General features: G+C 64.0%; 51 protein-coding genes and 1 pseudogene (2 of these 52 running past the window's edge). 20 read left to right on the top strand and 32 right to left on the bottom strand.

The genetic code is table 11. From position 1 onward, the window contains the following. The 5 genes from EJ072_RS01530 to EJ072_RS01510 form a co-directional block, all read left to right on the top strand. Positions 1–1,491, top strand: partial view of an ABC transporter ATP-binding protein/permease gene (locus EJ072_RS01530; RefSeq protein WP_126078271.1) — the 3' portion only. The gene continues 393 nt to the left of window position 1, outside the view; only the last 1,491 of its 1,884 coding nucleotides appear in the window; its start codon lies beyond the left edge, outside the window; it ends in the stop codon at positions 1,489–1,491. A gap of 256 nt (positions 1,492–1,747) precedes the next feature. Beyond that, positions 1,748–2,089: an antibiotic biosynthesis monooxygenase gene (locus tag EJ072_RS01525; protein ID WP_126078270.1), complete on the top strand. Its 342-nt coding sequence runs from the start codon at positions 1,748–1,750 to the stop codon at positions 2,087–2,089. A gap of 147 nt (positions 2,090–2,236) precedes the next feature. Beyond that, on the top strand, positions 2,237–3,490 hold the full coding sequence (locus tag EJ072_RS01520) for a DUF4375 domain-containing protein (protein WP_126078269.1): 1,254 nt from the start codon (positions 2,237–2,239) through the stop codon (positions 3,488–3,490). A 129-nt stretch (positions 3,491–3,619) separates the two neighbouring features. After that, a complete protein-coding gene (locus EJ072_RS01515; protein ID WP_126078268.1) occupies positions 3,620–4,318 on the top strand; it encodes a phosphatidylserine decarboxylase in 699 nt (232 codons plus the stop codon). 75 nt (positions 4,319–4,393) lie between these two features. Next, positions 4,394–5,137: a phosphatidylcholine/phosphatidylserine synthase gene (locus EJ072_RS01510; protein ID WP_245456666.1), complete on the top strand. Its 744-nt coding sequence runs from the start codon at positions 4,394–4,396 to the stop codon at positions 5,135–5,137. A 9-nt stretch (positions 5,138–5,146) separates the two neighbouring features. Here EJ072_RS01510 and EJ072_RS01505 read toward each other — a convergent pair whose 3' ends face one another. Together EJ072_RS01505 and EJ072_RS01500 are read right to left on the bottom strand one after the other, a co-directional pair. Next, a complete protein-coding gene (locus EJ072_RS01505; RefSeq protein WP_126078267.1) occupies positions 5,147–7,369 on the bottom strand; it encodes an AMP-binding protein in 2,223 nt (740 codons plus the stop codon). A gap of 305 nt (positions 7,370–7,674) precedes the next feature. Then, positions 7,675–8,083, bottom strand: a pseudogene (locus tag EJ072_RS01500) (4-oxalocrotonate tautomerase family protein). A 110-nt stretch (positions 8,084–8,193) separates the two neighbouring features. On the opposite strand from EJ072_RS01500, the gene EJ072_RS01495 reads away from it, so the two are divergent. Further along, on the top strand, positions 8,194–9,048 hold the full coding sequence (locus EJ072_RS01495) for a LysR substrate-binding domain-containing protein (RefSeq protein ID WP_126078266.1): 855 nt from the start codon (positions 8,194–8,196) through the stop codon (positions 9,046–9,048). A 151-nt stretch (positions 9,049–9,199) separates the two neighbouring features. Here the strand turns inward: EJ072_RS01495 and EJ072_RS01490 are convergent, their stop codons facing one another. The 3 genes from EJ072_RS01490 to EJ072_RS01480 all read right to left on the bottom strand — a co-directional run bounded on the left by EJ072_RS01490 (position 9,200) and on the right by EJ072_RS01480 (position 12,688). Further along, positions 9,200–10,117, bottom strand: coding sequence for a DMT family transporter (locus EJ072_RS01490; RefSeq protein ID WP_245467155.1), 918 nt, complete (start codon positions 10,115–10,117; stop codon positions 9,200–9,202). Positions 10,118–10,156: 39 nt separating this feature from the next. After that, positions 10,157–11,050 carry a DMT family transporter gene (locus EJ072_RS01485; protein ID WP_126078265.1) on the bottom strand — a complete coding sequence of 298 codons (894 nt, stop codon included), beginning with the start codon at positions 11,048–11,050 and terminating at the stop codon, positions 10,157–10,159. A 138-nt stretch (positions 11,051–11,188) separates the two neighbouring features. Then, complete coding sequence (locus EJ072_RS01480; protein ID WP_126078264.1) at positions 11,189–12,688, bottom strand: peptidase S10; 1,500 nt, start codon at positions 12,686–12,688, stop codon at positions 11,189–11,191. Positions 12,689–12,997: 309 nt separating this feature from the next. Between EJ072_RS01480 and EJ072_RS01475 the strand changes: the two genes are divergently transcribed. Continuing rightward, on the top strand, positions 12,998–13,504 hold the full coding sequence (locus EJ072_RS01475) for an OsmC family protein (protein WP_126078263.1): 507 nt from the start codon (positions 12,998–13,000) through the stop codon (positions 13,502–13,504). A gap of 145 nt (positions 13,505–13,649) precedes the next feature. Here the strand turns inward: EJ072_RS01475 and EJ072_RS01470 are convergent, their stop codons facing one another. The 18 genes from EJ072_RS01470 to EJ072_RS01385 all read right to left on the bottom strand — a co-directional run bounded on the left by EJ072_RS01470 (position 13,650) and on the right by EJ072_RS01385 (position 31,672). Continuing rightward, on the bottom strand, positions 13,650–13,874 hold the full coding sequence (locus EJ072_RS01470; RefSeq protein ID WP_040984608.1) for a hypothetical protein: 225 nt from the start codon (positions 13,872–13,874) through the stop codon (positions 13,650–13,652). Positions 13,875–14,042: 168 nt separating this feature from the next. Continuing rightward, positions 14,043–14,786, bottom strand: a complete 744-nt coding sequence (locus EJ072_RS01465) for an SDR family NAD(P)-dependent oxidoreductase (RefSeq protein WP_126078262.1) — start codon at positions 14,784–14,786, stop codon at positions 14,043–14,045. An 85-nt stretch (positions 14,787–14,871) separates the two neighbouring features. Further along, positions 14,872–16,353, bottom strand: coding sequence for an amidophosphoribosyltransferase (purF, locus tag EJ072_RS01460; RefSeq protein ID WP_042637921.1), 1,482 nt, complete (start codon positions 16,351–16,353; stop codon positions 14,872–14,874). Between the two features lie 114 nt (positions 16,354–16,467). Further along, positions 16,468–17,142 carry a CvpA family protein gene (locus EJ072_RS01455; protein ID WP_042637922.1) on the bottom strand — a complete coding sequence of 225 codons (675 nt, stop codon included), beginning with the start codon at positions 17,140–17,142 and terminating at the stop codon, positions 16,468–16,470. A 42-nt stretch (positions 17,143–17,184) separates the two neighbouring features. Further along, on the bottom strand, positions 17,185–18,588 hold the full coding sequence (gene radA / locus EJ072_RS01450; protein ID WP_126078261.1) for a DNA repair protein RadA: 1,404 nt from the start codon (positions 18,586–18,588) through the stop codon (positions 17,185–17,187). Positions 18,589–18,810: 222 nt separating this feature from the next. Beyond that, complete coding sequence (locus EJ072_RS01440) at positions 18,811–20,301, bottom strand: replicative DNA helicase (RefSeq protein WP_041010739.1); 1,491 nt, start codon at positions 20,299–20,301, stop codon at positions 18,811–18,813. A 199-nt stretch (positions 20,302–20,500) separates the two neighbouring features. Further along, on the bottom strand, positions 20,501–21,466 hold the full coding sequence (locus EJ072_RS01435) for a small ribosomal subunit Rsm22 family protein (protein WP_126078259.1): 966 nt from the start codon (positions 21,464–21,466) through the stop codon (positions 20,501–20,503). Between the two features lie 3 nt (positions 21,467–21,469). After that, a complete protein-coding gene (locus EJ072_RS01430; protein ID WP_126078258.1) occupies positions 21,470–21,793 on the bottom strand; it encodes a YnfA family protein in 324 nt (107 codons plus the stop codon). 67 nt (positions 21,794–21,860) lie between these two features. Then, complete coding sequence (locus tag EJ072_RS01425) at positions 21,861–23,156, bottom strand: cyclopropane-fatty-acyl-phospholipid synthase family protein (RefSeq protein ID WP_126078257.1); 1,296 nt, start codon at positions 23,154–23,156, stop codon at positions 21,861–21,863. Positions 23,157–23,386: 230 nt separating this feature from the next. Then, complete coding sequence (rplI, locus tag EJ072_RS01420) at positions 23,387–23,971, bottom strand: 50S ribosomal protein L9 (RefSeq protein ID WP_126078256.1); 585 nt, start codon at positions 23,969–23,971, stop codon at positions 23,387–23,389. Positions 23,972–24,184: 213 nt separating this feature from the next. Then, a complete protein-coding gene (gene rpsR, locus EJ072_RS01415) occupies positions 24,185–24,433 on the bottom strand; it encodes a 30S ribosomal protein S18 (protein WP_006203718.1) in 249 nt (82 codons plus the stop codon). Next, positions 24,433–24,927 (bottom strand): 30S ribosomal protein S6, encoded by a 495-nt coding sequence (gene rpsF / locus EJ072_RS01410; RefSeq protein ID WP_126078255.1) that lies wholly within the window; start codon positions 24,925–24,927, stop codon positions 24,433–24,435. Before rpsF ends, rpsR begins: the two co-directional genes overlap by 1 nt. Before the next feature lie 283 nt (positions 24,928–25,210). Continuing rightward, complete coding sequence (locus tag EJ072_RS35795) at positions 25,211–25,354, bottom strand: hypothetical protein (protein WP_189343189.1); 144 nt, start codon at positions 25,352–25,354, stop codon at positions 25,211–25,213. 44 nt (positions 25,355–25,398) lie between these two features. After that, complete coding sequence (locus EJ072_RS01405) at positions 25,399–26,334, bottom strand: transporter (RefSeq protein ID WP_189343188.1); 936 nt, start codon at positions 26,332–26,334, stop codon at positions 25,399–25,401. 29 nt (positions 26,335–26,363) lie between these two features. Beyond that, positions 26,364–27,167, bottom strand: coding sequence for a transporter (locus EJ072_RS01400; RefSeq protein WP_245467153.1), 804 nt, complete (start codon positions 27,165–27,167; stop codon positions 26,364–26,366). After that, positions 27,164–28,138 carry a DUF1254 domain-containing protein gene (locus EJ072_RS01395; protein ID WP_126083456.1) on the bottom strand — a complete coding sequence of 325 codons (975 nt, stop codon included), beginning with the start codon at positions 28,136–28,138 and terminating at the stop codon, positions 27,164–27,166. Before EJ072_RS01395 ends, EJ072_RS01400 begins: the two co-directional genes overlap by 4 nt. Positions 28,139–28,194: 56 nt before the next feature. Continuing rightward, a complete protein-coding gene (locus EJ072_RS01390) occupies positions 28,195–29,607 on the bottom strand; it encodes a DUF1254 domain-containing protein (RefSeq protein WP_126078253.1) in 1,413 nt (470 codons plus the stop codon). Positions 29,608–29,668: 61 nt separating this feature from the next. After that, positions 29,669–31,672: an alkyl sulfatase dimerization domain-containing protein gene (locus tag EJ072_RS01385; RefSeq protein WP_126078252.1), complete on the bottom strand. Its 2,004-nt coding sequence runs from the start codon at positions 31,670–31,672 to the stop codon at positions 29,669–29,671. A gap of 416 nt (positions 31,673–32,088) precedes the next feature. Here EJ072_RS01385 and EJ072_RS01380 point away from each other — a divergent pair, with 416 nt between their 5' ends. After that, a complete protein-coding gene (locus tag EJ072_RS01380) occupies positions 32,089–32,367 on the top strand; it encodes a hypothetical protein (protein WP_126078251.1) in 279 nt (92 codons plus the stop codon). A 119-nt stretch (positions 32,368–32,486) separates the two neighbouring features. Next, positions 32,487–34,202 carry a hypothetical protein gene (locus EJ072_RS01375; protein WP_126078250.1) on the top strand — a complete coding sequence of 572 codons (1,716 nt, stop codon included), beginning with the start codon at positions 32,487–32,489 and terminating at the stop codon, positions 34,200–34,202. A 660-nt stretch (positions 34,203–34,862) separates the two neighbouring features. Here the strand turns inward: EJ072_RS01375 and EJ072_RS01370 are convergent. Next, complete coding sequence (locus EJ072_RS01370) at positions 34,863–36,788, bottom strand: LTA synthase family protein (RefSeq protein ID WP_126078249.1); 1,926 nt, start codon at positions 36,786–36,788, stop codon at positions 34,863–34,865. Between the two features lie 276 nt (positions 36,789–37,064). Between EJ072_RS01370 and fabD the strand changes: the two genes are divergently transcribed. From fabD to gmk, 7 genes are all read left to right on the top strand, one after another. After that, complete coding sequence (gene fabD / locus EJ072_RS01365) at positions 37,065–38,006, top strand: ACP S-malonyltransferase (RefSeq protein ID WP_126078248.1); 942 nt, start codon at positions 37,065–37,067, stop codon at positions 38,004–38,006. A gap of 60 nt (positions 38,007–38,066) precedes the next feature. Further along, positions 38,067–38,804: a 3-oxoacyl-[acyl-carrier-protein] reductase gene (gene fabG / locus EJ072_RS01360; RefSeq protein ID WP_126078247.1), complete on the top strand. Its 738-nt coding sequence runs from the start codon at positions 38,067–38,069 to the stop codon at positions 38,802–38,804. A 203-nt stretch (positions 38,805–39,007) separates the two neighbouring features. Beyond that, on the top strand, positions 39,008–39,244 hold the full coding sequence (locus EJ072_RS01355; RefSeq protein WP_006203723.1) for an acyl carrier protein: 237 nt from the start codon (positions 39,008–39,010) through the stop codon (positions 39,242–39,244). Between the two features lie 34 nt (positions 39,245–39,278). After that, positions 39,279–40,541, top strand: coding sequence for a beta-ketoacyl-ACP synthase II (gene fabF, locus EJ072_RS01350; protein ID WP_095816073.1), 1,263 nt, complete (start codon positions 39,279–39,281; stop codon positions 40,539–40,541). A 158-nt stretch (positions 40,542–40,699) separates the two neighbouring features. After that, a complete protein-coding gene (gene mltG / locus EJ072_RS01345; protein WP_126078246.1) occupies positions 40,700–41,944 on the top strand; it encodes an endolytic transglycosylase MltG in 1,245 nt (414 codons plus the stop codon). A gap of 234 nt (positions 41,945–42,178) precedes the next feature. Continuing rightward, positions 42,179–43,069, top strand: a complete 891-nt coding sequence (locus EJ072_RS01340; RefSeq protein WP_126078245.1) for a YicC/YloC family endoribonuclease — start codon at positions 42,179–42,181, stop codon at positions 43,067–43,069. 5 nt (positions 43,070–43,074) lie between these two features. Then, a complete protein-coding gene (gmk, locus tag EJ072_RS01335) occupies positions 43,075–43,749 on the top strand; it encodes a guanylate kinase (protein WP_126061838.1) in 675 nt (224 codons plus the stop codon). 200 nt (positions 43,750–43,949) lie between these two features. On the opposite strand, the gene rsmA is transcribed toward gmk, so the two are convergent. From rsmA to EJ072_RS01300, 7 genes are all read right to left on the bottom strand, one after another. Beyond that, a complete protein-coding gene (gene rsmA, locus EJ072_RS01330; RefSeq protein ID WP_126083455.1) occupies positions 43,950–44,783 on the bottom strand; it encodes a 16S rRNA (adenine(1518)-N(6)/adenine(1519)-N(6))-dimethyltransferase RsmA in 834 nt (277 codons plus the stop codon). Between the two features lie 8 nt (positions 44,784–44,791). Continuing rightward, the gene (gene pdxA / locus EJ072_RS01325) at positions 44,792–45,835 is read right to left on the bottom strand and encodes a 4-hydroxythreonine-4-phosphate dehydrogenase PdxA (protein WP_126078244.1); all 1,044 of its coding nucleotides are present in this window, start codon (positions 45,833–45,835) and stop codon (positions 44,792–44,794) included. A 141-nt stretch (positions 45,836–45,976) separates the two neighbouring features. Continuing rightward, positions 45,977–46,900 (bottom strand): peptidylprolyl isomerase, encoded by a 924-nt coding sequence (locus EJ072_RS01320; protein WP_126078243.1) that lies wholly within the window; start codon positions 46,898–46,900, stop codon positions 45,977–45,979. Between the two features lie 218 nt (positions 46,901–47,118). Further along, positions 47,119–49,533 carry an LPS-assembly protein LptD gene (locus EJ072_RS01315; protein WP_189343187.1) on the bottom strand — a complete coding sequence of 805 codons (2,415 nt, stop codon included), beginning with the start codon at positions 49,531–49,533 and terminating at the stop codon, positions 47,119–47,121. Continuing rightward, positions 49,533–50,615 (bottom strand): LPS export ABC transporter permease LptG, encoded by a 1,083-nt coding sequence (lptG, locus tag EJ072_RS01310; protein ID WP_126078241.1) that lies wholly within the window; start codon positions 50,613–50,615, stop codon positions 49,533–49,535. Before lptG ends, EJ072_RS01315 begins: the two co-directional genes overlap by 1 nt. Positions 50,616–50,617: 2 nt before the next feature. Continuing rightward, a complete protein-coding gene (gene lptF, locus EJ072_RS01305; RefSeq protein ID WP_126078240.1) occupies positions 50,618–51,814 on the bottom strand; it encodes an LPS export ABC transporter permease LptF in 1,197 nt (398 codons plus the stop codon). Next, positions 51,801–52,211, bottom strand: a complete 411-nt coding sequence (locus EJ072_RS01300; RefSeq protein WP_126078239.1) for a hypothetical protein — start codon at positions 52,209–52,211, stop codon at positions 51,801–51,803. Before EJ072_RS01300 ends, lptF begins: the two co-directional genes overlap by 14 nt. Here EJ072_RS01300 and EJ072_RS01295 point away from each other — a divergent pair. Together EJ072_RS01295 and EJ072_RS01290 are read left to right on the top strand one after the other, a co-directional pair. Continuing rightward, positions 52,192–53,694, top strand: a complete 1,503-nt coding sequence (locus tag EJ072_RS01295; RefSeq protein WP_126078238.1) for a leucyl aminopeptidase — start codon at positions 52,192–52,194, stop codon at positions 53,692–53,694. The genes EJ072_RS01300 and EJ072_RS01295 overlap by 20 nt on opposite strands. 3 nt (positions 53,695–53,697) lie before the next feature. Continuing rightward, positions 53,698–54,147, top strand: coding sequence for a DNA polymerase III subunit chi (locus EJ072_RS01290; protein ID WP_126078237.1), 450 nt, complete (start codon positions 53,698–53,700; stop codon positions 54,145–54,147). A gap of 5 nt (positions 54,148–54,152) precedes the next feature. Here the strand turns inward: EJ072_RS01290 and EJ072_RS01285 are convergent, their stop codons facing one another. After that, positions 54,153–54,719: a T6SS immunity protein Tdi1 domain-containing protein gene (locus tag EJ072_RS01285; protein ID WP_126078236.1), complete on the bottom strand. Its 567-nt coding sequence runs from the start codon at positions 54,717–54,719 to the stop codon at positions 54,153–54,155. A 136-nt stretch (positions 54,720–54,855) separates the two neighbouring features. Here EJ072_RS01285 and EJ072_RS01280 point away from each other — a divergent pair, with 136 nt between their 5' ends. Both EJ072_RS01280 and EJ072_RS01275 read left to right on the top strand, forming a co-directional pair. After that, entirely contained in the window at positions 54,856–55,845 is a 990-nt protein-coding gene (locus EJ072_RS01280) for a 3-oxoacyl-[acyl-carrier-protein] synthase III C-terminal domain-containing protein (protein ID WP_126078235.1), read from the top strand. 3 nt (positions 55,846–55,848) lie between these two features. Then, positions 55,849–56,794, top strand: the 5' portion of a protein-coding gene (locus tag EJ072_RS01275) for an NAD(P)-dependent oxidoreductase (protein ID WP_126078234.1). The gene runs 38 nt beyond the window's last position; the window shows 946 of its 984 coding nt (coding positions 1–946); it begins with the start codon at positions 55,849–55,851; its stop codon lies off the right edge, out of view.

Raw genomic sequence — 56,794 nt, 5'->3', positions numbered from 1 at the left:
CATCTGGAGCGCCGCACCGGCGGCCTGTCGCGCATCATCGAGCGCGGCACCAAGGGCATCGAGACGATCGTGCGCTTCATCATGCTGAACACGGCGCCGACAATCCTCGAATTCGCTCTGACGGCCGGCATCTTCGCCTTCACCTATGGCTGGAAATATGTCGCCGTGGTCGCCGTCACCGTCTGGCTCTATGTCTGGTTCACGGTCAAGGCCAGCGACTGGCGCATCTCGATCCGCCGCGACATGAACGACAGCGATACCGACGCCAACACCAAGGCGATCGACTCGCTCTTGAACTTCGAGACGGTCAAATATTTCACCAATGAGCGCATGGAGGCCGAGCGCTTCGACCGCTCCATGGCGCGCTACGAGATCGCCGCGACCAAGACCTGGACCTCGCTCGGCTGGCTGAATTTCGGCCAGGGCCTCATCTTCGGCCTGGGCACCGTCATCGTCATGTGCATGTCGGCGCTGGAAGTGCAGGCCGGCACGCAGAGCGTCGGCGACTTCGTCTTCATCAACGCCATGCTGATCCAGCTTTCGGTGCCGCTCAATTTCATCGGCTTCATCTATCGCGAAATCCGGCAAGGCCTGACCGACATCGAGCACATGTTCGACCTGCTCGACGTGCCCCAGGAGATCGTCGACAAGCCGGACGCCAAGCCGCTCAAGGTCGGCCCGGGCAAGGTCGAGTTCCGCGACGTTCATTTCTCCTATGATCCGAACCGCAAGATCCTGAAAGGCGTCTCCTTCGAGGTCCCGGCCGGTAAGACGGTGGCGATCGTCGGCCCTTCGGGCGCCGGCAAGTCGACCATTTCCAGGCTTCTGTTCCGCTTCTACGACGTGCAGGGTGGCCAGGTGCTGATAGACGGCAAGGACATCCGCGACGTCACTCAGGAGAGCCTGCGCGCCGTGCTCGGCATGGTGCCGCAGGACACGGTGCTCTTCAACGACACCATCGCCTACAACATCCGCTATGGCCGCGTCGGCGCCAGCGAGGAGGAGGTGCGCAAGGCCGCCGAGCTTGCCCAGATCGGCCCGTTCATCGACAAGCTGCCCGAAGGCTACAAGTCGATGGTCGGCGAGCGCGGCCTAAAGCTGTCGGGCGGCGAAAAGCAGCGCGTGGCGATCGCCCGCACCATCCTGAAGGCGCCGCCGATCCTGATGCTCGACGAGGCGACCTCGGCGCTGGATACCCAGACCGAGCAGGAAATCCAGGCGGCGCTCGATCTCGTCAGCAAGGGCCGCACCACCATCGTCATCGCCCACCGCCTGTCGACGGTGATCTCGGCCGACGAGATCATCGTGCTCAAGGACGGCCAGATCGCCGAGCGCGGCACGCACACGGCGCTGCTGGCCAAGCACGGCCTCTACGCCTCGATGTGGGACCGCCAGCGCGAGGCAACCGAAGCCGAAGAGCGCCTGCGCATCGCGCGGGAAAGCGACGAGCTTGGGGTGATTGTGCGCAGGAGAACGGCGGAGGTGAGCTAGGAGCCGGCTTCCCCTTCTCCCCTTGTGGGAGAAGGTGGATCGGCGCGCAGCGCCGAGACGGTTGAGGGGTGTTCCAGGGAACGCCAACGCCTCATTCCCCTGGAGCACCCCTCATCCGGCCGCTTCGCGGCCACCTTCTCCCACAAGGGAGAAGGAGAAGTTGGCGCTAAATCCCCCTTGACCTCAACCTATCTTGAGCTTGCAAACCGTCTCCGAGCCACCTGCCGGCAACCTTCCAAATCGGAGACAGATCGAAATGAGCACCAACAATCACCGCACCGGCAGCGTGTTCCGGGTCGACAAATTCGTCGTGCCGGCCGAGGCGCGCGACGAAATCCTGAGCAGGGTCTTCATGACGCATGAACTGCTGCGCCGGCAGGAGGGCTTCGTGCAGGATTTCCTGCTCGAACAATTCTCCGGCCCGGGCGAGTTCAACATCGTCACCATGGTCGAGTGGGAAAGCCAGGCGGCAATCGACAAGGTGGTGCCGATCGTCAAGGCCGCCCACGAACGTATCGCCTTCAGCGCGCAGGAAACCATCGCGCGGCTCGGCGTCAAGGCCGACATCGCCAACTATCGGCGCGTGCCGGAGGTGTAAGGGTTATCCTAGCGCAGCGGCGCCCAGCCGATGGGCGTCGCTCATCGCTATTCAATAGATCAGCCAAGGGCTTTTATCTTCGGCGGCTACTGATATTGTCTCGACAGAAATAGTCATCCCATTTACTTTAAAATACGGAAAATTTCGATGTTCGGGTTCTTCTCGCGCAAATCCAAAGGAGCCTCCGAGAAGAAATCGCAGGCCGCCGAGGATAAGCGAGGCGTCCTCGTACCTCTGATTGTCGTGCCTCGTTCAAAGATCGCACAGGGCGACGGAGAGGCATTTCATCTCGTCTTCGCTGTAATGCAATTCGTCGTGACGATGGTCTCCAAAGGGCTCTATCGCCATTCGGAGATCAACCCTAAGGCGATGCAGGTATTTCACGCGGACCAGTACTCCTTGGAGGTGAAGAACGGCGGTCATAGTCAATTAATCCACAATGCCGGCAGCGAAATCGACACCATGATTGCCAACGCCAGAGCCGGACTCAGCGCGTGTGGGGCAAAAGGGCAGCTGGCAACATTGGAAAAGATGTCAGCCTGGATTGCCAAGCATCCTGATGAAGCTGCGAAACAAACGGGCTTCGAGGGTGGGCGCGACGATTTCCTGGATACACTTGATGATGCATTCTATGAGGCCGATGACGCCATGCCGATGGAGGATTTGCTCGCGCGTTGGATCGCTTCTTGGCCCGATCTGCAAATTGTCGATGATGACAACTACGATAACGCGATCGATCGACTGGTGCTGTCCAACCCTCAGCGGGAGGCCAGGCTTCTTCACGACTCGGTTGGCAAACTGGTGCGTCAGATGTTGAGCCAGCGCGAAGTCGGCGCCGGCCTCGCCTGCGCAACGATATCGCCATCGGAGATCAAGCTGGGGTTCGGCATGGCGAGGATGCTGGACATCGAAGGCGAAAAGCAGATGGTCTTCCAACTGCGTACCGACGCCGAAGAGCTCCGGTTATGCGCCTCGACAAAGACACACGTCGCAGTTTACGAGTATGTCGCCCCTGAAGACCCTCCTGTCATGCGCCCGGGTGACAACCCGTTGAGAGCGAACGCACCGAGGGTCGGGACACTGCTTGGACGCGCGGAGCAGTCAGAGATTGAGACAGTGATCCAGCTGTCCGAACAAAATCATGCTCCCGTCGCTGTCGACCTTTTGCTGCGCAAGGCTGGCTTCGATCCGCTGGGTGCCATCGTTTCTGCTAACTCGGTGGCGCAAACGGCGGAAGGGCCAGTTGTGAATTGGGTGGTGCTGGCGTCTGACCGGACCTTCCTCTCCCTGTCTTCACCAAATGGCAGTGTGCTCTTGTGTGGCGAGGATTACGAAAAGCTCGCCGAGGCTACGATGCCTGAACTCGACGCGCACTTTGATCGCTCCGCCGCCGCTGGATAGTTCCCAACTCGCGTCTCACAGTATTCGCACCTAGCGACCTTGCTCATCCTGCCCCCATTGTTGCGTTGCGGGGAGGGGGGCTTTCGGCTATTGAGGCGCAACCTGAAACAGGGACCGCCCCCAAGCCCTATGACGCTTCTCGACTCGGTCAAGAATACGTTCGTTCCGATCCACCGCGAAGGCTATCCCTTCATCGCCGCCTTCGCCGCGGCGACGCTGTTTCTCGGCTATTTCTCCTCGGTCCTGTTCTGGATCGGGCTGATCCTCACCGCATGGTGCATCTATTTCTACCGCGATCCCGAGCGCGTCACGCCGGTCGACGACCGGCTGGTCGTGAGCCCGGCCGATGGCGTGATCTCGGCGGTGGGGCCGGCCGTGCCGCCGAGTGAGCTTGGCCTGGGCCCGGGCGAGATGACCCGGATCTCGGTGTTCATGAACGTGTTTTCCTGCCACATCAACCGCGCTCCGGTGCGTGGGCGGATCACGCGCATTGAGCACAAGCCCGGCAAATTCCTCAATGCCGAGCTCGACAAGGCAAGCGCCGAGAACGAGCGCAACGGCCTGGTCATCGACAGCCCGAACGGCACCATCGCTGCCGTCCAGATCGCCGGGCTGGTGGCGCGTCGCATCGTCTGCTGGGCCGAGGCCGGCGGCTCGATCGCCATCGGCGAGCGTTTCGGCCTGATCCGCTTCGGCTCGCGCGTTGACGTCTTCCTGCCGACAGGCGCCGTGCCGCGCGTCGCGGTCGGCCAGACGGCTGTGGGCGGCGAGACCGTGCTTGCCGAATTCGGCGGCACGGCGGTCACGCCCCTGGTCAGGGTTTCCTGAGCGTTGGGCGCGCCATTCAAGAAATTCGAGGCCCATGCCAGCGGCGGTCCGCGCATCCGCGAGATCCCGATGCGCATGGTGCTGCCCAATCTGGTCACGGTGCTTGCCATCTGCGCCGGCCTTTCGGGCATCCGCTTCGCCTTCGAGAACCGTTTCGAGATCGCGGTGGTCATGGTGCTGCTTGCCGCCTTCCTTGACGGCATCGACGGGCGGCTGGCGCGCATGCTGAAGGCCACCTCGAAATTCGGCGCGCAGATGGATTCGCTGGCCGATATCGTCAATTTCGGCGTCGCGCCGGCCCTGGTGCTCTACGCCTTCCTGCTCGACCGCGCCGGCTCGCCCGGCTGGATCGCAGCACTTCTCTTCACCATCGCCTGCGGCATGCGGCTCGCCCGCTTCAACGTGCTGGCCGACGACACCGACCAGCCTGCATGGCAGACCGAATATTTCGTCGGCGTGCCGGCCCCGGCGGGCGCGGTGCTGGTCATGCTGCCGCTCTATCTCTATTTCCTGCGGCTCGGGCTGGAGCCGTCCCGCCCTGCCGCCTTCATCGCCACGGGCTTCACCGTACTCATCGCTTTCCTTCTGGTCAGCCGCCTGCCGGTCTATTCGGGCAAGAGCGTCAAGGTGCCCGGCGACAGGGTGCTGCCGGTCATCCTCGGCGTGGTGCTCTACATCCTCTTGCTGATGACCTATCCCTGGTACACGCTGACCGCCTCGGTCGCGGGATATCTGCTCTTCCTGCCGTTCTCGGTGCGCGCCTATTCTAAGCGGGCCATGCGCGAAGGCGAGAAGGTGCCGCCTTCGGATATCGGGTAACGCGGCGCGCTAAGCCGCCACACCCAGTCCCAACCGATCAATCGCCAGCTTTCGCGCCGAGACGTAATCCGTCTTGCCCGAGCCCAGCACCGGGATCTCTTCCACCTTGAGGATGTCGTTGGGCACCATCAGTTCCGCAGCACCCGCCTTCTTGCCGAACTGGCGCAGTTCCTCGGCATTGGCGTCGTCGGCGGTGGTGACCAGCACGATACGCTCGCCGCGCCTTTTGTCGGGCACCGCCACCGCCGCGTGGCGCTCTTCCGGCCACAGTGACTGCACCAGCATCTCGACGGCGCCCAGCGACACCATCTCGCCGGCGATCTTGGCGAAGCGCTTTGCCCGGCCGCGGATGGTGATGAAGCCCTCGCGGTCGATCGAGACGATGTCGCCCGTGTCGTGCCAGCCTTCCAGCGGCTGCAATTCGCCGGGGCGGTCGGCGCTCATGTAGCCCATCATCATATTCGGCCCGTCGAGCCACAGCCGGCCGCCCTCGGTGATGCCTTCGACAGGCTCCAGCTTCATGCGGATGGCCGGCAGCGGCCTGCCGACCGTGCCGTCCCGGCTGTGGATGGCGGTATTCACCGCCACCACCGGCGCCGCCTCGGTCAGGCCGAAGCCTTCGACGATCGAGGCCTGGAAGCGGTCGCGATAGGTGCGCCGCGTCTCCGGCTTCACCGCCTCGGCGCCGGCCACGACGAAGCGCAGGCTGGAGAAGTCGCCGTCCTTGGCGGTGCGCGCATAATTGGCGAGGAACGTGTCGGTTCCGAACATCACGGTCGGCTTCACCTTGCGGGCGATCTCGGGGATGATCTTGTAGTGCAGCGGCGAGGGGTAGAGGAACAGCTTTACGCCCAGCACCAGCGGCAGGATGGTGCCGCCGGTGAGCCCGAAGGAATGGAACGCCGGCAGCACATTGAGCAAGGTGTCGGCCGGCGAGACGGAGACGCGCGCCTCGGCCTGCATGACATTGGCAAGCAGGTTGCGGTTCGACAGCACCACCGCCTTCGGCGTGCCTTCCGAGCCGGAGGTGAACAGGATGACGGCGGGCTTCGAGGCTTGCTGCCGCTGCAGCGGTAAGCGCCACAAAAGTGCTCCGGCGACCTTGTCCAGCGCGGTCACGCCGGCGCGCACGTCTTCCAGCCACAGCATCTTCGCGCCGCCCGCCTCGACCGCGGCAATGATGTCGTCGATGCCGGCCTTTTCGACGAAGGCGCGGGATGACACCACGGTGCGGATGACGGCGGTACGGATCGCCGCGGTCACGCTTGCCGGGCCGGCGGTGTAGTTGATCATCGCCGCAACCCTGGCCGCCGAGATCAGGCCGACAAAGGTGAGCACCACGCCATTGGCGTTGGGCAAGAGCACGCCGACCGCTTCGCCGGGCGCCGTCACCGCCTCGAAACGGCGTCCGAGCACGCGCGCGCCGATGAACAGCTTGCGGTAGCTGAGCGAACCGGAGATCACATCCTCGATGATCGGGCGCGAAGGGCCGACGCGATCGGCGGCGTCGCGCATGGCGAGGAACAGGCCACGGTCGAGATTGGTGCCGTAGAGCCGCGCCTCGGCGAAACGATCGAACAGCGCGTTGGTGTTGGAGGCCATGTCGGGGTTGCGCGCCACCAACTCGGCGATGGTCATCGACTCCAGCACGCTCACCGAAAGCCGCGGGAACCAGTGCCTGGGCGCTTTCTCCTTCGGCGTCAGCGACATCGGCAGATCGCGCGTTCCGGCAACGAAGATCGGCACGATGCGGGCGTCGGCCTGCATGGCGATGCGGGTGATGGCGCGAAACAGCCGGAAGGATTTGACGTCCGGCTCGACACTGTCTGGCAGGTAGACGGCAAGCCGTCCCTTGCCCTTCAGCACGCGCACCAACCGCCGGCTGACGAAGACATGCTCGGCGTTGAAGGCGATGGTGCGGCCAAGCTCGCGCCACGGCTCTAGCCATGGCGAGCGCGCCGAGGCCTCGTCCAGTATATGCAGCGTGTCGTCGGGAAGCAGCGACAGCATCAGCGCCGGTTCGATGCGCGACTGGTGCGAGATCACATAAATGACTGGCGTGTTGGCGCTTCGGGCAATGCGAATACGGTTGTCGGCGATACGATAGACGAGCTTGAACGGCACATAGAGCAGCGCCTGGGTGAAGCGCAGGTCGAGCCGGAACCGCTCGATCACGGCGATCAGCAGCCAGGCAAACACAAGGCCCGCCAGCAGCGCCAGGGTCAGGATCATGCCGCTCTCTCCCAGTCTCCTCCAGGGCGCGGCTCTTGAGCGGCCGCTTCGGTGGCAGAGGGTAGCGGAAGCGCGGGCAAGGTCAATGCGGGCTGAAGCACGGCGTCCCCTTCTCCCCTTGTGGGAGAAGGTGGCTGAGCGAAGCTCGGACGGATGAGGGGTGCTGGAAGGATCGCTGCGCGGGAGAGTAAACTCCTCAAAGCATTGAATTTTTCAAGGCCGTGTTCCTTCCAACACCCCTCATCCGTCTCGGCGCTGCGCGCCGATCCACCTTCTCCCACAAGGGGAGAAGGGGAAGACGGCGCCTATGCCGCCTTCAATCTTCCGCTGATGAAGCGGAATTCCTGGGTTTTGCCGCCATAGCCATAGGCCGCCGCCGGCACTTCGTGCACGAAGGCATAACTCTCCTCATGCACGCTGCCGAGCAGCCGGCCGAAAGCCTCGAAGATTGCCTTCAGATAGGCTTCGAGCTCGAGCTTGGTGTTGGTGCCGTCGACGACCTTGATGTCCAGCCAGAACGTGTTGGTGCCATGCTCGACCAGCGACCTGCCGCCGGCGAACCAGTGCTGCGGATCGATGTAGTTGACCGCGACCGCGGTGATCGTCGGGTCCTTGCGTAACTCCTTGGCGGGTAATCTCGGTGATGTCCTTGGCGATCGCGGCGGACAGCTTGGCGTCGGGCTTGCCCGTGACGCTGATATTGATGATCGGCATTTTCTCTCCTCGGGTTGGGCGCCTCGCGCCTTCGATGAGAGGATCATGGCATTGGCATGTATTCAATAAAATCGAATTGTTTTTGTGAAACGATTCGATATCATCGAAGTATGGAAACGCTCGATCTCGACTTACTGAAGACCTTCCTCGCTTTCGTCGAGGGCGGCTCGCTTGCCAAGGCCGCATCCGCCGTTGGCCGCACGCCGTCGGCTGTGACCGCGCAGATGCAGCGGCTGGAGGAGATCGTCGGCGAGCCGCTGCTCATCCCGCAGGGCAGGGGACGCGGCCTGACACCGGCCGGCGAGGATCTTGTCGGCCATGCGCGCCGCATCCTTGCCGTCCACACCGAGGCGTGGTTGGCGCTGAAAGGCGCGCGCGCCGGCGGCCGCATCGCCATCGGCACGACGCAGGATTTCGCCGACCACGGCCTGCCGGATCTTCTAAGGGCCTTCGCCGCCAGCCACCCGCGTGTGCGGATCGAGCTGCGTGTCGGTCGCTCCCTGGAGCTCGGTTCGGCGCTGCAGGCCGGCCAGCTCGACCTCGCAATCTCCATGCGCCATGTCCCGACGCCAGATGAAACGGCCGTGGTCAGCGAGCCGATGTTGTGGCTCTGCTCGGAAAAAGGCCTGGCGACGCTGCAGGAAGCCGTGCCGCTGGCGCTGCTCGATCCCTATTGCGGCTTCAGGGAGGCCGCGCTCAACGCGCTCGATGCCGCCGGACGCCGCTACCGCATCGCCGCCGGCAGCGCCAGCCTTGCCGGCCTGCGCGCCGCGGTCGATGCCGGCATCGCGCTGACGCCGCGCACCCGGCGCTTTGCCCATTCGGGCATTGTGGAGGCGCCATACGAGCACGACCTGCCGCCATTGCCGATGGCCGACTTCGCCATCCGGCTCGGTCGCGAAGCTCCGCGCCCGGCGCGGGATCTGGCGGAGCTGCTGGGCGATGGCCTCGCCCTGCCGTGGTGATGGGCCAGGAAGTCCCAAAGAAAAAGCCGACCTTTTTGCGGGTCGGCTTCTAGTCGGACGGGTCGAGGGGTTTGGGGGGACTTGGGGGGGTGACCCGTCGACCTAACAATGCCTGAGCCGGATGATGGTTCCGTGATTGGCAAAAATATTTTTACGAGCGCGCCGATTTGGCCTTCAGCCAGTCGCGGCCCGCATGGGCAAAGACCGCGCAAAGCACGATGGCGCCGCCGATGACGCTGGCCATGGGCGGAGCTTCGCCGAGGAAGATCAGGGCAAACAGGATGGCGAACGGCACCTCGGCAGAGCCCAGCAGGCCGGATTCGGCGGCAGGGATAAGCCGCGAGCCTTCCGTCCACAGAATCGAGGCCAGCGCGAAGGAGCATCCGAAGGTGGCAAGCAGCACCACGTCGCGCGTAGAGACGGCCAGCGGATCGGTGACGAACCAGCCGAGCACGAAGAGCAGGAAGGCCGAGACCGCGCCCGCCCACACGACAGGCGAGTCACGGAAGGCGCGCACCATGATCATGTAGAGCGCGCTGCCGGCGGTCATCAAAAGCGCCAGCCCGTCGCCGAACAGATGGCCGCTGCCGAGGCCGCCGCCCACCATGATGGCGACGCCGCAAAAGGATACGGCGGCCGCGACCATTGTCTGCAGCCGGCATTTTTCCCGTACCAGAAGGAAGGCAAGGAGCGCGGCGATGAAGGGCGAGGTCGCGTAGATGACCGCGACATTGGCGACATAGGTGTATTTGAACGCCGAGATGAAAGCGATGCTGACGGCGGCACCCTCGACCGCCAAGAGCCAGCCCCGCCAGCCCAGTCTCAGGCTCTCGCGCCCGCTTGAGCGGCGCCGGCGCCAGAACACATAGAGGCTGATCAGGATCGAGCCGAAAAAACCGCGCCAGCAGGTGATGGTCAGCGGATCGGCGTGGATCGATTTGGTCAGCACGCCGGTAAGCGCGAAGGCGATGGCCGATGCCGAGATCAGGATGATGCCAAGCGTGCGCTCGGCCGCTGCGTCGGCGGCGGCATGCGTGAGCTTTTCAGGCATCTCAAGCGTGTCCGTCATGGCGCCAGCCAACCCGGTTGCTCCTGACAGCCGCTGTCATCAGGCCTGCTCCCGCTTGCGGAAATGCTCGTTGCCGACGATGAGCAGGCCGGCGCCGATGATCAGCGCCGCGCCCATGAACACCGCCGTGCGCGGCACGTCGCCCCAGATGGCGTAGCCCAGCGCGAAGGCCCAGACCAGCGAGGTGTATTCGAACGGCGCCACGATCGACACCGCGGCGCGCTTCATGCCTTCGAACAGCGCATATTGCGCCACCCCGCCGAGCGCGCCGACGCTGAGGAGCAAAAGCAGCTGCGTTCCGTCAGGCATGCGCCACCACAGCAGCGCCGGCACGGCCGAAAAGAGCAGGAAATAGAAATTGTTGAGCACGAGCTGGATCGTCGTGCGCTCCTGCAGCGCCGTCTTGCGTAAGAGCACAACGGCGATCCCCCAAAGGACTGCCGCCGCCAGCACCAGCAGCACCGGCACGGAGAGGCCGAGCCGCGTCGGATCGCAGGCGATGAAGACGCCGACGAAACCGACGAAGACCGCGATCCAGCGCAGGAGCGGCACCGTCTCGCCCAGGATCAGCACCGACAGCACGGTGACGATGATGGGTGCTGCGTAATAGATGGTGGTGAGCTCGGCAAGCTGCAGCGAGCGCGCGGCGTTGTAGTAGCAAAGCCAGGCGGCCAGCGTGAAGGCGCTGCGCACCAGCATCGGCCTGACGATCGGTGAATCGATCGTGTCGGCAAACAGCCGCTTGCCGCCGATCGCGCCGCAGGCGAGGAGCACGGTGATGGAACGCACGAACATGATCTGCCAGACCGTCATGCCAGCGACCAACAGCTTGATCGAGGCGTCCTGCGCCGAAAACAGGAAATAGGCGGCAGCCGTGAACAGGATGCCGGCCAGCACCCTTTCGCGGCTTTCGAGGACGATGACTTCGGCCATGCGGTTTAAATGTGTTTGCGTGGGGCGGTTCCGCCCCAGTCGGGACCGTTGCTCCATCTATACGGGCGAAAGCACGCATGCCGCTGCTCCAGCGCGGTGCTAGCGTTGGCGCAGGTAATTGCCGGAGGCCGGTCGGGATTACTGCGTCGCCTGATAGAGCTCCGATGCCGCGTCCTTCAGGGCGCGCCGACCGTCCGGCCGCAGATACATCATGTGCCCGCCCTCGACGACGTCGAGTCGGATCGGCTTGGCGTCTGACAGCGAAGGAAGCTGGTTCACCAGGTAACGTGAGGCGAGATAGGGCGTGACCAGGTCGGTATAGCCGTTGACGATGACGACGCCGAGGGCCGGGTTGAGCGAACGCGCCCGCTGCAAATCGTTCATCACGCCGGCATAGCCCTGGCCCGAAGTGCCGTAGTCCCAGTTGCGGGTGACCTCGCCATTGAGCAGCCGGTAGCTGATATCGGTGCGGTAGTTCAGCTCGTCGCGGACATAGGCGACGAAGGCGGATGTCAGGACCGGAACGCTGCGGTCGAGCACCGGGTCGGGGCCGGCGTCGCGCGGGCTTTGCGGCGCGATGTCGGCCGTGCCGATGGTGGCGTCATAGGGGCTGAGCACCTTGCCCGTAGCACGCTGGAATTCCTTGGCGAAAAGCCCGGTGGGGATACGGGCGAAATTGCGCTGCACGAGCTCGAGCGGCAGGCCGGTGAGTTCCGAAACGCGCCCACTGGCGAGCTTGCCGCCCTGCTCCAGCCCGCTGTTCAGCGCCGTCAGGTAATCGCCGAGCGCATAATGCTCGACCTCGGCCAGCCTGTCGCGCAGCGCATCGCCGCTCACGCCGTCACCCTTCAGGCGGGTCGCCGCCAGCGAAGGCAGCTCCAGCGCCCAATGCAACTGGTCGAACTGGTCGGGCCGCACCAGCATGAACTCCAGCGCCGGCGAGATCAGCACGATGCCGCTGGGGCTGAGGCCCACATCCTCCTGCAGCGTGCGGGCAAGAAGTGCGGCGCGAAAGCCGCCATAGCTTTCGCCGGCGAGGAACAGCGGCGATCCGGTCCGGCCGTTCTGCGCCAGATAGAGCCGGATAAAGGCGCCGACCGAGCTGGCGTCGGCATCGACGCTCCAGAATTCCTTGCCCTCATGCCCCGGCGCCTCACGGCTGTAGCCGGTGCCGACCGGATCAACGAAGACGAGATCGCTCATGTCGAGCCAGCTGTCGGGATTGTCGATGAGCTTTTGCGGCGGCCGGCGGAACTCGCCGTCGGCGGCTGTCTCGACGATGCGTGGCCCGATCGCGCCGAGATGCAGATAGGCAGACGCCGCGCCTGGCCCGCCATTGAAGACGAAGGTGACCGGCCGATCCTTCGCCGGGGCGGACGACTGCTGCGTGTAGGCGACATAGAAGATCTCGGCCGTGACCTCGCCCTTGCCCGACAGGAGCGAGAGCGTGCCGGCCTTGGCCTGGTAATCCAGCTTGCGCCCGCCAAGCGTGATCGAATGCTCGGTCACGCTCGGCGGCGGCAGCAGCGACAGCACGCCGCCTTGGGGCGCGGGGCGCTCGGGTGCTTCCGCGGCGAAGCCCGGCTGAGCAAAGGCGGCGAGCGCCAGAAGGATAAGGGGGACGAGCTTGGATCGCATGACGACTCCGCTTGGATGGCATCCGCAAAAGTATGGCTAGGGCGAGGGAAGTCAAAGAAACTATTAGCAAATGTCGAGTTCCTTCGCGCCCCCTCTGGCCTGCCGGCCATCTCCCCCACGAGGGGGAGATCAGATGTCGCGTCGGCCTTCGCCAATCTCCGACGTTGACGAAAGGGCGCCGCCGGAGAAGCCGCCAATCTCCCCAAGTGGGCCCAAGTGGGGGAGATGGCCGGCAGGACAGAGGAGGGCGCTGTCCCGCCAGCATAACAGTGCGATCAAGCTCGGAGACTTATCGAAAAGGACAGCACCATGGACGCCACCGCACTCAAGGCCATGCAGGCGCCGCTGAAGGAAGCCTATCGCGACGACGCTGCCAAGGCACTGATCACGCTGAGAGCGCGCGGCACGCTGGACGATCAGTCGATCGCCTGCAAGGTGGAGACGGGCAGGGCGCTTGCCGTCGCCGGCCTTCATCCAGCCACCGGCGGCTCGGGCCTGGAGCTATGTTCTGGCGACATGCTGCTGGAGGCGCTGGTCGCCTGCGCGGGCGTGACGCTGAAGGCTGTGGCCACCGCGCTGGAATTCAAGCTCGGCAACGCCAGCGTCGATGCCGAGGGCGACCTCGATTTTCGCGGCACGCTCGGCGTCGCTCGCGATGCGCCAGTCGGCTTTCGCGAGATAAGGCTGAAATTCGACCTCGACACCGACGAGCCGCAAGAGCGCATCGATTCTCTGATGAAGCTCACCGAGCGCTACTGCGCGGTGTTCCAGACGATCAACAACAAGCCGGCGCTGAGCGTAAGCGCGGGGCGTTGAAGCGCGACGCCCCCTCATCCGGCCGCTACGCGGCCACCTTCTCCCCGGTGGGGAGAAGAGATTGGCACCGGCGCTGACAGCCTCCTCTCCCCAGCGGGGAGAGGTCAGCCGAGTGAAGCGGAGGCTGGGTGAGGGGGAGTGTTGCCTACTGGGCCGAAGGCTCCTCCGCGTCCCCTTCATCCGTAAACGGCGAGGCGCTCGGCACGCATTGCACGGCCCAGCCCTGCGGCGTCGGCTGCTTCTGATATTCGGTGATGGCGTTTGTGCACTGCTCGCGGGTGTCGAAGGTGCTGGGCAGCACCACCATGCCGCCTTGCGGGCCGGCGATCACCAGATACCAGACCAACGCTACGCTGGGAGTGGCAGCCATGGGAATTCCTCGCTTTGCTTGAATGTCGGAGTCGCAGGGACTCTAGCAACTCCCCCGGCACGGCGAAAGCTGGGCGGTGGCACACGCTTCCACCGCCCCGGTCACAGACCTGTGAAGAGGGCCTTCGCCAGGCGGGCTCGATCGGCCGCGACGCGCTTTGAACTCGAATTATTCCGGTTGCTGGTAGGCGACGAAGCGGTTGTGCTTGGCCTGGAAGATCAGGCCCGTCTCCTTCAGTTCCGGGCTTGCCAGCGGCACGATGCGCTTGGCGATCTCGGACGGATGCGGCAGCGTCTCCGGATCCTCGCCGGGCATCGCCTGCGCGCGCATCGCGGTGCGGGTGGCGCCGGGATCGGCGGCGTTGACCCTGAGCGGCAGGCTCTCGGTCTCATGCGCCCAAGAGCGCATCATCGTCTCCACCGCCGCCTTGGACGCCGCGTAGGGCGCCCAGAAGGCACGCGCCGAATGGGCGGAGTTGGCGGACATGATGATGGCGCGGCCGGCATCGGAAAGCCTGAGCAGAGGGTCGACCGAGCGGATCAATCGCCACGTCGCGGTGACGTTGATGGTCATCACCTTCTCGAAGGTCTTGGCCTCGACATGGCCGATCGGCGAAATGACGCCGAGCACGGCGGCATTGGCGACAAGGATGTCGAGCTTGCCCCAGCGCTCATGGATGGCGCCGCCCAGCCGGTCGATGCCTGCCATGTCGGTGAGGTCGAGCGGCACCAGCGTCGCCTGTCCGCGCCCATCAGCCTTGATCTGGTCGTCGAGCTGTTCCAGCCCGCCCACCGTGCGCGCCACCGCGATGACATGCGCGCCGGCTGCCGCCAGTTCCCTGGCGATGAAATAGCCGATGCCGCGCGAGGCGCCGGTGACGACCGCCACGCGGCCGGAAAGGTCGAGGGTCATGCGAGAATTCCGTGGGCTAAAGCAATTCCAGGAAAAGTGTCTGACGGTTTTCCGTCCGGAATTGCGTCAAAACAGATACCGCGGCCTACGACCCGCTCGACGCCAGCAGCGACAGCGTGCGCACATTGTCGTGGCCTTCGAAGTCGAGCAGGCGGGTGGGGTACTGTCCCGTGAAGCAGGCGTCGCAGAATTGCGGCTGGTCGTTGTCGCGGCGCGCCTCGCCGACGGCGCGGTAGAGTCCATCGATCGACAGGAAACCGAGCGAATCGACGCGGATGAACTCGGCCATCTCCTCGACCGACATGCGCGATGCGAGCAGCTTCGACTTCTCCGGCGTGTCGACGCCGTAGAAGCAGGATGCGCTGGTCGGCGGCGAGGCGATGCGCATATGCACTTCCTTCGCGCCGGCATCGCGCACCATCTGCACGATCTTCTGGCTGGTGGTGCCGCGCACTATCGAATCGTCGACCAGCACCACGCGCTTGCCCTCGATCATGCGGCGGTTGGCGTTGTGCTTCAGCTTAACGCCCATGTGGCGGATCGAATCGCCAGGCTGGATGAAGGTGCGCCCGACATAGTGGTTGCGGATGATGCCGAGCTCGAAGGGAATGCCGGCGGCCTGGGAGAAGCCGATTGCGGCCGGCGTGCCGGAATCCGGCACCGGCACGACGATGTCGGCCTCGACCGGGTTTTCCTGCGCCAGTTCCGCGCCGATGCGCTTGCGCACCTCATAGACGTTGCGGCCCTCGACCGAGGAATCCGGCCGCGCGAAATAGACATATTCGAAGATGCAGAAGCGCGTCTTCTGCGGCTCGAACGGGAAGATGCTCTCGATCCCCTTGGAGGTGATGACCACCATCTCGCCGGGCTTGATGTCGCGCACGAAGCGGGCGCCGATGATGTCAAGCGCGCAGGTCTCTGATGCCAGGATCCAGGCGCCGTCGAGGTCGCCCAGCACCAGCGGGCGGATGCCGAGCGGGTCGCGGCAGCCGATCATCTTCTTGGCCGTCATCGCCACCAGTGAGAAGGCGCCCTCCACCTGGCGCACCGCTTCGATGAAGCGCGAATTCAGATCGCGCTCCTTGCTGGTCGCGACCAAGTGCAGCAGCGTCTCGGTGTCGGAGGTCGACGAGAAGATCGAGCCCTGCTTCTGCAGAGCGCGCTGCACGGTGAGCGCGTTGGTGAGGTTGCCGTTGTGGGCGACGGCAAGACCGCCCTCCGCAAGCTCGGCGAAGAAGGGCTGGATGTTGCGCAGCCCGGCGCCGCCGGTGGTGGCATAGCGCGTATGGCCGATGGCGCGATTACCCTGCAAGCTGTCGATGACGCGCTGCTTGGTGAAGGTGTCGCCGATCAGGCCGACATGGCGCTCGACATGGAACTGGGTGCCGTCATAGGAGACGATGCCTGCCGCTTCCTGGCCGCGATGCTGCAGGGCGTGCAGGCCGAGTGTGACGATGGCCGCCGCGTCCTGCCGGCCGAAGATGCCGAACACGCCGCATTCGTCGTGGAAATGATCGTCGGCCTCGGCGGAAAGGACATTGCCTGCATCTGCCGTTGAGTCTGCCATCTGGTGCTCAAGCTCCGCTAAAGCCGCCATATAGGGCGATCTCTCGCGGAACGCAACGCACCTCGTCAGGCATTCACAAATTGCCTCAGGCCAGCGCTATGGCTGGCCTGGATTTCAGTTTGCCGGCGCTGGAGCGGGAGCAGGGGCGGGCGCCGGAGCTGGCTCGTTATCGGCAGGCGCCTCGCCCTCGCTGTCGTCGGGCGCCGGCGCGTTGTCGTCGCCGGCCGGCGGCTCGGCCGCGGGCTGGTCGGTCGTGGCCGGCGCGCCAGCCTGCGGCGTGCCCTTATGCGTGTATTTGTTGACCAGTTCCTCGGTGTTTTCCGGCAGCACGCTCTCGAGCTTGGCGCCGATCGTCTCGAGCAACGGCCGCGACTTGGCGTTGGCGATCCAGGCGGGCGCCTTGGCGCCGGCAAGCCAGTTGAAGAACAGGAGCGCCACCGCGACCACCAGGATGCCGCGCGCCGCGCCATAGAGGAAGCCGAGCGTACGGTCGAGCGCGCCGATACGCGAATCGATGATCCAGTCGGCAAGCTTCATCGTGATGACGGAGACGACGATCAGCGCGATCAGGAAGACGATGCCCGCGGAAGCCGCCATCGCGATCTTGTCGTTGTCGATATAGGGCTGAACGTAGGGCAGGACCGGCTTGTAGAAGAAGAACGCCGCTGCCGCCGCCGCTGCCCAGGAAACCACCGACAGCACTTCGCGGGAGAAGCCGCGCACCATGGCGAGCATTGCTGAAACCAGGGTGAAGCCGACGAGAATTCCGTCAAGCAGCGTAATCGGCATGGTCCTCGCCCCACTTCCTGTCTTACGGCCCGACGAGCCGCGTCACTCATCGTCGTCGGCACGGCTGCGCCGTGAGCCGGCTATTCGCGCCACAAGGTCGGCAAGCTCGGTGGGCTGGAACGCGCCGGCCCCGATCCCCCCGGCAACTTCCTCGCTGCCGAGCGGCAGCACCGCGCTTCCAAAGCCCAGCTTTTCGGCTTCCTTGAGGCGCTGCTGCGCATGCGCAACCGGCCTCACGGCGCCCGATAGGCTGATTTCGCCGAAATAGACGCAATCGGCGGGAAGGGCAAGACCGGTGAGCGACGAAACCAGCGCCGCGGCGACCGCCAGATCGGCCCCCGGCTCCGAGATCCGGTAGCCGCCGGCGACGTTGAGATAGACGTCGTGCTGGCCGAAGCGCACGCCGCAATGCGCCTCGAGCACGGCGAGCACCATCGACAGCCGCGCCCCATCCCAGCCGACGACGGCGCGGCGCGGCGTGCCGAGCGAGGAGGGAGCGACCAGCGCCTGGATCTCGACCAGCACCGGCCGCGTGCCCTCCATGCCTGCGAAAACCGCGGCGCCCGGGGATTTCGCGTGGCGTTCGCCGAGGAAAAGCTCGGACGGATTGGAAACCTCGCGCAGGCCCTTATCCGACATTTCGAAGACGCCGATCTCGTCGGTTGGCCCAAAGCGGTTCTTCACCGTGCGCAGGATGCGGAAGTGATGGTTGCCTTCGCCTTCGAAGTAAAGCACGCCGTCGACCATGTGCTCGACGACGCGCGGGCCGGCGATCTGGCCCTCCTTGGTGACATGGCCGACGAGCACGATCGCAGCACCCGTGGATTTCGCATAGCGGATCATGGCTTGAGCGGCGGCGCGCACCTGGGTCACGGTGCCCGGCGCCGAATCGGCAAGGTCGGTCCACAGCGTCTGGATGGAATCGAGGATGACGAGGTCCGGCCGCTTGCCGTCGGCGATGGTCGCCAGAATGTCCTCGACATTGGTTTCGGCTGCGAGCTCGACCGGCGTCGAGGCGACGCCGAGCCGCTGGGCGCGCAGCCTGATCTGCGCGACGGCTTCCTCGCCCGAAACATAGACGATGCGGTGGCCCTTCGAGGCGAGCGCCGCCGCCGCTTGCGTCAAAAGCGTCGACTTGCCGATGCCCGGGTCGCCGCCGACCAGCAGCGCCGAGCCGCGGACAAAACCGCCGCCGGTGGCGCGGTCTAGCTCGCTGATGCCCGAAACGATGCGCGGCGCATCCTCGATGTCGCCGGCGAGGCTGGTCAGCACCACGGCGCGGCCTTTTCGCGCGTTGCGCGTGTTGGCCGGCCCCGATCCGATGCCGCCGGCGGTGCCTTCCTCGACCAGCGTGTTCCACTCGCCGCAGGCGTCGCATTTGCCCGCCCAGCGCTGATGCACCGAGCCGCAATTCTGGCAGATGAACTGAACGCGCGATTTGGCCATCAGACGCGGCCCGATATTGGATGGGCTGACGGGACAGCGCCCCCCTCTGTCCTGCCGGACATCTCCCTCTCTAGGGGGTAGATCAGCAGTTCCGCCAATGATGCCCATCCTGCAACGTTGGCGATTGGCGAAAGCCGACGCGACATCCAATCTCCCCCCTTGAGGGGGAGATGTCCGGCAGGACAGAGAGGGGGGCGACGGAGTGAGACGTTTCCCAAAACGCTACTCGAACCTCTCCGGCAGATGATGCTCCTCGGCCAGATCGGAGAACCGCGTGAATTCGCCATGGAAGGCGAGGCTGACGGTGCCGGTCGGTCCGTGGCGCTGCTTGGCCACGATGCACTCGGCCTTGCCGCGCGCCTCGTTCATCTCGTTTTCCCACTTGACGTATTCCTCGGTGCCGAGCTTCGGCTCGCGGTTCTTGAGGTAGTACTCCTCGCGATAGACGAACAGCACCACGTCGGCGTCCTGCTCGATCGAGCCGGATTCGCGCAGGTCCGAGAGTTGCGGGCGCTTGTCGTCGCGGCTTTCGACCTGACGCGACAGCTGCGACAGCGCGATGATCGGTACGCCGAGCTCCTTGGCCAAGGCCTTCAAGCCCGTGGTGATCTCGGTGATTTCCTGCACGCGGTTCTGCGACGCGCGGGCGGAGGATCCCTGCATCAGCTGGATATAGTCGATGACGATGAGGTCGAGGCCGCGCTGGCGCTTCAGCCGCCGCGCCCGAGCCGACAGCTGGGCGATCGAGATACCGCCGGTCTGGTCGATGAACAGCGGGATCTTCTGCATCGTCTGCGAGCAGGCGACGAGCTTTTCGAAATCCATCTCGGTGATCTCGCCGCGGCGGATCTTCGACGAAGAAATCTCGGTCTGCTCTGAGATGATGCGGGTGGCGAGCTGCTCCGACGACATTTCCAGCGAGAAGAAGCCGACGACGCCGCCATTGGCGGCCTTGAAGGTCCCGTCGGCCTGCTGCGCCGGGACGTAAGCCTCGGCGATGTTGAAGGCGATGTTGGTGGCCAAGGAGGTCTTGCCCATGCCCGGGCGTCCGGCCAGCACGATCAGGTCGGAAGGCTGCAGGCCGCCCATGCGGCGGTCGAGGTCGCGCAGACCGGTCGAGATGCCGGACAGGTGGCCATCGCGCATATAGGCTGCGTTGGCCATGTCGACGGCGGTCTTGACCGCGTCGTTGAAGCTCTCGAAGCCGCCGTCATAGCGGCCGGTTTCGGCGAGCTCGAACAGCCGCCGCTCGGCGTCCTCGATCTGCTCGGACGGCGACATGTCGACCGGCGCGTCATAGGCGATGTTGACCATGTCCTCGCCGACGGTGATCAGCGCGCGGCGCGTGGCGAGGTCGTAGATAGCGCGGCCATAGTCGGTGGCGTTGACGACGGTGACCGCTTCGACCGCAAGCCGCACCACATATTGCGCCACCGTCATGTCGCCGACCTTCTCGTCGGCCGGCAGGAAGGTCTTGAGCGTGATCGGCGTCGCGATCTTGCCCATGCGGATCAGCTCGGACGCGACCTCGAAGATGCGGCGATGCAGCGGCTCGTAGAAATGCGCCGGCTTGAGGAAATCCGAGACCCGGTAGAAGGCGTCATTATTGACGAGAATAGCGCCGAGCAGCGCCTGCTCGGCCTCAATGTTGTTCGGTGCCTCACGATAAAGCGGCGTTTCCGCCGCGCCGAATTTCAGTGCCGCCTCTGCCATAATGTCCCCGATTTCGATCCCGCCTTCCTCGATACCAGAACCGGAAGATTCGATGCTGACCTTTCTGCAACAGTACGATTCTGACTGACCTTGATACTCGCGATTCACAGCCAAAATTTTCTGGTGGAAAGAATCGTCATTGACTCGAATCGAAGAGGGTGAAGATAACGCTTCGAACGAGAACAAAACAAGAAAATTCCTATCGCAGCGTGTCGCCCCAGTCCGCGCGCCGGGCCGTCTTGAAGACGTCGCCGTCGCGCTTGCTGAACAGTTGCTCGCCGGCGCTGCCGTCCGGCTGGCAGAGTTTCAGCACCACCTTGCCGGAGCCGCCTTTCGGCGGCGCCAGCACCCGCGCGGCGCGCGCCGGCGCCGGCTGCCGGGAGGCGGCGAGATAGATGAACTTCTCGTCCTCCCACGGCACCTCGGCCTCCTTGACCAGACGATGCATGCGCGAGCGGGCGACGCGGCGCGAAAAATGGCACCAGTCGGGCGGCGTGAGCGGGCAGGGTGCAGCGTGCGGGCAGGGCGCCAGCATATGCGCGCCGGCGGCAATCAGTTGCTGTCGCGCGGCAAGGATGCGCTGCCAGCCGGCGGGCGTGCCTGGCTCGACGACGAGCAGCGTGTCGGCGGTCAGCTGCCAAAGGCGATCGACGAGCTTCGGCAGCGAGGCCGGCGCGACTTCGTCGAGCACATAGGCGATGCTGACGAGGTCGGCGGGCTTGAGGCTGTCGAGATCGATGGTGGCATCGCCGGCGACCCATTCGGTGCGGGCGGCGATCGTGCCGGCTGCAAGCGACTGCCCGACCTTGCGCACCGCGGCGCTTGCCTCGACCAGCATCGCCTGTCCCAGCTCCGGCCAGGCGTCTGCCGTGGCCCAAAGCATCGTGCCAGGCCCGGCGCCGATGTCGAGCAGGGTCTTGGGTTGGAAATCCGGTCGCGCATCGGCAAGCGCATCGAGGCTGGCGCGCACCGCGGCATAGGTGGCGGGCAGCCGCGTCGCCAGATAGGCCTTGACCGCCATCTCCTCGCCCATATGCAGGCGGCCGTCGCGCAGCTCAGCGCGGTAGCGTTCGGACAGCGTCCTTGCCGCCTGCCTCAGCGCCGGCAGCGGCACTTTCTCGAGCAGGCTGTCAACGCCTTGCCGGAGCGGGGCAGGAAGCTCCATCGCTCAAGCCCCGCGCGGCGCAAGCAGGATGACGGAGGCGCCGACGATGCAGATCGCCGCGCCGCCCAGGTCCCAGCGGTCGGGACGCAAGCCTTCGACCAGCCACAGCCAGCCAAGCGAAGCCGCAACGTAGATGCCGCCATAGGCGGCATAGGCGCGGCCGGCCGCATCTGTCTCGACCAGCGAAAGCAGGAAGGCGAACAGCGCGAGCGAGACGAGGCCGGGGAGAAGCCAGAGCGGCGACTTCTCCAGCCGCCACCACGCCCAGAACGAGAAGCAGCCGGCGATCTCGGCAAGCGCTGCGGCGATACAGATGAGATAGGTCATGAAAAAGGTCTCGCGAACGAGACCTTTTTCATAGCGTCACCGCGCAATGGCAAGCGGCAATGCGTGCCTACTCCACCGCCTTGCGCCTGCGCGTCGGCTTGGCCGGCCGGGCGGCAGGCGCTTCCGGCTCCGGATGGCCGTGGTCGCGCAACTCCAACGCCTTCTCGCACTTGGCGATATAGTCGCGGGTCACCGGCAGGGTGTCGTTCTTCTTGGCGAGCTGGAACTGGAAGATCACCAGGTCCTGCCAGCGGAAGGCGGCCTCCGAGGCGGCGAGATAGAACTCCCACATCCGACAGAAGCGCTCGTCATAGATCGCCTTCGCCTTGTCGCGGTTGGCGGCGAAGCGGGCGCCCCAATGCTTCAGCGTGTCGGCATAGTGCAGCCGCAGGATTTCTATGTCCGTCACCACCAGGCCCGACTTCTCGATCGCCGGCATCACCTCCGACATCGCCGGGATGTAACCGCCCGGGAAAATGTATTTGCGGACGAAGGCGCTGGTCGCCCACGGCACGCCGGAACGGCCGATCGTGTGGAGCAGCATCACGCCGTCTGGCTTGAGCAGCGTCGCGGTCTTGTCGAAGAAGGTTCGGTAATGGTTGACGCCGACATGCTCGAACATGCCGACCGAGACGATGCGGTCGAAGCGCTCGTTGATGTGCCGATAGTCCTTGAGCTCGAAATGCACGCGGTCCTGCAGGCCTTGCGCATGCGCGCGGTCGGTGGCGACGCCATGCTGCTCGGTGGACAGCGTGACGCCCTGCACGTCGACGTCGAAGATCTTGGCGAGATAGAGGCCGAGCCCGCCCCAGCCGGAGCCGATGTCGAGCACCGTCTGGCCAGCCTTGAGCCGCAGCTTGGCGGCGATGTGGCGCTTCTTGGCAAGCTGCGCCTCGTCCAGCGTCATGTCTGGCTGCTCGAAATAGGCGCAGGAATACTGCATGTCCTCGTCGAGGAAGAGCTTGTAGAGCTCGCCCGACAGGTCGTAGTGGCGCTGCACATTGCGGCGCGAGCGCGCGGCGGTGTTGATCTGCTGCAGCCGGCGGAAGGCATGGCGCAGACCCTCGATCGCCTTCGACCAGGACACGTCGATGCCGCTCGATCCCATGTTCTGGAACGCGATGCGCATCAGCCCGAGAATGCCACCCTCCAGCACGTCCAATTCGCCGTCCATATAGGCCTCGGGCACCGCCAGCATCGGATCGAAGGTGATGGCGCGCTCGGCATGCGACGTCTTGATGTGGATATGCACCGGCTCGCCGCTGCCGTCGCCGAACTTGTGCGTCGTGCCTTTCGGCCCAGTCACCTTGAGGTCGCCGACCCGCACCAGGCGTTCGAGAACGTGTTTCAACAGGATGTTCATGACCAAATGTCCCCTCAGTCGGATCACCCGGTAATCAGACTGGAATGCCTAAGCGAAGATGCCACAGCGCATCGCCCGCGTCCAATCGACGCGCTACGCTGTAATGTGCACAAGATATGGGGTGTCGAAAAGTTCCTTTTGGCACAAAAAAGCCCGGGTCTGAGACCCGGGCGTTGGTCCAGAAATCCTGGACGTCTGCGAGCCGAAGCGATGCTTCGGAAATGCAGTGATCAGGCGTTCTCTTCGCCGCCTTCGAATTCGGCGTTCGGGTCGAAGAAATTCTCCGGCCGGGCGTTGTCGTTGATGTCCTCGCCATAGATGGCTTCGGCGGTGGTCAGCGTCTCGCCCTTGGCCTGGCGCTCCGCCTCGTCGGCCGAACGGGCGACGTTGAGCGTCACGGTGACCTCGACTTCCGGATGCAGCGCGATCGCCACGTTGGAGAGGCCGATGGTCTTGATCGGCTGGTTGAGCTCGATCTGGTTGCGGTTGACGGTGAAGCCTTCCGCGGTGAGCAGATCGGCGATATCGCGGGTCGACACCGAGCCGTAGAGCTGGCCGGTCTCGCCGGCCGAGCGCACGACGATGAAGCTCTTGCCGTCGAGCGTCTCGGCGATCTTGGAGGCCTCGGACTTGCGCTCCAGGTTGCGGGCTTCGAGCTGGGCGCGCTGGCCCTCGAACTTCTTCTTGTTGGCTTCGTTGGCGCGCAGCGCCTTGCCCCGCGGGAGCAGGAAATTGCGGGCGAACCCGTCCTTGACCTTCACGGTCTCGCCCATCTGGCCGAGGCGGGAAATGCGCTCGAGGAGAATGACTTCCATGGTTTCGTTCCTTCGTCTGGGCGTCGATCAACGATCGACGTTGAATGAATAGGAACAGGTCAGGAAGCTTGGTGCGACCTCGCCGCTTTTGTCGCTGTCCTGCCTGTCTGGGCAGTTAGAGGCAATCGCCCCAACTCGGGATTTGAGGGTCAACCCGACGCGCCCGCCGCGCCGGTGAAAAGACCGGGCGGCAAAGCCGCCCGGTCGAACATATCAGCGAACCACGTAGGGCAGCAGGCCGAGGAAGCGGGCGCGCTTGATCGCCTTGGCGAGTTCGCGCTGCTTCTTCTGGCTGACGGCGGTGATGCGCGACGGCACGATCTTGCCGCGCTCGGAAATGTAGCGCTGCAGGAGACGCACGTCCTTGTAGTCGATCTTGGGCGCATTGGCGCCGGAGAACGGGCAGGTCTTGCGGCGGCGATGGAACGGGCGCCGGGTCGGGATCTGGTTGATGTCGACCATTATTCTGCACCCCCTTCAGAGCTTTCGCGCGGACGGCGCGGACCACGGTCGCCGCCGTCACGGTCGCCGAACGAACGCGGACCACGGTCGCCGCGGTCGCGGTCGCCGAAGGAACGCGGGCCACGATCGCCACGGTCGCGGTCGCCGAAGCCGCCGCGCTCGGAGCGCTCTTCGCGCTTCTGCATCATCGCCGAAGCGCCTTCCTCATGCGCCTCGACCTTGACGGTGAGGAAGCGAAGGACGTCTTCCGACAGGCCCATCTGGCGCTCCATCTCGTTGAGCGCGGGCGGCGGGCAAGTGATGTCCATCAGCGTGTAGTAAGCCTTCCGGTTCTTCTTGACCCGGTAAGTGAGGGACTTCAGTCCCCAGTTCTCGATCCGGCCGACCGAGCCGCCATTCGCGGTGATGACGCCCTTGTACTGTTCGACAAGCGCGTCAACCTGCTGCTGCGACAGGTCCTGCCGGGCAAGAAACACATGTTCGTAAAGAGCCATTATGTCTTTCTGCCTTTCTTCGTTTCTCTGTCCGGCCCTCGCGGCTAAGCCTCTGCAACTTGTCTGACCCGACGAAACGGGGAAGAAAGGAGCATCGCGAGACGGTCGAGAGCGGAGACACGGGAGGCTAAAAGCACTTCTGGCTTCGTGTCGCGGCTTCGAAAAGCCACGGCCCTCCGTTCAGCCCCCAGCAAGGACCGGCAGATTGGGCGCGTCTATATAGCAATTTCGCGGGAAGGCAAGGGCGGGAACGGGCCAGCATGACCGCAGAGTGTCGCAGGCTTCAGAAAAACGCCAGCGCAGCCAATACCCGATCTTGCGGTAATCGGGCTTTAACCACCCCAAAAGGTTGTATCCGGTACATGCCTTCATCGGCCCCAAGCCTGCGCCGGTTGGGCGGCAGCACGCATTCCGGAAGCACGGTCATCCCGTGCATCGCGAAGCCGCTCGAAGGCGGTGCTTTGGCTTTGGTCAGAATTTCCCGCTGATGTCGAACACGACGGCATCGCCCTTCATTCGGTTCTTGACCTCCAACTCGTGCGCCCACCGCAAAGTAAGATTCACCTCAGTCTTTCCGAACTCCGCCTTGTAAGACACCAGAGGTCCGATGGCGATCGAGCGGCCTTTGAAGCCGTCGTGAGCGTCGGCGAAGGTGCTGTCGTCATCCTGGAACTGGTACAAGAACCCGGCGATAGCCCCAACCGAGAAATTCTTGGTGATATTTTTTGTCAGCGCGAGGTCGAGATGCGCCATCGCGCCGCTGTAATAGTCTGTGTCTTCATTTCTGGTGTTGATGTCGACGCCGAACTTCGCGGAAAAATCCAATCCCTGTTCGGGGAACAGGCGGGTGAAGCCTACAGCCGGTGTGAACGTCCAGTAGTTTAGCCCGAGGAACACCAGACGCCCTTTGTCCCACAGGCCCGTCGGTGCGGTGACGGTCAACGAGGTCGAGACGAAAGTGTTCATGGCGTCGTTGTGCCAGCCGAACACGAGCGGCGCGACCGCAATGTCGCCGAGGCCGGCCAAGTGATCGTCGGCCTCGATCGGACCTAGAGACGCCTCCGCCTGGGACCAGGCGATAGGAACGGCTCCCTGGACCGCATAGGTCCAGTTTCCGGGAAGATGCAGTTCGGGTACATAGACGCCGGCAAGAGCGGTGATCCACATATCCGCTTTGAGACCGAGAGCCACGGTGTCGTTGCCGAACGGAATCTCGCCACTCGCCTTGCCATGGTAGTAGGCGTTCGAGATCGCCCAGTAGCCGACGCCGGAAGTCGGAGGAACGATGCCCATGCCGGGGCCGGCGGTGATGCCGGGTATGTAGCGGCCGGCCGCGGCCTCCGTCGCGTTGCCGGCGCTGCTGAAGCATGTCGCGGCGGCTCCGAGGCATCCTGCCATCAGGCGCATGATTGTCGCGGATCTCATATGCGTCCCCTTCATTTTTCCGGAAACAGGAATGTCAGCGTGGTTCGTATGCCCCATTGCGGTGCCCCCTGCGGCGCTTCGGCGTAGTATTTGGCGCCGACCTGAATGCTCATCGCCTGATCCCCGAGCTTGAACACCTGCGAAATGCCGAGATTGATCGGCACCGTCCATTGGTCGCTTTTCCAGTCATAGCTGGCCTCGGTGTTCAACGAGAGGGTGCGGCCGTGGCCGAGGCCATAGGATACGAAGGGTTGCACAAATGTCTGGCTGATATCGGCACGGTCATGATCACCTGCCACCGACCAGATGTGATTGCCGAGCACGCCGATCGTCCATGGTCCCGTCTGCTTGGCCAGAACGCCGGTTGGGCCGAGGCCGAACTTGCCGGTTCCCAGGAAATCATCGGTGGCGGTCGGCAACAGAAACACCGGGCCGATGCCCCAGATGATGCCGTTTGGATTGGGCGCCTTGGGCGACAGGAAAAGACTGGCATTGATGTCACCCAAGCCGAACACGTCGCCGCCCGGAGAATAGTCGCGATAGCCGATCGGGATGACCGTGCGCGAAAGGATCAGCCAGTCGTCGTTCAGCGAAATGGGAATGACCGGCTGGATATTGGCCGTATAGGCGAAGCCATGGCCGTTCGCGCCGGCACCGAAATCAAAATTGCTCTGGATCGGCACGCTGACCATGTTCGCGACAGGATTCGCGAGTTTCTTCGCCAGGTCGTCGGTGTCCTGGGAGACGGCCGGCGACACTGACAAAACTGCCATTGCCACGACGGTTGCACGTAAGCGCACGGCCTGCTCCTTCACTTCGCAGGCTCGGCCTCAGGGAACTTCCATTTGCCGTCGAGGATTTCGGCCCGCGGGCGATAGAGCCGCACCATGTAGTTCCAGCCCTCCATGATCGGCAGGCAGTTGGGGATCTTGCCATCGCAGCCGCCGAACCGGATCGCGACTGACCCGTCCTGATAGGCCTTGGCAGTGATGTCGTTCAGCGTGTAGGCGTTGATGGCGTTCTTTTGATAGTAGCCCTTCGCGTCGTAAAGGCTGATCGACCAGAACCCGTCGACGGGAACATCCTTGACCTTCAAAGTGTAGTTGGTTTTTCCATCGTTCTTTTTCGGCACCACATTGAGATAAATCGCATCCTTCGGGGCGTTGGCGCCCCATGCTGAAGCAGCGCCGATCAGATATTGGACAGGGTCCACCTCTTCTTTCGTGCCGAAGGCGCGGCGGGTATCGGTGACGGTGCTCGCAAGAACGAGCAAGGCTTCGCGAACTTTCTTCTGGCTTTCCTTGTCCCAGTTCGGAATCTCGAACTTGCCCGGCCCGCCTGGCTGCGAGACCTCGATCGCATCCTGCAGAGCATGGACGCGAACCAGGTCCTTTGGATCATTGGGGTCGACCAAGGTGCGAACGCCCGCCAGGACGTAACGGGTACCAACTTTCGCCTTGTCCAGTGTGTGCGGTCCGGCGCCATACTCGGTGGTCGTGTACTGATCCTCGCTGATGATCTGCAGCGACATGAAACGCTTCCCGGCATCGGGAAGCGTTATGGTCACCGGCCCTGCGTCGAGATCGAAGACGCGCGTGGAATACAAAGTGTCCCGGTTGCCGCGGATTACGGTCTGATGGTCGATGGGCAGAAGGTCCCGCACGTGATGCCAGCCACCAAATCCGCCACCCTTCACGGAATTGGAGAAATAGAGGTCCGTCTCGGCGCGAACGAAGTTATCGACTGTCACCGGCACAGTGCTCTCGGCGAATGCGACTCCTCCCATTGTGGACAGCGCGAACGCTGCGGCTATGATTGCTTTCATGGCGCTCTCCTCCACGCTCACCGGGCGGCTATCTTCTCGATGTCCGGCAATTGCCACGTCTTGTCGAATAGTGGCTTCTTCGGGCCATAAAACCGGAAGATGATCTCCCATCCGGCGCCGGATCGCGTCGGGGTCCAGTTCGATTCCTTTCCGGAGGGGGGCTTCGGCCCGAAGTACAGATCTACCGAACCGTCGGCATTGGCTTGAAGCCCGGGGGTGTTCGAACCTCGGCTGGCCCATTTCTGATCGCGTATCAGGCCGTGGGTGCCCCGATCGTAAACGGTGCCCGACCAATAGAGCGAGACCGGGGCATTGGCCGGCACAGTCAGACGGTAAGTCTTTCCGCCGTCCAGGGCTTTTCCATTCTTGTCTCGGATCGTCACGAGATAGAATTGGCCGGAGCCGAGGTGTTTGATGCTGGAGAAGGCGAACGAGAAAAAGGTGCCGCGATTGTCCACGGGGTAGACGCCAGGCTTGCTGAACAGATCCGACAAGCCTTCGCTGAGGTCGTGTGGAACAGGGAGAGCCCACTGGCTTCCCTCGTAGAACGACGGGGTGAAAAGAGCCTCGTAGCGTTGCTCCATCAAAGTCCGAGCCTCCGAGGCCGCTTGCCCGAGTACCTTCTTTGTTTCAGGACCGGGCTTGAAGGGCTTACCCTGCTCGATGCCGACAGACCTCAGATGGTCGATCATGGCTTTGTCGCGGTCGAGCCATGGTTCACGCTGGACGAAACGGTCGAGGGACTCGAAGAAGCGCACGTCGTAGGGGATCGTGCTGTCGTAGATCGTTTCAACCGCATCGACGAAGGTCGTCTGCGGCGGGCTGGCCGCCTGCGAGAGCGGATGCAGCTTGATCTGCTTGGCGTAGGCGACCGCCTTGGCGACATCCACTTCGCTGCCGCTGCCCACATTGGAACGCAGGAGCGCGTAGGCCATGTTCGTATCGGACCGCAGCGGAATGTAGCCCTCGGGGATCTGCTCACTATAGCCGGGAGGCAGGACGAGGTACTTGCCGCCCTTGCCCTTGTCCACGCCGGCCGGACCGACATCGTCGAGTGCCGCCTGCCAGGCATCCATGATGGTTCCTGTGATCTCGCCGCCCGTAGCCGACGGAATCTCGAGCACCATCGGACCCGCGTCTTTGGTATTGACGAAAGGCATCAGGTAGATCGTGCTGGGGTTGGGCGTCAGCGTCTGGTTCTTCCAGTCGGGAATCCGGGACCAGAATACGATCTGGTTTTCCTTCGCACCGGCTTTAATCGCCGCCTGCAGCATCAAATCGAAGTTGACCGCCGGCATGCCCCAGACAATCGCTTCCACAGCGCGACTGTGGGCGAGCCGTTCGTTCAGGTGACCTGGCGTATAGTCATGCGATACCGCGCCCGATTGAGTGAGGAGCAAAATCAGCGCTGCAAAACTGTATCTAAGCATTGTTCCCTCCCCGCGTCCTTTGGTAAGATTCTTGCGCTCACCAAACTTGTGTGTTGGCTCTTCAAGCCGTCACGATAGGGAACCAGAAGGAGAAGGTGTCGATCATTGAGGCGAACTCGGCCAGGGCTTCGCGCCTGCCTTCGACCTTCAATTCGTCCGGGAACCCCGCCTTCTCACTGGACTGGATCTTGTCCCAGTCCGCTTTGGTCAGCGAGACCTTCGCGTCGGCCTTTGGATCGACCTTCCTCGAATGGTTCAGGACGCCATTCTCGATTGTCAGCGTGTAGGCTTCCTTGAGGTCGGTGAAGTCAATAGTGACGGCAAGCTTCTTGCCGGCCGCCTTGTCGCTGTCCAGCCGAACAGCCAGATAATCGAAGGACATTTCGGGGGGCATGGCCTTGATCGTGTCCGGCCCGGCGGTCTCGATCGAGCCGGCATTTGGCACGCCGTGGCGCAGCTCCAAGGCACCTTGCAGGTAGACGGAACGCCAGGGGCCGGACTCGGCCTGGTAGCCCATCTGCTCGTAAGCGTCCGCCAGCAACTCCTTGGCAGCAGCGTTGCCGGCATCGGCGAAGATGACGTGCTTCAGAGCTTCCGCTACCCAACGGTACTCGCCGTTGTCAAAGTCGGCCTTGGCCTTCGTCAAGATCGCGGCCGGTCCGCCCATATAGTCAACATATTTCTTGGCGGCCTCCTCAGGCGGAAGCTGGTCGAGAGTGGTGGGATTGCCGTCGTAGAAGCCCATGTAAAACTGGTAGACCGCGCGGGAATTATGCTTGAGGGATCCGTAGTACCCGCGATTGTACCAAGCCTTGTCCAGCTCAGGCGGCAACTTGATCATGTTGGAGATTTCGACGCCGGTATAGCCCTTATTCATCAGGTTGACCGAGCGGTCGTGAATGAACTTATAGAGGTCGCGCTGCTTCTTCCAATAATCGACGATTTTTTCGCTGTCCCACATAGGCCAGTGGTGCGCCTGGAACTTTACGTCGGTGCCATCGCCGTACAGTTCAATCGTCTCATTGATGTACTTCGCCCATTCTAGCGCGTTGCGCACCTGAGCGCCGCGCAAGGTGAGGATGTTGTGCATGGTGTTTGTAGTGTTCTCGGCCATCCACATGGCTCGGAACTGCGGGAAATAGGTGTTCATCTCTGCCGGCGCTTCGGTTCCGGGCGTCAGTTGGAAAACCATGTTCACGCCGTCGATGGTGACTTCCTCGCCGCTTTGCTTGATCTCACGGGTCGGGAGGATAAGCCCCGAATTGCCATGACCGACCGTCTGGCCCAACCCGGCATTGACGCCGCCCTGTGGGCTGCGCGGCAGTAGCGGGCCGTACATATAGATTCCACGCCGGCCCATGGCGTTGCCGGCGATCACGAACTCGCTGATGGCATGCTCGGTGAAGGTTTGGGGAGCCAGGATCTGCACCTTGCCGGACTCAACATCGGCTTCGTCCACCAGCCCTCTCACGCCGCCATAGTGGTCGCCGTGGCTGTGGCTGTAGACCACCGCGAGCACGGGGCGCTGGCCGAGATGCCGGCTGACCAGCTCGTAAGCGGCCTTGCCTGTTTCCAGATTGCTGCCGGTGTCGAGTACGATCCAGCCCGTGTCCCCCTGGACGAAGGTGACGTTGGCGAGATCGAAACCCCGGACCTGGACGATGCGGTCATGGACGCGGAACAAGCCGTATTGCATGCAGAGCTGCGCGTTGCGCCAAAGGCTTGGATTCACGGTGTCGGGAGCCGGCTTGTCGATGTCGATGAATTTCTTATAGGTCTCCAGATCCCAGACGATCCCGCCATTCGCGTCTTTGATCATGAGCCTATCTGGCTTGGAGATGAGACCGCGCGTGGCGTTCTCGAAATCCGCGCGATCTTCGAAGTTCAGATACTTTTTGAGCGCCTCATTGGCGGCCTTGGTCGCCTGTGTCGCCGGCTTCGCTGCCGTACCCGTCGAAGCGGCCAGTGCCTCTGAGCCGCTCTGCGCCATTGAACTGAATCCCATGAGGGCGAGCGCCGACCCTCCCACAAACATGTCGCGGCGGTTGAGTTCGAACTTGCTCATGAAAGGGTCCCTTCTTGTCAGTCAAACGGCCTCGCCGCCTATTAGCTTCCCGTCAGCCGGCAACATTCGACTTCGGCGCCAGTGACCTCGGGGTTTCGGTGCTGGGCGATAGCCGCTTCGCATCCGCACTACCTGATGTTCGCGTAGAATTTTGAAACTGCGCTCCTCGTTCGCGCCAGCGTCCCGCCGAAGCCGGTGCTCGGTTACAGATTTGGCATAGGCAAAGGATGCGCGAAGTACGTTACGGTAAATGCTCTCGGACATTTCAAGCCATGCAGAAACTCGCGGGGCACGCAAAAGTAGTTGTCTCCGGCGCAATTCCTGCTCTTCCCGGTTTTGTAACCGTAACGAACTGGCTGTCTCGAAGCCTGCCAGCAACAATGCTTGGTGGCGGTGCAGGTGTCAGGTTGCAATAGATGATGGAAAGCGCGGTCTATAACAGGCGCGGCCTGATAAAGCTGATGTTGCGGCTGCCGGCGTTGCGGGGTCAGCTTCAAATCCTCACGGCATCCGATGCCGAGCTCTTGAATCTTTGCGGCGCGTACGAAGAGGCAAGCGCCACACTGGAAAAACTGCGCGCCCGTCCAACCGAATTTTTGCAACCTCAGATAGATGAATACCAGACCCTGTGCGAGGAAATCGAGAACGAAATCCTGTCGATATGTTACCAGCGCTCGCGCGCACAGAAATCCTGACCACAAATGGGAGGCCTCCATTAACCTATGCTGTCAGTCCTCTATGAATCCGCCCGGTTACATGCCATTATGCTGTCGGGACGCAGTAGTGGGGAAAATCTGGCAATAGAGGGCTCCCCATGGCAGGAGAAGAGGGTTCCTGCATCCTGTCGGCAGGCTCTGGAGTATCGGAAGATGAGGCGCGGCAGGAGCTGAGAAAGCTTCTTGCGGACGCGGATTTTCATTGCACGGAGCGCAATCGCAACTTCTTGTCCTTTGTGGCGGAAGAGACGTTCGCCGGGCGAGGAGCGTCGATCAAGGCCTACACGATTGCCGTGGAGGTGTTTGGCCGCCCCTCCAGCTTCGACCCGACGATGGACCCGATTGTGCGCATCGAGGCGACCAGATTGCGCGCCGCGCTGGTCCGCTACTATGAACACAAGCCGGCCGATGCTATTCGAGTGGAACTGCCCAAGGGCCGTTACATTCCGGTTTTCTTCCGCGAACGAAGAAACCTTGGAACGGATGAACCGGAAGACGAGGCGCCGCCGAACGCGAACCAGCCTGTGCCGGCGCGCGAGAGCAGCAGACTGCATCCGACATGGCGCGCGCGGTGGATGTTCAGCGCGCTCGGTCTTCTTGGCGGGGTGTCGCTCGGCCTGGGAGTGTTGTATTTCGCAAAGCCTGCTTTGCCGCCGCCGGTTTCGCAGCGTCCGGCAGTCGCGGTGGAGTTTTCTGGCGACCGCGACGATAGTTTGCACGTCCGCGAGGCGGTTTTGGTCGCATTGTCGCGTTTCCAGACGCTGAGACTTCTAGCCGACGATTACACCCAGGCGACACAGACCGCCGCGGTGACCCCCGAATACCGAATTTTGCTCCGGCTGCGAGGAAAGGACGCCGGCCGGTCGATCTGGTGGCAGGTGATCGATGCGCAGAAGGGCGAAGCGGTCGATACCGGAGAAACCGAGGCGCCTGCAAATTCGCTCTCGGACGATGCCTCGGCCGAGGAACTGGCTCGACGGCTTTCGCTTCGTCTTGCCGGCGGGAACGGGGTCATTAACAGCCGCGTGCTCGCGAAGGAGATGGAGGAGCCCACGCTGGGAAACGGCTGCGTGTTGCGCGCGTTTCAGGCGATGCGAACAAGCGAAGGCACCGGGCTGGCGGATGCGAGATCCTGCCTTGAACAAACCATTTCAATCCAACCGGCCTATGCCGACGCGAAGGGCGTTCTGGCGCTCCTGCTCGTCCGATCGGAGAATTACGATCAGCCGACACCTGCATTGGACAAGGCGCTCCAGATGGTTCGAGAAGCGGCAGCAGCAGCTCCCGATTCCGCCAACGTGGCTTACGCCCGCATGACGCTGGAATTTCTTTATGGCAGGGCAGATCTCGCCATCGCGGCCGGGCGGCAGGCGTTGGAGATCAATCCTTACCAGGGAGGCATCACGGCTCGGCTGGCGGAGATTCTCTATTTCACCGGCGCTCGCGATGAGGCGCTTGCGCTGGCTCGACGCGCCAGCACAGCGGACGGCACGGTGTACAGGGACGCTGAGCTCACCTTCGCATTGGATTGCTATTTGCGTGGGGACTTTGCAGCCGCGCTGAAGCATCTTGAACGGGCGGGTCGCGAGACGACCTATGGACCGGCGATGCTGAAGGTCGCTGCGCTTGGACAGGTCGGGCCGGCGGACGAACGCAAGCTCGCCGTTGCAGCCCTGCTCGCCAAATGGCCCGAGTTCGAAAAGACGTTCTACCCGATGATGGCTCGGCTCGAGACAGATCCCGCATTGGTCCAGGCATTGGCCATCGGCCTGCGCCAAGCCGGTCTCGACATCGAACAAAGCGCGTCGCACTGAAACGGTTCAGGCTGCAGCGACTTCGCTTCGTAACCGTAACGTACTCCACGGCAAGAATTGTGGCTCCAATACTTTAGCGTGCGGAGGCGGCTTTCATAAGTCAGCTCGTGCCGATCCTTCCTGCTTTCCGAAAAGATGATCAGGAGAACGCAATGAAGATCAGAACAGCAATTGTGACGTTGCTGGCGATGGCCAGCATAGACAGCTCGTTCGCAAACCCGGTCAGTCCCGACATTCGCTCCTGGCAGGCCGCCGACCAAGAACTTGTCAGGCTTCGTAGAATCGCTCCGGTCGGTCGCACAGTCATTGTCAGGCGGCCTGTGGTCAGACGGCCTGTCGTGGTGGTGCGGCCCGTGCGCAGGTGGGTTCGGCGCCCCTATTTTGGCGCTGTAATCGCGGGCGTAACATTAGGGGCGATTGTCACAGTCGCTGTGGCGGCGGTGGCGCCGCGGGCTCCTTCTCCTGATCTGTGCTGGTACTGGTCGAACAACGCCAGGACTAGAGGTTATTGGGACTATTGCGTGCCTCGTTGACGAAGCGAGCCAATCCTTCGCCAAGCGTATGGCTCTTCCACGATTGGTCTCGACCCGCCAGGAGCGGGCTTGATTCGATCTGAGGATCAAGACTTCCCACAAATACGCCAGAGCGCGGACGCCCGCCTCAGCTCGTATGCGCGACGAGCTTGTTCACCGTCTCGGGGAAGAAGTCGGGCGCCGAGTGGCGCTTGCCGAACATCATGTCGTATTGGATGAGCCGGAAATCGTTGATCTTCGGATCGATCTGCTTCTGCCGCGCCCAGTCCGGCGTCGCTTCGCCCGCGGGCGATAGCAGCAGGTTGCGGTCGACCACCCGGTAATGTTCGCGTAGCGCGCCGAGGAAGCCGGTGTAATAAGGATGCGTGATGCCGGCCGTGGTCAGGATGTGGTAGGGCAGGAAGGCCGGGCTCACCGCGCCCACGTTCTGCACCGGACCGGAGCGGTTCGACCAGATCACCAATGGCGTGTCGTGGTGCTCGAGCGCGGCGTCGCTAGGCTCCTTGCGAGGCGCGACATTGTCCTTGAGGAAGCCGGTTTCGACATAGACGGGTCCGAGCGGCGGCAGGTGGTCGCCGAAGAAGGCGATGATGGTCGGCCGCTGGCGCTTCTTCGCCCAGTCGATCAGCCGCTGCAGGCCATGATCCGCGTCGGCCGAGCCCTCGACGTAGGAAAGCAGCGATTCCCGCGCCCAGGAACTGATCGGCGCATCGACCGAATGCGTCGGATTGTAATAGCGGTAGGGTTCGTAAGGGCCATGGTTCTGCAGGCTGACGGCGAACAGGAACACCGGATCGTCGCTGGCGTCGGCCTCGCGGATGATCTCATCGGTCATGGCCGCGTCGGACGCCAGCGGCCCGCGCTTTTCCATCGGCGGCAGCGTCTCTTCGGAGCGGAAGTCGTTGAAGCCGAAATCGGCATAGACGGCGCCCCGGTTCCAGAACCAGTTGGTGCCGGGATGGATGGCGCGCGCCCGGTAGCCCTCGCTCTTCAGGAAGGTCGCCAGCGAGGGCGTCGGCGTGCGCACATATTGCTGGTAGGGGATCGAGCCGGCCGGCAGGAAGGCGTTGGAGAAGCCGGTCAGCGCCTCGAACTCGATATTGGCGGTCATGCCGCCGAACTCGGGCGAGAACATCGAGCCGGAGCGCAAGGCGCGCACGGTCGGGATCGGATCGGGCTTGATGCTGACGCCGGGCAGTCGCGTCGGATCCCAGAAGGATTCGCTCATCACCACCACGATATCCGGCTTCTCCTCCGGCACCGAAGCGGCGACGTCGGAGCGCTGGATCGCGTCCATCGCCTTTTGCGAATAGCCGGGCGGCGCCGAGACATGCGCCATCGGCACATTCATCGCGAAGGCCAGCGCAAAACCGTTCGAGGCGTAGTTTTCCTTCTGGTCCCACATGATCGGGATGATCTGCAGCCGGTCGCGCGTCCACGAGAAGGTGGCGTAATCCATGATCGATACGAAGAAGGCGAGCAGCGGCACGGCAAGCGCCAGCCGCGCCAGACGACCCTTGCGGCTGAGGATCGGCACCCGCCGACGCCAGATCCGCCAGCCATAGACCAGCAGCGCCAGCCCGCCGACGATTGCCGCGGCCAGCATGATGGCCGTCCATGGCCGCTCGCGCACCAGAAGCGGCATCAGCGCCATGATCTGGCGGGCATAGAGGAAATCCGTCGGATAGAGCGGATCGCCGAGATAGTGCGATTTCTGGTGACCGACAAAGGCGAGCGCCAGCGTCAGCGGCGCCACGATCATCAGGCTCTGGTGGCTGCGGCCAATCACGGCGTCCAGCCCGACCAGCACCAGCGCGAAGACGATGATGGTGGTCCAGCCCGGCTTGAAGGGCTGCAGGAAGAAATCGACCGTGCCGAAGAAATCGCCGCGCACGATCCATTCGATCGCGAACACGAGAAGAGCGGAGACGAGAAGCGTCGCCAGGCCGTAGCGTACGGTCGGCCAAGGTCGCCCCGGCAGGTAGCCGGTGGACGGATCGTCTTCCAAAAATTGCGGCACGGGCTTGGCCGCGCCTTTCCTGATCCTTGCCACTCTACTTCCCCCGGCCACGCAACACGCCTTCCACGCACGTCACGGCTCTGTCATCAAAATGTCACGCAAAGCTAGCGCCTGTGGCGGAAATAAGAAGAGCCAGCAAAGTAAACGTGAGCGGTTTTCATCAGGTGTGATCGCCAAAAAGCCTTTTGGAACAGGGAGTCAGTCGGGTTTTCCGGCTGAAAGACGGGTTAAAGGGATGCCCGCGGGCTTGACTTGGCTGTGCGCCTTGCGCCAGAGGCAGGGAAAAATCAGGCTCTGGAGACACCAAAAATGGCCGTCGCATTCACCTTTCCGGGACAGGGCAGCCAGGCCGTCGGCATGGGCAAGGACCTCGCCGATCAATTCCCGGAAGCGCGCCGCGCCTTCGAGGAAGTGGACGCCGCGCTCGGCGAAAACCTGACGAAACTGATCTGGGAAGGCCCGGAAGAGACGCTGACGCTGACCGCCAACGCCCAGCCGGCGCTGATGGCGGTGTCGCTGGCGGCGATGCGGGCGCTCGAAGCGCGCGGCTTCTCGCTGAAGGACAAGGTGGCCTATGTGGCGGGCCATTCGCTGGGCGAATATTCCGCGCTTGCCGCGGCCGGCTTCGTTTCGGTCGGCGATGCTGCGAAGCTGCTGCGCACCCGTGGCAACGCCATGCAGGCGGCGGTACCCGCCGGCGAGGGCGGCATGGCGGCCATCATCGGGCTGGAGCAAGCCGATGTCGCAGCGGCCTGCGCGGAAGCGGCCAAAAGCTCCGTCTGCCAGGTTGCCAACGACAATGGCGGCGGCCAGCTAGTGATTTCAGGCGCCAAAGCGGCGGTCGAGCTGGCGGCGAAGCTGTGCACCGAAAAGGGCGCCAAGCGGGCGCTGATGCTGCAGGTTTCGGCCCCCTTCCACTCGGCGTTGATGGCGCCGGCGGCCGACATCATGCGCGAGGCGCTGGCGAGCGTGGAAAAGCAGGCGCCGGTGGTCCCGGTCGTCTCGAACGTGACGGTGACGCCGACCAGCGACCCGGACGAGATCGCCCGCCGGCTGGTCCACCAGGTGACCGGCCGCGTGCGCTGGCGCGAGACGGTGGAATGGTTCGGCGCCAATGGTGTCGCCACGCTTTACGAGGTCGGCGCCGGCAAGGTGCTGTCGGGCCTGGCGCGCCGCATCAACCGCGACATCGCCACCGGTGCCATCGGCACGGCGGCGGAGGTAGAGGCGGCGCTGGCGGCGCTCGCCTGACAGGCTGGCGATTTGACGGCACCTGTGCCAAGGGTGCCCCTCTGAGATCAGGAGAGAAAAATGTTCGAACTGACCGGCCGCAAGGCGCTCGTCACCGGCGCATCGGGAGGCATCGGCGAGGCGATCGCCAGGGTGCTGCACAGCCAGGGCGCCATCGTCGGCCTGCACGGCACGCGCGTGGAGAAGCTGGAAGCGTTGGCAGGCGAGCTTGGCGACCGCGTAAAGCTGTTTCCGGCGGATTTGACCGACCGCGACGCGGTGAAGGCGCTCGGCCAGAAGGCGGAGGCGGATCTCGAAGGCGTGGATATCCTGGTCAACAATGCCGGCATCACCAAGGACGGCCTGTTCATGCGCATGTCGGACGCCGACTGGGACAGCGTGATCGAGGTGAACCTTACCGCCGTGTTCCGGCTGACCCGCGAGTTGACCCATCCGATGATGCGCCGCCGCCATGGCCGCATCATCAACATCACCTCCGTGGTCGGCGTCACCGGCAATCCCGGCCAGACCAATTATTGCGCCTCCAAGGCCGGCATGATTGGCTTTTCCAAATCGCTGGCGCAGGAGATCGCCACCCGCAACATCACCGTCAACTGCGTCGCCCCGGGCTTCATCGAATCGGCCATGACCGACAAGCTCAACGACAAGCAGAAAGAGATGATCATGGCCGCCATCCCGACAAGGCGCATGGGCACCAGCGCCGAGGTCGCGTCCGCGGTTGCCTACCTCGCTTCCAATGAGGCGGCTTATGTCACCGGCCAGACCATTCACGTGAATGGCGGCATGGCAATGATCTGACCGGCCAAGCCCCGGACGCCTGTGAAAACAGCCATTTCGGCTTGGACGCCCGGCATTTTTCGTGTAATGCGGCCCGCAACCCGGCGGTTCGGGCAAAAACCGGTCCTGCGGCGTTGCGTTGCCCGCAAGACCATCTTTCAGCTTGATTAGCGGCATTCCGCCCGCTAACGAAGATCGACAAACATAAGACGAGGATTGCCCAAATGAGTGACACCGCAGAGCGCGTCAAGAAGATCGTCATCGAGCATCTCGGCGTCGATGCCGACAAGGTGACGGAGCAGGCGAGCTTCATCGACGACCTGGGCGCGGACAGCCTCGACACGGTCGAACTCGTCATGGCGTTCGAAGAAGAGTTCGGCGTCGAGATTCCGGACGATGCCGCCGAGACCATCCTCACCGTCGGCGACGCCGTGAAGTACATCGACAAGGCCTCGGCCTGAGTTCTTTCGCAGGCATAATCGGGGAGGACCTGCGATGAGGCGTGTCGTCGTCACGGGCCTTGGCCTGCTTTCGCCGTTTGGCATGGGCGTCGAGCATAGCTGGCGGGAATTGCTTTCCGGCCGCAGCGCCTGCCGCCGCGTCACCGAGTTCGAGGTGGACGATCTTGCCTGCAAGATCGCCCACATCATCCCGCGCGGCGACGGCTCGAATGGCACCTTCAATCCGGAGGCCGTGCTCGAGCCTAAGGAACTGCGCAAGATCGGCGACTTCATCCTTTACGGCATCGCGGCCGCCGACGAGGCGCTGGCCGATTCCGGCTGGAAGCCTGAGACGCATGTGGACCAGTGCGCCACCGGCGTGCTGATCGGCTCAGGCATAGGCGGCATCGACGGCATCGCCGAAAACGCGATGATCCTCAAGGATCGCGGCCCGCGCCGCATCAGCCCGTTCTTCATTCCCGGGCAGATCATCAATCTGGTCTCTGGCCAGGTCTCCATCCGTCACGGCCTGAAAGGCCCGAACCACGCGGTCGTCACCGCCTGCTCGACCGGCGCGCACGCCATCGGCGACGCGGCTCGGCTGATCATGTGGGGCGATGCCGACGTCATGGTGGCGGGCGGCGCCGAGGCGCCGGTCACCCGGCTGTCGATCGCGGGCTTCGCCGCCTGCCGCGCGCTCTCCACCGACCGCAACGATGCGCCTGAGACCGCTTCGCGTCCCTATGACCGCGACCGTGACGGCTTCGTCATGGGCGAGGGCGCCGGCGTCGTCGTGCTGGAAGAGCTCGAGCACGCAAAGGCGCGCGGCGCCAAGATCTATGCCGAAGTCACCGGCTACGGACTAACCGGCGACGCCTACCACATCACCGCTCCAGCCGAGGACGGCGACGGCGCCTTCCGCTGCATGACGGCGGCGCTGAACCGGGCAAAGCTTTCCCCGGCCGATGTCGACTACATCAATGCCCATGGCACTTCGACCATGGCCGACACGATCGAGCTTGGCGCGGTCGAGCGCCTGGTCGGCAATGCCGCCTCGAAGATCTCGATGTCGTCGACCAAGTCGTCGGTCGGCCATCTGCTGGGCGCCGCGGGCGCCGCGGAAGCGATCTTCTCGATCCTTGCCATCCGCGACAACATCGCTCCCGCTACCATCAATCTCGACAATCCGGAACGCGAGACGGCGATCGATCTCGTGCCGAACAAGCCGCGCCAGCGCCAGATCGACGTCGCGCTGTCGAATTCCTTCGGTTTCGGCGGCACCAACGCCTCGCTCGTGTTCCAGCGTTACAACGGCTGAGCAGCACCGGAGCGGCCCCGGGAGGAGTGCACGGTTCCACCCGGCATTGCTCCGAGACAGACAGCTAATCGGCAGTCCGCCAACTGCCGTCATTTTTGCCAAATTCGCCCCTAGCCTTGCGCCGGGGGATTCGTTGCAAGATCAGACGGCAGGGCGTCATGAACACTAATCCGAGCGACGGGGAATTCGGGCGGCAAGGCGCGAAGGGCCCGATCGTGCCGAAGACCGCGGCCGAGGCGTTGCGTCCGGAAGCCGGCACGCCGCCGCCGTCGAAGCGCTCGCGCGCCTCGCGCAGCCAGGTCGTGGTGTTCCTGAATTTCTTCCTGTCCATTGCGATCCTTATCGTGCTGGCCTCGGGGGCCGCGCTCTATTTCGGCATGCAGGCTTTCGTCGAGCCCGGCCCGTCCGCCAATGGCGACACCTTCATGATCAAGCCCAACACCGGCGTGCAGGAGATCGCCGATCAGCTGGAACGCCGCAGCCTGATCAACGATGCCCGCATCTTCCGGCTCGGCGTGCGCGCCACCGGCAATGAATCGGCGCTGAAGGCCGGTGAATACGCCATCAAGCCGCGCGCCTCGATGCGCGACATCATGGAGCTCTTCAAGAGCGGCAAGTCGGTGATGTACTCGCTCACCATTCCCGAAGGGCTGACGGTCGAGCAGGCATTGCAGCGCGTGGCCGATCAGGAGGCGCTCACCGGCGACATGCCGGCGACCTTGCCGCCCGAGGGCAGCATCGCCACCGACACGTTGCGCTTCACCCGCGGCGCCACCCGCCAGCAGATGGTCGACAAGCTCGTCGCCGATCAGAAGAAGCTGGTCGAGGACGTCTGGTCGCACCGCGCGCCCGACCTGCCGATCGCCAATATCGATGATTTCGTCACGCTGGCGTCGATCGTGGAAAAGGAAACGGGCCGGAGCGACGAACGCTCGCGCGTTGCCGCCGTCTTCCTCAACCGGCTGGCCAAGGGCATGCGGCTGCAATCCGACCCGACCATCATCTACGGCCTGTTCGGCGGCAAGGGCAAACCCGCCGACCGGCCGATCTATCAGTCCGACCTCGACAAGCAGACGCCCTACAACACCTATCTGGTCAAGGGCCTGCCGCCGACGCCGATCGCCAACCCGGGCCGCGCGGCGCTCGAAGCGGTCGCCAATCCATCGAAGACCAGCGATCTCTATTTCGTTGCCGACGGCAATGGCGGCCACGTCTTTGCCGCGACGCTGGAAGAGCACAACCAGAATGTCGCCCGCTATCGGACGCTGCAGAAGAAGCAGGCGGACGCCGCCGCCAAGGCTTCCGGCCAGACGACGGCCCCGGCCGCTCCCGATGGCGGCGACGCCGGCGACAATGGCGACAGCGGCGAAAACGGCGACGCGGGCGGCGACGCGGCTCAATAAGCATGCCGCACGCGTCCTTTGACGCGACGCCATATTCATGTTTTGAGGGGGCGCCGGCCGATCGTCCGGCGATTTTTAGAGCAATTCCAGGAAAAGTGTGAGCGGTTTTCCGTCCGGAATTGCGTAAAAACAAAGAGATAGAGTGGTTCGCCGTTTCCGTGAAACGGTGAAACGCTCTAGGGCGTGTAGCGCCGGGCCGCTTGCGTTGGCCTGCCACAGGGGATGACAGGCACAATGAACCTGCAAAGCATGACCGGTTTCGCGCGGTCCGCCGCCGAGAGCGAGGGCACCTCGATCGCCTGGGAGGTGAAATCGGTGAACGGCAAGAGCGCCGAGGTTCGGCTGAGGTTGCCGCAGGGTTTCGACCGGCTGGAGACCTCTGTCCGGCAGACTGTTCAGAAGCGTTTCGCGCGCGGCAATTTCCAGGCGACATTGACCGTCGGCCGCGCTGCTGCCAGGCAAGCCCAGCCGGTGGTTAACGAGGCGTTCCTCAAGGATCTGGCGGGACTGGCGAAGCGCTTGCAGGAGCAGTTCGGCACCGAGCCCGCCACCGCCGACGGCCTGCTCTCGCTGCGCGGCGTGCTCGACATTCCCGAGGCGATGGAGACCGAGGAGGAGCGCGCCGCTCTTGACGCCGCGATCCTGTCGGCGCTCGAGGCAGCGCTCGCCGGGCTGGAACAGGCGCGGCAAGGCGAGGGCGCGGCACTTGGCGCGCTGCTTTCCGGCCATATCGACGCGATCGAGGCGTTGACGCTGAAGGCCGAAGCCGATCCGTCGCGGGAGCCGGCGGCAATCCGCGAGCGCATCACGGAGCAGGTACGCCTGTTGATGGATGCCTCGGCCAATCTCGATGCCGTCCGGCTGCATCAGGAGGCGGCCTTCCTCGCCACCAAGGCCGACATCCGCGAGGAGATCGACCGGCTGAAGACGCATGTCGCTTCGGCGCGGACGCTGCTCAAAGGCGGCGGTGCGATCGGCCGCAAGCTCGATTTTCTGGCGCAGGAATTCAATCGCGAATCGAATACCTTGTGCTCCAAGTCGAACGCCGCCGCGGTCACCGCGATCGGGCTGGAGCTCAAGGCGGTGGTCGACCAGTTTCGCGAACAGGTCCAGAATCTGGAGTGACGGGAATGGTTGCCAAGGAACCGACGGCTGCCAGGGATCTGGGATCCCGGATCCGCCGCCGCGGATTGATGCTGGTGCTGTCGTCGCCGTCGGGCGCCGGCAAGTCGACGATCGCGCGCAACCTTCTGGAGAGCGATCCAAGCCTCGAGCTTTCGGTCTCCGTCACGACAAGGCCTCGCCGCGGTTCGGAGATCGAAGGCGTCCACTATCATTTCCGCTCCATGCGCGACTTCGAGCGGCTGCGCGATTCCGACGCGCTGCTCGAATGGGCCGAGGTGCACGGCAATTGCTATGCGACGCCGCGCGAGCCGGCGGAAATCGCGCTGGCCGAAGGCCGCGACATGCTGTTCGACATCGACTGGCAGGGCGCCCAGCAGCTCAAGGAGAAGATGCGCGCCGACATCGTCTCGATCTTCATCCTGCCGCCGTCGATGAAGGAATTGAAGGCGCGCCTGAAGCGACGCGCCGAGGACCAGGAATCCGTCATCGAGACCAGGCTGAAGAACGCTCGCCTGGAGATCGAGCATTGGAAAGAATACGACTTCGTCATCGTCAACGACGATCTCGACCGCGCCTTCGCCGAGGTCCGCGCCATCGTTGCTGCCGAGCGTCTGCGCCGCGACAGGCGGCCTGGCCTGTTCGACTTCATCTCGGGATTGCTGGACGAGAAGACGGAGTAGGCAGCCTTTCCTTCTCCCCGTTTTACGGGGAGAAGGTGGCCCAAAGGGCCGGATGAGGGGCAGCGCCGGCCTGTGGCGGCTCGCGAAGCGCAAAGGTCAGTCAGACGACCCTCACTTGCCACCCGCCGCCTGCCGTCTCGCGGCAAAATGCGCATTGGCTTGATCGTCGGGAATGTGGGTTCCAGTGGTGGCGTCGGCGGTCAAACGGCGTTCGTCAGCCGGACAAACTCTTCCACGCTCAGCGTTTCCGCCCGCCGCGTCGGGTCGATGCCGGCCCGTGTCAGCAAAGCCTCGCCGCCCAGGCTCTTCACGCTTTGCCTCAGCATCTTGCGGCGCTGGCCGAAGGCCGCCTCGGTGACACGGCCGAGCTTCTTGCCGTCGACGGGCAGGGGAGACGGGCGCGGCACCAGATGCACGACGGAGGAGGTGACCTTGGGCGGCGGCGTGAAAGCCTGCGGCGGCACGTCGAAGGCGATCCTCGCCTCGGTGCGCCAGCCGGCCAGTACGCCGAGCCGGCCATAGGCGTCGCTGGCTGGACCCGCCGTGATGCGCTCCGCCACCTCGCGCTGGAACATCAGCGTCATCGACTGGTAGAAGGGCGGCCAGTCGTTGACCGTCAGCCAGCGGATCAGAAGCTCGGTGCCGATATTGTAGGGCAGGTTGGCGGCGATCTTCACCGGCCCGCCATTCGCCGTACCGGCAAGCGCGGCAAAATCCGTTTTCAGCGCATCGCCGGGAATGACCTCCAGGCGACCGGGATAGTGGCTGGAAACCTCAGCCAGCGCTTCGAGGCAGCGCTCGTCGCGCTCGATGGCGATCACGCGCCGCGCGCCGTTGAACAGCAGCGCCCGCGTCAGCCCGCCCGGGCCGGGACCGACCTCGATCACGGTCGCCTCGCTGAGATCGCCGGCGGCGCGGGCGATCTTGCTTGTCAGGTTGAGGTCGAGCAGGAAATTCTGCCCGAGCGCCTTCTTGGCCTGGAGTCCATGCCGCTCGATCACCGCGCGCAACGGTGGCAACCCGTCGATCGTCATGCGCTCGTTCAAGGCGTCCTCACGCGGCCGCGGCTTGGATCGCTGTCGGCCAGCCGGCGCGCCAGCCTGAGCGCCGCGATCAGGCTCTCGGCGCGGGCAATGCCCCTGCCGGCGATATCGAAGGCGGTGCCGTGATCCGGCGAGGTGCGGATGAAGGGCAGGCCCAGCGTCACATTGACCGCCTCGTCGAAGGCCAAGGTCTTGGCCGGAATCAGCGCCTGGTCGTGATACATGCACAGCGCCGCATCATAGGTGGCGCGCGCGCGTGGATGAAACATCGTGTCGGCCGGCAGCGGCCCAACCGCATCGATGCCTTCCGCCTTCAGCGTCTCGACGGCCGGGGCGACGATTGCGGCATCCTCCTGGCCCATGGCGCCGCCTTCGCCGGCATGCGGGTTGAGCCCGGCGATCGCAAGCCGCGGCCGCGCGATGCCGAAGCGGCTCTTGAGATCGGCGGCGGTGATGCGCGCGACGGCGACGATCAGCTCCGTGGTGAGCACCTTCGGCACTTCGGCCAGGGGGATATGGATGGTCACCGGAACGGTGCGCAGATCGGGTCCGGCCAGCAGCATCACCGGCGTGACCTCCTTGCCGGTGTGGCGCGAAGCCAGATGCGCCAGATATTCGGTGTGGCCGGGAAAGCCGAATCCCGCATCGTAAAGCGGCTTCTTGGCGATCGGACAGGTGACCACCGCGGCGGCGCTGCCGGCGAGACAGTCGGCGACTGCCCGGTCGATCGCCTCGATGGTGCCGGCGGCATTGGCCGGATCCGGCTCTCCCGGGGTGTCGACATGGCGCGCATGGAGCGGCACGACGGGGAGCACACGGGCAAAATGAGGCGCGGCCTGTCCGGGTAAGGTCTCGACAACCGTCACATTCGCGCCGACAAGACGGGCGCGGGCTTTGATCAGGGCCGGGTCGGCCAGCAGATAGAAGGGCGGCACCCCGGCGCTGTCGCCCGCCTGCCAGGCGGCGATGGCGATCTCGGGTCCGATGCCCGAAGGGTCGCCGACACTGAGCGCCAGCGGCGCATCGGTCTTGCGCGGGCTCATTGGGTGGGCTGACTGCGGTATCGCATGCTTGTCGCTCAGAGCATGACGCCGAGAAATGTGCTGCGGTTTTCGGACGACATCATGCTCCATTTCTCGGATTTGGGAGACGGATTGAGGCTGGTCCGACCTATGTCTCCGGCTCTAGCGTTCGACGATCTTGGCCTTCTGCCGCAGCTCGGCGACATATTTCTTGCTGAGCTCGTCGGCGTCCTTGTCGTTGGTGCCCTCGGCCTGGAACACCATCTGCGCGGCCTTGTCGTCGGAGACCTCACGCGAGGAGCAGATGCCGATGAATTCGACGCCGCGCTCGGTCTCTCGCGTCGGTGTCGCGCCGCCGACCTTGGTGGCCTTGATCTGCTCGGCCCAGTCGGTCGGCAATTGCGGCGCCAGCACCCGGCCGAGATCGCGCACGGTGACGTCGATCAGACCCTTGGCGAATTCGCGCGTGGTGTTGCAGCCGCTGAAGCGGGCACGCATGGCGTCGGCCTCGCGCTTGCGCTTGGCGAGCGTGGCGGCACGCTCCGATGCCGGCACCACGAAGATCACCTGCTGCAGCATGTACTCCGTCGCCGTCGGCTTGCTGCCGCCCTTGTCGAGCATGCGCCGCACGGCGTCCTGCTCGGTCACCGAGCCGCCCTCGCCGGAGCGGTAGCGCGCGCTGAGCGCCTGGTTCCAGGCCATCTGGGCGCGGATGAATTCCTTGAAGTGTTCCTTGGTGACGCCCGACTGGCTCATGATCGCGTCGAGCTTGGCCAGCGGCATCTTGTTGCCCGAGGCGAAGCGCTGGTAGGCGGCGTCGACCTGCTCATCGGTGATGCGGATGCCGAGCCGCTTGGCCTCGGCCAGCCGCAGCGTCTGGTCGATCATCTCCTGCGCGGCATCGCCTTTCTTGTGTTGGAGCTTGAAGAAGGCGGCGCGGTGCGCGATGTCGCCGGTGGTGATCGGTATGCCGTTGACGACATATTTGATCTCCGCGGCGAAAGCCGGCTGTACAACAGCCGTGACCGAAACCGAGCTCGCCGCCACCAGAAGCGCCAACCCTGCCGAAAACAGGTATTTCCTCATCTTACCTTCCAATTTCCCCGCCCCAATTTGTCGGCACGACAGCGCCGCGCGTCCTCCGAACGCCTGCGCGCTGCAGCCGACCCCATGCCTGTCCTATGCGGCGAAACGATGTCGCCGGCGCATGGCCCCGAGAATCACCGCATTTTCGGGGGTTCACGCTCCAAATCAAGACCAAAGCATCGTCGGCGCCCGGCTAGCAAGCCACGCGCCGGCCTCGGTTATTGGATGGTATCGATCGCGCTCGTCGACGAGCCGAAATCGCCCAGCGTGCGGAACGACAGGTTGAAGCCGATATTCTGCGACACTTCCTTGGTTACGGTATCGCGTGTCTGCGAATAGGTCATGATGTAGGTGAAGCAGGAATCGTTGTAGGCGAAACCGACCCCGTCCTTGACCAGCACGTTGCTCTGGAGGTCGTAGGTGCCGGTGCCGAACAGCCGCCAGTTCTGCGCCAGATGCGTCGAGGCGCCGAGCGTGACTTCATGACGGTCGGTGGTGAAGCCATAGAGCGGCTGCGCCTCGATGAAGGCATATTTGGCGCTGAGCGATATCGGCAGGCTGGAATAGGCGGCCTTCACTTCGGCGCGCCTGACCTCGAATGTCTGCTCGTCGAAACGCCCGCTCACCGAGCCGGAAAAACCGCTCGGGCTGTTGAAGCCGACGAGGCCGACATAATCCGAGGTCCGTTTGTCCAGGCCGGACTCGGCTCCGGCATTGACGAGATCGGGCGCGGCGAAGGAGTTCTCGCCCGCGAGCTGGTAGGACTGGCCGAAGATGGCATTCGTGGCCCAGCCATTGTCATAGGCGCCTGAATAGCGGAAGCCGACATTCGCGCGTGTGCCGCCTTCGATCCGGTCATAGCCGGAGAATTTATCGCGCTCGAACAGCGTCGTGGCGTCGAAGACGAAGCTCTGCGCGTCTTCGTTCGGAACGGCCAGTCCGCCGACATATTGCTCGTTCGGACGCACAAAGACCTGCGCGGTCGGCTCCAGGACATGGCTGGAGCTGGGCATCGAGAACAGCAGCGGCCACCGCGCCTCGAGGCCGAGGGTCGCCATGTAGCGGGCAAGCGACGAGCGCATGTCGACGTCTTGGCCGAGATTCGTGCCCATCTGGTTGACGGCATCGAGCGAAGCCTGATTGGCGTTGACATAGCCGGCATCGCCGCGGAAGGCGAGCAGCGGAGTCAACTGCAGACCGCCGTCGGTGGTGAAGGTCCGCTTCCACTCGGCTTCCGCGCTCACCCGGCTGGATTCGCCTTCGATGCCGCGCACGTTGTTGATCGAAGCCGGGTCGCTGGCATCAGCCAGCACGGCGTCCAGCCGGTTGCGGCTGATCACACGCGTGTTCACGTTGAACGACAACTGGCCGCCGGCCACCGACGCGTCGGGAATATACGCATAGTCGAGCGACGGCAGCACCCAGGGCTGCTTGGCGGAGCGCGATGTGGGATCGCTGGAGAGCGTGTCTTCCTGCACCTCGAAGCGCATGGCGCGGACGTCGAAGTAGTTGCGGTCGCTCAAGCCCGTCAGATAGATCGACGACTGATGGACGAGGTCGCTGAAGCTGTCGATGTTGTAGGTGCGCGAGAAATTCTTGTCGGTCTGCAGCAGCACATCCCAGCCGAAGTCCCAACGCTCGTTGATCGCGAACTGGCCCGTGGTGCCCATCATGCCGCGGAACTTGTTCGGATCGCCGGGCTCGCCTGAATCGACAGTGGGGCGATTGCCGGTGCCGATAAAGGCGTCGGGATCCTGCTGGTTGATGCCGGCGATCTTCAGCGTGTACTGGCCGTTGTTGAAGCGCTGGCGCCACTCGGCCTCGCCGAGGAAGCCCTGCTTGGTATAGCCGCTGCCGGTGACGGTCAGGTCATAGGTCGGGGACAGTGCGAAATAATAGGGGACTTTGACGCCGACGCCGAGATTGTTGTTGTAGACGATGCCGGGGATCAGGAAGCCGCTCTTGCGCTTCACGGTCGGGTCGGCGATCTCGAAGGCCGGCAGATAGGCAAGCGGGAAGCCGAAGAATTCGAAATTCGAATTTTCGAAGCGGACCGTCTTCTTCTCGCCGTTCCAGATGATCTTGCGTGCCTTGACGCGCCAGGTCGGGGCTTTGTCCGGCTTGTCCTCGCAAGGCTCGCAGGCGGTGTAGACGCCATTGTGGAAGGTGGTCAGCACGCCGCCCATGCGCTCGCCGCTCTCGGCGGCGAAATAGGCCTTGTCGATCGTCTCGACGCGCAACGCGTTGGTGAACCCGTCGGCGAAGTCGTCGGTGATGTCGATATGGTCGGAATTGATCTTGGTGCCGTCGCTGTTGATGAGCTCGACGGCGCCGCTGGCGACGAGGCGCTTGGTGTCGCGGTTGTACACCACGCGCTGGGCGACCAGCTTGTTGCCGCCATAGTCGATCTGCACGCCGCCGACGGCCGTCACCGTATGCTGGTCGTTGTCATAGACAAGCGTATCGGCGGCCAGCAGCATCTGCGTGCCGGACGGGACGGGCTTGGCAGCGATGGTCTGCGCCTGTGCGGGTGCCGTCGGCACCGCACAAGCGAACAGACATGCCAAGGCGGTCGCCCCATAAAGGCGTGCCAAACCGGCCTGCCTATGGCTGCGCAAAACCGCCTCCCTCACTAACCGTCTTCCTTGTATAGCAGAAACGTCACCCCAAAGAACATAGCCACGACGACCGGAACCCATGCAGCCACCACCGTAGGAACGAATCCGGCCACACCGAATGCCTTGACCAGTACCGAAACGACATAAAGCAGAAAGCCGGCCACGACGCCACCCAGAATCATCGTTGCCGACTGCCCCATTCGCGCAAATCGCATTGAAACCGTTGCAGCAATCAGCGTCATGGCGACGAGGAGGAACGGCAACGCCAGCAGCGAATCAAACTGCATGGCGAAGGCATTTGCCTTGAGCCCGAAGGAACGGGCAACTTCGATCTTGCGCGGCAGCTCGTAGAAAGGGATGGTTTCCGGGCGCGCCAGGCGCTCCTGAACGAATTCCGGCTTGAGGTTGGTCGGCAGCTTGTCGGTCGCCAGCGTCCGGATGTTGCCCGCCTTGAAGACCTTGACGTCCTGCAATTCCCAGTAGCCGTCGCGCAGGAAGGCCTTGGCTGCGTCCTTGCGCTCGGCGATGTTGCCCTGCGGGTCGAGGATGAAGAACACCGCGTCCGCCATCTCCAGCCCCTGATTGAGGATGGCGCGGGCGCCGATGATGGTGTCGCCTGATTCGGTCTTCTGCCTGAGCCAAGGCGTGACATTGGTGGTGACGGCATTCGATTTGCCGGCCCTGAGGTCGTTCTCCATCTGCTCGGACCAGGAAAAGCCGTGCGCGGCGATGGGGTTCATCACGGCCACCGACAGCACGCCGAACATCAGCGCGCCGACGCAGCAGGGAAACAGGAACTGCCAGGCCGAAACGCCGGCCGAGCGCGCGATCACCAGCTCGTAGCGGCGGTTGAGCGACACAAGCGTCGCCATTGCCGAGAACAGCCCGACGAACGGCACCGTCTGCAGCATGATCATCGGCATCCTGAGCGCCGAAATGGCGAAGGCCGTGCCATAGGTGAACCCCGGCAGCCCGGTCGTGCGGCCGGAGAGCTCGGTGAAATCGATCAGGAACACCAGCGCCAGCAGGCCCAGGAAGAACCAGAAGGTGATCGAGACGTAGCGGAAGAAGAAATAGCGGCCCAGCGTCCAGCCCATGGTCAGGCTCCCTGGCCGGAGGTGCGCCGCGCAAGCCACAGCTTGAATGCCGTCCAGTTGTCGCTGGCGCGCTTGGCGAGATTGGTCAGCCAGTCCGCCCAACTGACCGGCAATTCCATGGTGCGGGACGAGACGATGAACCAGATCGAAACCGCGGACGCAATCAGCGGTATGCCGTAGAGCAGGTAGATGTAGTACGAGACCCTGTCGGCCTTGCCGGCGGCGAAGAAGCCCAGCCATCGCACGAAAAGCGCAATCGCGATCGCCGTGATCAACGGGTTGATGCGTGCTTCGCGATGCGAGCGCGCATCGCCCGCGACGGCCAGCGCGATCAGCGCGAACACCAGCGAATAGGACCACTCGGCAAAGCGCTGGTTGAGCTCCGCGCGGTAGCTGCCCGGTTCGCGCTGGAACATCTTGTCGTTGGGATCCGGGTTGAGCAGATATGCCGTCGTGCGGTCCTTGGGCAAAAGCGTGATGTCGTTCGCCGCGGATAGGAAGGCGGACATGTCGAAGGCGTAAGAGGTGAAGCGGATGACCGAGAGGTCGCCGGTGACCGATTTGCGGTTGATGACGCCGTCATTCATCATCAGCACCTTCTCGTCGCCTTTTTCGACGATGCTGCCGGTCTTGGCATAATAGGTGAGGCTGGCGCCTTCCTCGCGTGAATCGGCGACGAAGATACCGCCGAGCCGGTTGCCGGGAAGCCGCTCGCCGACCTGCAGGTAAAGGCCCTCGTCGATCTTGCGGAACGTGCCTTCCTGGATGATCAGCGACACGAGGTCGGCGCGCGAAGCCGCCACCAGCTGGCGGTTCTTCTGCCTGGCATAGGGGTCGATGGCGTTGTCGACGATGAAGGAAAAGGCGCAAGCCGCGATTGCGAGCAGCAGGACGGGCCGCGCGATGGTCCAGCGCGAGGCGCCCGCGGCGCTGAGCACGGCGAGCTCCGAATCGGTGTTCATGGCGCTCAGCGTCTGCGCCACCGCCACCACCAGGGCGAACGGCACCACGATCGGGATGATCGAGGGAATGATCAGTGCCGCGACCTCGAAAAAGGTCAGCGCCGACTGGCCGTTGTCGGTGACGAGGTCAATCTTGGCCAGCACCTGCGTCGTCCACACGATCGCCAGCGTCCAGACCAGCGCGGCGAGGAACATCGTCAGCGCGCGGCGCATGATGTAGCGTTCAACGACCTTCATGAAGGCTTTTCTCGATTTTGCCGAACGGCATCATGCCCGCCGACAAGGTAGTGATCCGGCGTCGCCCGCACAACTGCGTCATAGGCGGCTCGCTCCGGTTTGTCGCCCCACGCCACATGCCCCGGCGCGGCGGAGTCTCCGCGCCAATGGATAAGAAATGCAAAACATCGATGGTTAACAGCAGGTTGCGGCAGCAATCTAAGGTCGTGCCGAGGCGAATCCTTTGTCTATGGTGGCGCTGATATAGGCAGCGATTTCGGCCAAAGTCTTGCCAAATGGCTGAAAACGACCAAATGTCGCGCACGCTTGCCAAACCGTTTGCTCGCTGAAAATTACCTTTGCCGGCACCTTGCGGCCATCCCCGAAAGCAGGACCTGATGACGTTGAGACCATCCATTTCTTTCGCCAAATTCGCCGTGCCGAAAAAGGGCAGCGTCTTCGTGTTCGCGGGCGACGGCGGCGGGCTCGGCGAGGCGGCGAAGGCCTGCGATCCCGCCGGTGCGCTGGCTCGCGCGTTTCCGGTCGCCGATTTCTCCGGCAAGTTCGCGAGCTCCGCCGAGGTGCTGGCGCCGGAAGGAACGTCCGTCGACCGGCTGGTGGCGATCGGCGCCGGCAAGCTGTCGGCTCTCGACGACAATGCCTGGCTGAAGCTCGGCGGCGCTGTCGCCGCTTCGCTGCGCAAGGCGACCGAGGTGGCTGTCATTCTCGATCTGCCGGAACTGCAGGCCGATGGCCACCAGGCGGGGAGCCTCGCCGCCGGCATCCTGCTGCGCAGCTACGCCTTCGACAAGTACAAGACCAGGAAGGACAAGGACGAAGGCCAATCCGACGCGAAGGCGGCGAAGCCCGCCAAGGTCACGATCCACTGCGCCGATCCGGCTGCCGCGAAGAAGGCCTTTGCCGGCGAGGAAGCGGTGGTCGACGGCGTGCTGCTGGCGCGCGACCTCGTCAACGAGCCGGCCAATGCGCTGGGGCCTGTCGACTTCGCCGAGCGCGTCAAGGCGCTGGAGGCCCTCGGCGTCGATGTCGAGATCCTCACCGAAAAGGAGATGAAGAAGCTCGGCATGGGCTCGCTGCTCGGCGTGGCGCAAGGCTCGCCGCGCGGCGCCCGCCTGGTGGTGATGCGCTGGAGCGGCGGCAAGGCCAAGGACGCGCCGCTGGCATTCATCGGCAAGGGCGTCACCTTCGACACCGGCGGCAATTCGATGAAGCCGGCCTCCGGCATGGAGGACATGAAGGGCGACATGGGCGGTGCGGCCGCCGTCACCGGGCTGATCCATGCGCTCGCCGCGCGCAAGGCCAAGACCAATGTGGTCGGCGTCATCGGCCTTGTCGAGAACGCCGTCGACGGCCATGCCCAGCGCCCCGGCGACATCGTCACCTCGATGTCGGGCCAGACGATCGAGGTGCTCAACACCGACGCCGAAGGCCGCCTCGTGCTGGCCGACGCGCTTTGGTACACCAACGACCGCTTCAAGCCGAAATTCATGATCAATCTGGCGACGCTGACCGGCGCCATCATGGTGGCGCTCGGGCAGCATTATGCCGGCCTGTTCTCCAACAACGACGAGTTGGCGGGCAGGCTCTTCGGCGCCGGCCAGTCGTCCCAAGAGCGGCTATGGCGCATGCCGCTCGGCCCCGAATACGACAAGCTGATCGATTCCAAGAATGCCGACATGAAGAACATCGGCGGCCGCTATGGCGGCGCCATCATCGCGGCGCAGTTCCTGCAGCGCTTCGTCAAGGACACGCCCTGGGCGCATCTCGACATCGCCGGCACCGCGATGGGCGCGCCGTCGAGCGAGATCAACCAGTCCTGGGGCTCGGGCTTCGGCGTCAGGCTGCTCGATAGGCTGGTGCGCGATCACTACGAAGGGTAGGGGATGGCCGACATCCTGTTCTACCATTTGACCGAATCGACGCTCGAGGAGGCGCTGCCCGGCCTGCTCGAGCGCAGCGTCGAGCGCGGCTGGCGCGCGGTGGTGCAGACCGGCACGGAAGAGCGGCGCGACGCGCTCGACCAGCATCTGTGGACTTTTCGCGACGATTCCTTCCTGGCGCACGCCACCGACCGCGAGGCCTATCCGGCCGAGCAGCCGATCCTGCTCACCACAAGCGAGGGCAACCAGAACGCCGCGCAGATCCGCTTCCTGGTCGACGGCGCCAGCCCGCCCGAGCTATCGGGCTACGAACGCGCCGTCTTCCTGTTCGATGGCCATGACGCGGCACAGCTCGAAGCCGCGCGCGGCCATTGGAAGACGATGAAGGAAGCCGGCCACGCCGTGACCTACTGGCAGCAGACGCCGGATCGGCGGTGGGAGCGGAAGGCTTAGTGCCGTCAGCGATCGCCGATCGTCACCTTGTTGATTTTCGTGCCGTGCGGAAGGTCTTTTACTTGTCGGTGGATTTGGCCGGTTATGTGCACCTTCACCACGAAGAAGGTCTTGTTGATTTGCGCGGCGGACATTTCGCCACCGAGTACGGGTGGCGTGTCGAAGTCGTAACATTCGCCGTCCGCCAAGACCAATCCCTTCTTTCGTGCCGCCGCGGCTAAGTCAGCCAGCAACAGCTCGTCGCGACGATCATGATCGTTGAACTGGGTTGTAAGCTCCGGCCACGTTTCCGACACTTGGGTCAATCGGCCTCCGATCATGTCCAGCAATTTGACGGAACCATCGGGAGCTCGGAAGAAAATGTCGCCGAATGCGGAGACTGCGGCGGGTTCCAGGCCATCAAGCCCAATCCACTTCCAGCCGTCCAGCGCTTCCCAGACATCCTTCTTTGACGGCTCGATAAACAGATACTGGAGACCGTCCGGCCATGGGCTTCTGACCACGTCCGCATTTGGCTTCGAAACAGAATTCCCAAAGACAGAAGAAATAAAGCGAGAAAAAGAATTAGCCATACCTCACCCCCCTGCAACATCACACACTTATCGCAGAATGATCGGCGAGCAAACGTGGCCGCTCAGGCGCCGTCATGGTCGTCGCCTCGAACCGCTTTTTGCGCTAGATAGAGCCAAGCTCAAGCGGCGAGGGGGAATGCGGATCAAGGTCGTCGGAACCGGCAGGGCGGTACCGGCTGAGCGGGTGACAACGCGCGCGCTGGAAGCGAAATTGAGCCTCAGCGAGGGCGCACTGGAAACCGCCACCGGCGTCGTCGAGCGCTATGTCTGCAATGCCGAATCGCAGATCGATCTTGCCTGCGTCGCCGCGACAGTTGCGCTAGCCGATGCCGGCGTAAAGCCCGGCGCTGTCGATCTCATCATCGGCGGCTGCGGCGTGCCTTACCAGCCGCTGCCGGCGACCGCGCCTTTGGTCATGCAGCGCCTCGGGCTGGCGGACGGCTCGGCCGCCGCCTTCGACGTTAACAGCACCTGTCTTGGCTTCCTCACCGCCTTTGAGACTGCCGGTCGCATGATCGAAGCGGGGCAATGCGAGACGGCCTTGGTGTTCTCGTCCGAAGTCGCCTCGCGCGCGCTGCCGTGGCAGGATGCGCCGGAGATCGCCGCGCTCTTCGGCGACGGCGCTGCGGCGGCGGTCCTGCGCAAGGCCGGGCCGGGCGAGGGCAAGGTGGCGGCGAGCCTGATGCGCACTTATCCTTCCGGCTGGGAAGCCTGCGGCATCGGTTCGGGCGGCACACGCTTCGATTTCCGCAAGGAGCAGGAAGCGTTTGCGGCGCACAGCCTGTTCCACATGGACGGCAAGGAACTGTTCAGGCTCACCGCGCGCCATTTCAACGGGTTCGTCGACGCTCTGCTGGAGCGCGCCGGCTGGCGTCGCGACGATGTAGATCTCGTCGTGCCGCATCAGGCAAGCCCCTTCGCGCTTGCGCATATAGCGCGCCAGACCGGCTTTGCGCCGCAAAAGCTTGTCGACATCTCTGCCCGCTTCGGCAACCAGATCGCCGCCTCCATGCCCTTCGCGCTCGACGTCGCGCGCCGCGAGGGGCGGGTGGCAGCGGGCATGAAGCTGCTCTTCCTCGGTACTTCCGCCGGCGTCTCCTTCGGCGGCATGGCGCTGGAGGTCTGAGCGATGGCCGTCCTCGTCACCGGCGCCAGCGGCTTCCTGGGCTCCCATGTGCTCGAGCGGCTGGCCGCTTCCGGCACGCTGGCGCTCGGGCTCGGCCGCGATGAAACGCGCTGCGCCGCGCTCGAAGCGGCCGGCCATCGCATCATCCGTCACGATTTGGCGCAGCCGCTCGATGCCGCCCTCGACCCCAGGCTGGGCAGGGTCGAGCGGATCATCCACTGCGCGGCGCTTTCCTCGCCCTTCGGACGCCTCGCGGATTTCGAGGCGGCCAATGTCACGGCAACGCGCAATCTTGTCGGATTCGCCAGACGGCAAGGCGTCAGCCGTTTCGTCCACATCTCCAGCCCGTCCGTCTGCTTCGCCTTCCGCGACCAGCTCGGTCTCACCGAGGATGCGGCCGTGCCGGAGCCGGTCAATCACTATGCCCGCACCAAGCGCGAGGCCGAAAAGATCGTGCTCGGCGAGCCCGATATCCATCCTATGGTGCTGCGGCCGCGCGGCGTCTACGGCAAGGGCGATCGGGCGTTGCTGCCGCGCCTGATCAAGGCGGCAAGGAGCCGGCCGCTGCCGCTGTTTCGCGACGGCCGGGCGGCCATCGACCTCACTTATGTCGACGATGTCGTCGATGCGGTGATGGCGGCGCTCGCCGCACCTGGCGAAGCCGAGGGTCGGATCTTCAACATCTCCGGCGGCGAGATGCTGCCGGTCCGCCGCATCGCCGACGCGGCCTGCATCCGCGCCGGCTTGCACGCGCGCTGGCGGCCGATGCCCCTCGCGCCGGCGATGCTGGCGGCGGGCTTGATGGAAGCGGTGGCGCTGCGGTTGCCCGGCCGGCCCGAGCCGCCGGTCACCCGCTATGGGCTCGGCCTCTTCGCCTATGCGCAAAGCCTGGATATTTCCAAGGCGAAACGGGTGCTCGGCTGGGCGCCGAAAATCTCGTTCGAACAAG

It is taken from the genome of Mesorhizobium sp. M2A.F.Ca.ET.046.03.2.1 (assembly GCF_003952425.1).
Classification (GTDB): domain Bacteria; phylum Pseudomonadota; class Alphaproteobacteria; order Rhizobiales; family Rhizobiaceae; genus Mesorhizobium.
The sequence above is the reverse complement of the archived record's forward strand: the minus strand, read 5'-3'. Positions and strand labels throughout refer to the sequence as shown.

Bases quoted from the DNA above. Each gene is read 5' to 3' on its own strand.
- EJ072_RS01340 (WP_126078245.1), top strand. From the start codon at position 42,179: ATGAACCTGCAAAGCATGACCGGTTTCGCGCGGTCCGCCGCCGAGAGC.
- purF (WP_042637921.1), bottom strand. From the start codon at position 16,353: ATGGCAGACTCAACGGCAGATGCAGGCAATGTCCTTTCCGCCGAGGCC.
- EJ072_RS01280 (WP_126078235.1), top strand. From the start codon at position 54,856: ATGCGGATCAAGGTCGTCGGAACCGGCAGGGCGGTACCGGCTGAGCGG.
- EJ072_RS01490 (WP_245467155.1), bottom strand. From the start codon at position 10,117: ATGACGGACACGCTTGAGATGCCTGAAAAGCTCACGCATGCCGCCGCC.
- mltG (WP_126078246.1), top strand. From the start codon at position 40,700: ATGAACACTAATCCGAGCGACGGGGAATTCGGGCGGCAAGGCGCGAAG.
- EJ072_RS01440 (WP_041010739.1), bottom strand. From the start codon at position 20,301: ATGGCAGAGGCGGCACTGAAATTCGGCGCGGCGGAAACGCCGCTTTAT.
- EJ072_RS01480 (WP_126078264.1), bottom strand. From the start codon at position 12,688: ATGCGATCCAAGCTCGTCCCCCTTATCCTTCTGGCGCTCGCCGCCTTT.
- lptF (WP_126078240.1), bottom strand. From the start codon at position 51,814: ATGAAGGTCGTTGAACGCTACATCATGCGCCGCGCGCTGACGATGTTC.
- EJ072_RS01505 (WP_126078267.1), bottom strand. From the start codon at position 7,369: ATGATCCTGACCCTGGCGCTGCTGGCGGGCCTTGTGTTTGCCTGGCTG.
- rpsR (WP_006203718.1), bottom strand. From the start codon at position 24,433: ATGGTCGACATCAACCAGATCCCGACCCGGCGCCCGTTCCATCGCCGC.
- EJ072_RS01355 (WP_006203723.1), top strand. From the start codon at position 39,008: ATGAGTGACACCGCAGAGCGCGTCAAGAAGATCGTCATCGAGCATCTC.
- rsmA (WP_126083455.1), bottom strand. From the start codon at position 44,783: ATGACGATCGACGGGTTGCCACCGTTGCGCGCGGTGATCGAGCGGCAT.
- EJ072_RS01390 (WP_126078253.1), bottom strand. From the start codon at position 29,607: ATGCTTAGATACAGTTTTGCAGCGCTGATTTTGCTCCTCACTCAATCG.
- EJ072_RS01375 (WP_126078250.1), top strand. From the start codon at position 32,487: ATGGCAGGAGAAGAGGGTTCCTGCATCCTGTCGGCAGGCTCTGGAGTA.
- EJ072_RS01525 (WP_126078270.1), top strand. From the start codon at position 1,748: ATGAGCACCAACAATCACCGCACCGGCAGCGTGTTCCGGGTCGACAAA.
- EJ072_RS01425 (WP_126078257.1), bottom strand. From the start codon at position 23,156: ATGAACATCCTGTTGAAACACGTTCTCGAACGCCTGGTGCGGGTCGGC.
- EJ072_RS01385 (WP_126078252.1), bottom strand. From the start codon at position 31,672: ATGAGCAAGTTCGAACTCAACCGCCGCGACATGTTTGTGGGAGGGTCG.
- EJ072_RS01300 (WP_126078239.1), bottom strand. From the start codon at position 52,211: ATGGATGGTCTCAACGTCATCAGGTCCTGCTTTCGGGGATGGCCGCAA.
- EJ072_RS01405 (WP_189343188.1), bottom strand. From the start codon at position 26,334: ATGCGCCTGATGGCAGGATGCCTCGGAGCCGCCGCGACATGCTTCAGC.
- EJ072_RS01520 (WP_126078269.1), top strand. From the start codon at position 2,237: ATGTTCGGGTTCTTCTCGCGCAAATCCAAAGGAGCCTCCGAGAAGAAA.
- EJ072_RS01485 (WP_126078265.1), bottom strand. From the start codon at position 11,050: ATGGCCGAAGTCATCGTCCTCGAAAGCCGCGAAAGGGTGCTGGCCGGC.
- lptG (WP_126078241.1), bottom strand. From the start codon at position 50,615: ATGGGCTGGACGCTGGGCCGCTATTTCTTCTTCCGCTACGTCTCGATC.
- EJ072_RS01380 (WP_126078251.1), top strand. From the start codon at position 32,089: ATGATGGAAAGCGCGGTCTATAACAGGCGCGGCCTGATAAAGCTGATG.
- EJ072_RS01470 (WP_040984608.1), bottom strand. From the start codon at position 13,874: ATGGCTGCCACTCCCAGCGTAGCGTTGGTCTGGTATCTGGTGATCGCC.
- rplI (WP_126078256.1), bottom strand. From the start codon at position 23,971: ATGGAAGTCATTCTCCTCGAGCGCATTTCCCGCCTCGGCCAGATGGGC.
- EJ072_RS01465 (WP_126078262.1), bottom strand. From the start codon at position 14,786: ATGACCCTCGACCTTTCCGGCCGCGTGGCGGTCGTCACCGGCGCCTCG.
- EJ072_RS01435 (WP_126078259.1), bottom strand. From the start codon at position 21,466: ATGGAGCTTCCTGCCCCGCTCCGGCAAGGCGTTGACAGCCTGCTCGAG.
- EJ072_RS01430 (WP_126078258.1), bottom strand. From the start codon at position 21,793: ATGACCTATCTCATCTGTATCGCCGCAGCGCTTGCCGAGATCGCCGGC.
- fabD (WP_126078248.1), top strand. From the start codon at position 37,065: ATGGCCGTCGCATTCACCTTTCCGGGACAGGGCAGCCAGGCCGTCGGC.
- rpsF (WP_126078255.1), bottom strand. From the start codon at position 24,927: ATGGCTCTTTACGAACATGTGTTTCTTGCCCGGCAGGACCTGTCGCAG.
- EJ072_RS01295 (WP_126078238.1), top strand. From the start codon at position 52,192: ATGACGTTGAGACCATCCATTTCTTTCGCCAAATTCGCCGTGCCGAAA.
- EJ072_RS35795 (WP_189343189.1), bottom strand. From the start codon at position 25,354: ATGACCGTGCTTCCGGAATGCGTGCTGCCGCCCAACCGGCGCAGGCTT.
- radA (WP_126078261.1), bottom strand. From the start codon at position 18,588: ATGGCCAAATCGCGCGTTCAGTTCATCTGCCAGAATTGCGGCTCGGTG.
- EJ072_RS01515 (WP_126078268.1), top strand. From the start codon at position 3,620: ATGACGCTTCTCGACTCGGTCAAGAATACGTTCGTTCCGATCCACCGC.
- EJ072_RS01455 (WP_042637922.1), bottom strand. From the start codon at position 17,142: ATGCCGATTACGCTGCTTGACGGAATTCTCGTCGGCTTCACCCTGGTT.
- EJ072_RS01395 (WP_126083456.1), bottom strand. From the start codon at position 28,138: ATGGGAGGAGTCGCATTCGCCGAGAGCACTGTGCCGGTGACAGTCGAT.
- fabF (WP_095816073.1), top strand. From the start codon at position 39,279: ATGAGGCGTGTCGTCGTCACGGGCCTTGGCCTGCTTTCGCCGTTTGGC.
- EJ072_RS01510 (WP_245456666.1), top strand. From the start codon at position 4,394: ATGGTGCTGCCCAATCTGGTCACGGTGCTTGCCATCTGCGCCGGCCTT.
- EJ072_RS01495 (WP_126078266.1), top strand. From the start codon at position 8,194: ATGGAAACGCTCGATCTCGACTTACTGAAGACCTTCCTCGCTTTCGTC.
- fabG (WP_126078247.1), top strand. From the start codon at position 38,067: ATGTTCGAACTGACCGGCCGCAAGGCGCTCGTCACCGGCGCATCGGGA.
- EJ072_RS01290 (WP_126078237.1), top strand. From the start codon at position 53,698: ATGGCCGACATCCTGTTCTACCATTTGACCGAATCGACGCTCGAGGAG.
- pdxA (WP_126078244.1), bottom strand. From the start codon at position 45,835: ATGAGCCCGCGCAAGACCGATGCGCCGCTGGCGCTCAGTGTCGGCGAC.
- gmk (WP_126061838.1), top strand. From the start codon at position 43,075: ATGGTTGCCAAGGAACCGACGGCTGCCAGGGATCTGGGATCCCGGATC.
- EJ072_RS01475 (WP_126078263.1), top strand. From the start codon at position 12,998: ATGGACGCCACCGCACTCAAGGCCATGCAGGCGCCGCTGAAGGAAGCC.
- EJ072_RS01320 (WP_126078243.1), bottom strand. From the start codon at position 46,900: ATGAGGAAATACCTGTTTTCGGCAGGGTTGGCGCTTCTGGTGGCGGCG.
- EJ072_RS01285 (WP_126078236.1), bottom strand. From the start codon at position 54,719: ATGGCTAATTCTTTTTCTCGCTTTATTTCTTCTGTCTTTGGGAATTCT.